This window comes from Tunturibacter psychrotolerans (assembly GCF_040359615.1).
Classification (GTDB): Bacteria; Acidobacteriota; Terriglobia; order Terriglobales; family Acidobacteriaceae; genus Edaphobacter; species Edaphobacter psychrotolerans.
This window is the reverse complement of sequence record NZ_CP132942.1, coordinates 1,729,033-1,786,703: the sequence shown is the minus strand read 5'-3', so window position 1 is coordinate 1,786,703 and position 57,671 is coordinate 1,729,033. Positions and strand designations below refer to the sequence as shown.

The window sequence follows — 57,671 nt, the reverse complement described above, 5'->3', positions numbered from 1 at the left end:
GCGCGAGGAATGCGCTCCCGCGACCTGCTGCATCCTGCCAGCCCTTGCCCTGTTCGAAGCCAAGAGCAGAAAACAGGCTGGCGACACGGTCAAACTCAGCCCCCGAGGCGATCGCGCTCACGTGCGTAATTCCCTTAATCATAGATTCGATTGTATCGTCTGGAGTGCGGTGCCAGCTTGCCCGAGGAGAGGTCTGTGAACTACGAAACACTGTTGTGCGAGGTAAAGGATCAGATAGCGCGGGTTACTCTGAACCGCCCCAAGGTGCTCCACGCCCTCAACGCCCAGGTCTTCAACGAACTCGAAGCGGCTTTCACCGCGCTCGCGACCGACCCAGTCGTGCGGGTCATCCTCCTCACCGGTTCCGGGGAAAAAGCTTTTGCCGCAGGGGCGGACATCAACGAACTCGCCGGCACTGACCCCGTGGCAGGCGAAGCCAAAGCCCGCCGCGGCCAGGCTGTCTTTCGCCTCATCGAGACCTGCGGAAAGCCCGTCATCGCCTGCATCAACGGCTTCGCCCTCGGCGGCGGCTGCGAACTCGCCATGGCCTGCACCATGCGCCTCGCCAGCGAAACCGCACGCCTCGGCCAGCCCGAGGTAAAGCTCGGCCTCATCCCCGGCTACGGCGGAACCCAACGCCTCCCCCGCCTCGTCGGCCAGCCAGCAGCGCTCAAACTCCTTCTCACCGGTGACATGATCAACGCCGCCGAGGCCCTGCGAATCGGCCTCGTCGACGAAGTCCTCCCCGCCGACAAGCTCATGGAACGAGCCGAAGTCTTGGCCAAAACCATCGTCAGCATGGCACCACTCGCCGTTTCTGCCTGCCTCGAAGCGGTACGCGACGGAAGCGAAATCAGCCTCGAAGAGGCCATCGGCATGGAAGCAAGGATCTTCGGCCGCCTCTACGCCACCGCCGACAAGCTGGAGGGCACCAAAGCCTTTCTGGAAAAACGCACTCCCGTTTGGACAGGACGATAAATCAACGGTCTTTGCGAGGAATTACAGGCAATTTTGGCCTTTTGATCGATGCGATCGCTTGGTATGCTGGTGATCGTGCCCAGACATTTTTCATCAAGCCACTCCCGACCTTCGTTCCTCAGCCATTCGCTGCTTCGCTGTTCCCTGCCTCTATCTGCTCTCGCACTCTCGCTCGCCCTCGCTGGCTGTTCTCGCCCCTCCATCCCCTCAATCCCCAACGTTGCTGAAGCCAACGCGCTCGCCGCCGAGCACCAACAGGAGACAGCCCTCGCCCGCCAGCAGATGGAGCTCATCCCCCCTCCCTCGAAGACCCGCTACATGGCCGTAAAGAGCCTCACTCTCTGGGAGAACCCATACATCACCGTGCAAGGCGGAATGGCGACCCTGCACGTCGTTGTCGCTGACGCTAACACCAGCAACCTCGGTGTCGGTGGAATGCTGCGGCCCATCGGCGCACGCCGTCGCGATCTGAACGTCCGCGTCTCCGACCTTCCCACCGCGCTCAATGCAATCCCCGAGAACTCCTGGCCCTATGGCCGCGTCGTTGCCGTCGAAGAAGCACACGAAGTTCCCGTAAGCGCACGCCCAGAAGTTCGTCGCAACGTAGAGAGCGTCATCAAAACCCTCAGCGACCTCGGCGTAGTCGTCTACGAGTGGAGCGACAACGGACGCAGCTGATCCCGCAAACTCATATCCGCAGTCACCTCTGAACTTCCATCCACGGTTGCGCTAAGATGCTCCTACCTTTGAGTGCGGAAAATCTTTAGAGCTGGGTGAACGATTGCAACTGCATACGACGGCACTGGTAGTCTTCTGTTTTTTCTTTTTGTTCGTAACGCTCGCCGGATTCTGGGCCGCGCGATGGCGAAGACCGAAGACAGGCATGGGCTCACTCGAAGAGTGGGGCTTAGCAGGCCGCAGCTTCGGTACCTGGATCACGTGGTTTCTCATCGGCGGCGACCTCTACACCGCCTATACCGTCATCGCAGTACCCGCAGCGCTCTACGGCGCCGGTGCGATGGGTTTCTTCGCCGTGCCCTACGCGGTCATCGCGTACCCCTACATGATGCTCGTCCTGCCGCGCCTCTGGACCGTATGCCACCGCCACGGTTACATAACCTTCGCGGACTTCGTCGCCGGCCGCTACGGCAACCGCTGGCTCACCATCGCTATCGCACTCACAGGCGTGCTCGCCCTGATGCCCTACATCGCGCTCCAGCTCGTCGGCATCCGCGTCGTCATCGGAGCCATGGGCATTCACGGCGAGTGGCCTCTCGCAGCCGCGTTCGTCATCCTTGCCGCCTACACTTACTCAAGCGGCCTGCGCGCCCCGGCTGTCATCGCCATCGTCAAGGACGTAATGCTCTACGTCATGGTGCTCGTCGCACTCATCTACATCCCATATAAACTCGGCGGCTACGCGCACGTCTTCGAAACCGCCAATCAACTACTGGCCCACCACACCCCAACCGCCACGATTCATCTGAAAGAGGGACAGTTCCTCGGCTACTCCACCCTCGCCATCGGTTCTGCCATAGCGCTCATGCTCTATCCGCACACAGCAACAGCGGTTCTCAGCGCGCAGAGTGCCAACGTAGTTCGTCGCAACGCCGCCATGCTGCCTGCCTACAGCTTTCTCCTCGGACTCATCGCCCTGCTCGGCTATCTCGCACTCGCTGCAGGAGTCGTCACCAAGGACACAAACATGGCCGTCCCGCTGCTCTTCCTCAAAATGTTTCCGGAGTGGTTCGCCGGCTTCTGCCTCGCCGCAGTCGCCATCGGCGCGCTCGTACCTGCAGCCATCATGTCCATTGCCGCCTCAAACCTCTTCACCCGCAACCTTTACGGAGCGCTGATAAATCGCAAAATGCTCCCCGAAGAAGAGTCCCGCATGGCCAAGGTCGTCTCTCTCGTAGTCAAATTCGGCGCCCTACTTTTTGTCCTCAAACTCCCCGCGCCCTACGCCATCGAGATGCAACTGCTCGGAGGAATCTGGATGGGTCAACTCTTCCCCTCGGTTGTAGTTGGCGTCTTCACCCGATGGTTCAACCCGTGGGCGCTTCTGATCGGCTGGGCCGCAGGCATGTCCAGCGGCACCGCAATGGCCGTCGCGCTCGGCCTCAAAAGCTCGGTCTATCCCTTGCACCTCTTTGGAAGCACGTATCCCATGTACGCCGCCGTTCCCGCGCTGCTCTTGAATCTGGCCGTCTCCACTGTGCTGACGCTTCTATTCCGCGCAATGAAGATCAACTCCGGCGCCGACACCACCGACGCCGCAGCCTACGTAGGCTAGCAAGGTATACAAGTCACGAAGTGACCGCACTCCGCGCAGGAGGCCGTCCGGCAGGACACCTCTACTCCCACTCAATGGTCCCCGGCGGCTTCGAAGTAATGTCATACACCACTCGGTTGATCCCCCGCACCTCGCTCACAATTCTGCTCGAGATCGTGCGCAGCACCTCATACGGCAGCGGAGCCCAATCCGCCGTCATCCCATCCTCACTCTCCACCGCCCGCACAGCACAGGTATTCGCATACGTCCGCTGATCGCCCATCACCCCGACGCTCTTCACCGGCAGCAACACCGCAAAGCTCTGCCAAACCTTCCGATAAAGTCCAGCCTTCTTGATCTCATCCACCACGATCTGATCGGCCTCCTGCAGAATCGCAACACGCTCCGCCGTCACTTCACCCAGAATCCTCACCGCAAGTCCCGGCCCGGGAAACGGCTGCCGCTCAATAATGTCGTCCGGCATCCCAAGATCCCGTCCAATCCGCCGCACCTCATCTTTGAACAGATCCCGCAACGGCTCAATCAATTTCAGCTTCATATTCGCTGGCAGCCCGCCCACGTTGTGATGGCTCTTGATCGTATGGCTAGGTCCATGCACACTCGACGACTCGATCACATCCGGATAAAGCGTCCCCTGCACCAACCAGGCAATCTCTTCGGCAGCACTCGGCTGGCTATCTTTCTGGGCCTCGAAGATCTTCTTCGCCTCATCATCGAACACAGCAATAAACTCGTTCCCAATCACCTTCCGCTTCTGCTCCGGATCAGTCACACCAGCCAATTTCTCGAGAAACCGCTGCGAAGAATCCACAGCCACTACATTCAGCCCAAGCTGCTCCCGCATCGTCGTCTGGACCTTCTGAAACTCATCCTTCCGCAGCACGCCGTTGTCCACAAAGATGCAAGTCAGTCGATCTCCAATCGCCCGCGCAACCAACACCGCAGCCACGCTCGAATCCACACCGCCGCTTAAACCGCAGATGGCATGTCCAGTCCCAACCTGCTCGCGCACTCGCTCCACCGTCGATTGAATAAAGTGCTCCGGCGTCCAATCCTGCTTCGCCCCGCAGATATCCAGACAGAAGTTCTTCAGCAGCTCCATTCCCTGCCGCGTATGCGCGACCTCAGGGTGAAACTGCACCGCCCAGATCCCTCTCTCCTCATCCGCAATTCCCGCTACGGCATTCGAAGTCTTCGCCGTTAGATGAAATCCCACGGGCAGCTCTTCCGCCTCGTCCCCATGCGACATCCAGACATCGAGCGATCCCGGTAATCCACGAAACAGCGGCGTCTCCGCCACTACCGTCACCTCTGCATGCCCGTACTCGCGCGCCGCCGCCCCCACCACTTTTCCACCCAGATGGTGCACGATGAACTGCAGCCCATAGCAGATTCCCAGCACCGGCACGCCCATCGCCAACAAACCCACATCCGCATCCGGAGCGTCGGCGTCATAGACAGAGCACGGCCCGCCCGAAAGAATCACACCCTTCGGGTTCAGCTTTTTCACCTGCTCTATGGGAACCGTGCAAGGCAGCACAACCGAAAAAACATTGAACTCACGAATACGCCGCGCAATCAGCTGCGTATACTGCGACCCAAAATCCAGAATGACAATCGTTGAGGTATCCACCTACCTAGTGTAAATGCGCCAACAAAAGTCCTTCCGACTACAGATCTAGAACAAATTCTGCCTGCGTCGATACTGGGAGTTCCTCTGCCGTGCGCTCTCCATCCCACTCACCACGGCAATCCCCAACATGATCATGGCGATTGCAATAATGTAGGCCTCAGGAATATGACTCAGATATGCGAGGTAGGAGACACCAGCGATCAGCAATAGATATGCGACGGCATACAAGGCAGAGGACATGATCTCTCTCCAGAAAGGAATCAGGGGCCCGTGCAAGATTAGGATGCCGTATTTCCTGTTTACAGCGGAAAAACTTTAGTACTCAAAACCTTAAGCCTCAGTTGCTCCTAATAGGAAAGTCGAATGTTATAAGCGCTTTCGGTCTCTTCTACTACTCATGAACAAATCGCCTCAGTGAGGTTTGGAACCAGATATATCCTCGGAGGTCACCTTCGGGTTCTTGGACACCCTTCCAACCATCTTGGTTTTCGCGCCCGAAGGAGATGGGGGCGACTCCAAGACAGCAGGGAGCAGAAGTGAAATCGTCTCAGTGATTTGATCTGATTCTGGGGATTTGAGCAGCAATTGAAGACGATCGTACGCGTCTTTGAACGAAGGCCTCAGGTGTAGTGCAAATTTGTACTCATCGATCGCCTCGGCCGGCACTGCCTGTCCGCGCGTGATGGCCAGCTTGACCAATTCGTTTCCGAGACTTCGATGAACGCCAGGATTACTCGGATCTATCTCTATCGCGTCCAGCAGGAGTTGAATGCATTCATCTCTCCTTCGCGACACCGTCTGTAATTCGTCCGGAGTCAAGACCTTGCCGGACGTGGAAGTTTCAATATTATCGGCGATCTTGGAACTTGCGACTGCACTATTGATGATGTACTTCGTATCCATCGGATACTTTGGTCTGAGGCGATCCAACTGGCTTTTGATTGCGATCAGTTCGTTGGTCGAAGTGTTCTCGACGACCTTCGCCGCAGCCTCAACCGATTGCAGATTGTCTTCCATCGAACTTGCTGGCCCTGGAGACCTCCTGGCTTCTTTCGTTAGCGGCGTCCCTCGCCAGATCTTCTGTTCTTCCTCCTTTACTCTCTTGGAAACCGCATCCCCTTCTTGAACCCACCCGAATACCTCGGATGCCTGACTAGGTTTGTTCTCGTAGATGAACGTCGTCATTAGATAAAAGTAGGGAGCCATGTCCTGCGGCCGCGAGTTGAGCCACTCTTTAAATGCTTCTTCCGCAGCCGCGTCGGAAGCTTTCGAATCAATACTGCCCGCCATCTGTTCCTGAATCTCCTGCAGCAACGCCCTGCCGGCCAACTCCGGATCGGCAGAAGTGATCAGCTTGAACGTGGCCACTTGTATCGTTTCCGAAAGAGATTTCCCTTTAGGTACCGGAATATTCCATCCACTGCTACTCGTAGCGGTGGTCAACCGGACGCGCACGTCGCATACGTCGTTTTCACCCAGAACATCGCCAGTAATAATCCACTGCTCATAGCGAACGCGGTCATACAGCTTTAAAACATCATCAACCGAGATCCCATGCACAGTGATCCCATATGCAGTCTCCACCGGAATTCTGGGCCGCTGCGCCAATAGACCAAGAGCATTCTGATTGGTATTCACATTGCCATGAAAGTGCGCAGCCGCCGTTACAAGATCGTTGAGTTGATCGACAAAGATATCCTCGGCGTTCTTTCCGGTCATCCCGCATTTCTTCGCGATGTCAGACGCCTCTTCGAATGGCTGCACCACAATCATCGGCCTGGGATCTCGCTGCTTCTCCCAATACGCCACTCCCCACAGGACTATTGCCCCAACCGCAACAACAACAGCAGACAAAGCCGCGGCGTTCTTGATGAACGAGAACAAATGGGCGAGGAAGCCTTTAGGCGCTACATCTTCTTCCGTCTGCTTGGCAGTACTGGAATCTGAAGCCACCTTGATACCTCTTGCTCAGGCCTTGGAGGACAGTAGAATATCCGCAAGAGTAACTTTTCAACCACGGACAAGCAAGCTGTTTACGCTACTACGTTGAAGTTTCGTACGCTCGCCAAAACTGCAGATAGGCCACCTGCCGCGCCACATGGAAAAAGTCAGATCCAAGAAAATAAAGGATCGTCACCCCCACCCACCACCAGAACAGGAACTCCGGCGTCGTCACACTCTCAAACGGCAGCGGGGTCGCGGAAAACACCATCGCCAGTACAATCAACGCGATCTTTACGATCCCCATCACCAGGTTGATCTCCACCAGCTTCGACTTCAGCGGCCCCAGCCGAAATGCAGCTGCCAGACTCCCCCGCACACCCGACCCCTTCAACATCGCCATCAACGGCGCCACCGACAACGCCCAGCTCGCCACCGCCCACAGCGTAAACAGCCCCAGCGTCGCCACAATCACCAGCGAAAAATATCCCACGAGATTCGGCTCGCCACCCGCCGCAATCGGTCCAGTCACGGTCCACTCGGCCACCCGCTCCATACACCAGAACCAAACCGCAAAGCTCCCCAGCAACGCCACCACACGCACTGCCTGCAACACAATCAGCGTCCCAACACGCGAATGTAGCCGTTCATCGGCCCGCCTCAACACCACCGTCCGACCCACCGCCGACACCACCACCCAAGCCACGACCAGCAGCGGCGCCAACCACAACGCCACACCCAGCACCTGCGGCACCAGCAGCGCCAGCGCCTTCGCCAACGTCTGTGCAGACCCCAGTGGATCCACCACCGTCATACCCTTCAACGCCGCATAGTCCAACGGCGTAGCCTGCAAAATCTTCAGCCCTTCATACCGCAGCAACAACAGCGCAGGCACCCCATAAGCCCACCGCCAAAGCACCTCCAGCGCAGTCAGCGAAGGCCGCCGCCAGCACTCCGACAGCGTATGCACAAACGACTGCGTCCCCCGCACAGTCCCAGCTGCAACCACAATCCCATCCTGCGGCAACTCATTCACTACTTCACCACAAGATTCACAAGCTTACCCGGCACCACAATCACCTTCACCACAGTCTTCCCTTCAATCCGAGCCTTCACCTTCTCATCGGCAAGAGCCGCAGCCTTCACCGCGGCTTCGTCGCTGCCCGCAGGAACCTTCACCACAGTCACCAGCTTTCCATTCACCTGCACCGGAATCTCATCCTCCTCTTCCCGCGCAAGCTCCTCATTCACCGCCGGCCACTGCGTTCGAAACACCACTCCCTCGCCGCCAAGCTCCTCCCACATCTCCGCAGCAAAGAACGGCGCAAACGGAGCCAGCAACAAAATCAAACTGCGAAACACCTCGGCTACGGCATCAGGAGAGATCTCTCCCGCATCCATCGCCGCTTCGTTCGCAGTAATCTCGTTGACCAGAATCATGATCGAAGAGATCGAGGTATTAAAGTGCCAGCGCCCATCGAAGTCATGCGTAACCTTCGCAATCGTCTGATGCAACCGCCGCAGCAACGCCTGATCTTTCGGCCCGGTCGCGGTTCCCTTCGCACGAGCAACACCTGAGAACTTCGTCGTCAGCCGGTACACCTTCCCCAAAAACCGAGAGATTCCCGCGACGCCTTCTTCCTGCCACTCCAGATCACGATCCGGCGGAGCCGCAAACAGCGCGTACATCCTCGTCGCATCTGCTCCATACCGCGAAATCATGTCATCAGGCGAAACCACATTGCCCTTCGACTTCGACATCTTCGCGCCGTCTTTGATCACCATCCCCTGCGTAAACAGACGAGCGGCAGGCTCATCGTTCTTCACCAAACCAAGATCCCGCATCACCTTCGTCCAGAACCGCGAGTAGATCAGATGCAGAATCGCATGTTCCACTCCGCCGATGTACTGATCGATCGGAAACCAGTAGTTCGCTTTGTCCGAATCAAATGGCGCATCCGAATTCTTCGCATCCGCATAGCGGTAGAAATACCAACTCGAATCAACGAACGTGTCCATCGTGTCCGTCTCCCTGCGCGCCACGCCACCGCACTTCGGGCACTTCGCATTCACGAACTCCGGAATCCGCCCCAGCGGCGACCCGTTCGTCTGCGTAATATCCACTTGCTCCGGCAGTAAAATCGGCAACTCGCTCTCAGCCACCGGCAACGGCTCCTCCGGCGAGCACTTGTCGCAGTACACCATCGGAATCGGCGTTCCCCAGTACCTCTGCCGACTCACTCCCCAATCCTTGAGCCGATACGTAACCGTAGGAGTACCAAATCCCTTTGCCTTCGCGAACGCAGCCATCTTCTCCTGCGCCTCAAGACAGTTCTCCCCGGTCCACTCGCCGGAGTCGATCAGCACAGCCTCATCCTCGCCGGTGTAAGGCAACGCCAGATCATTTGTATCGACATTAGGAGCAATCACCGGTCGCAATGGCAGCCCATACTTCTGCGCAAACTCAAAATCCCGCTCATCATGCGCCGGCACGCTCATAATCGCGCCTGTCCCATAGTCCGCCAGAATGTAGTTCGCCACCCAGATCGGCACCCGCTCGCCATTGAACGGATTCACCGCGAACCTGCCCGTGAACACGCCATGCTTCTCAATCGCACCCAGTGCGTCTGACTCGCGAGCCACCTTCTGCTGCTCCAGCAACTCCTCAATCTGCACCCGCAGCGCGTCATCCTCCAGCGCAAACGCCTTCGATACCGCATGCTCTGGCGCAAGCTGCACTGAGGTCGCGCCAAAGATCGTATCCACCCGCGTAGTAAACACCGTGATCTTCGCATCACCATCCGCCACCGCGAAATCTACATGCGCACCCTCGCTCCGCCCGATCCAGTTCCGCTGCATCGTTCGTACCTTCTCCGGCCAACCCTCCAGTTTGTCGAGCCCGTCCAGAAGCTCATCCGCATACTTCGTAATCCGCAAAAACCACTGCGTCAGATCGCGCAACTCAACAACCGTATCCTCATGCCGCCAGCAGCGCCCGCCAATCACCTGCTCATTCGCCAGCACCGTGCAACACTCCGGACACCAGTTCACCTTGCTCTTCTTCCGGTACGCGAGGCCCTTCTCGAACATCTTCAAAAAGAACCATTGGTTCCACTTGTAGTAGTCCGGCAGACAAGTAGTGACCTCGGCGCCCCAGTCGTAGCCGTACCCCAACCGCTGCATCTGCTTCCGCATCGCCGCAATGTTCGAAAGCGTCCACTCCCGCGGCGGAACCCCGTTCTTCAACGCCGCATTCTCCGCCGGCAACCCAAACGCATCCCACCCCATCGGGTGCAGCACGTTGTACCCGCGCATCCACATATGCCGCGCCAGCGCATCGCCAATCGCATAGTTCCGCACGTGCCCGATGTGCAGCGCGCCGCTCGGATACGGCAACATCTCCAGGCAGTAGTACTTCGGCTTACCCGAATCGTGGCCCTCCGCCGCATACAGCGACGGATCCGCATCCCACCTCGCCTGCCACTTCGGCTCGATCTCAGCCGGGCTGTAACGCTGCGGCTGGTTTGGTTCCGCAGCAGTAGAACTCTCAATAATGTTCGCGGTTTTGCCGCTTATTTCGCTCGTTCGTGTCTCAGGCATACTTGTTTGATTGTACCCGTCCGGCAAACCTAAATCCTGCCTTCGGACGCCACTGCGCCAGTAACCTGTTCCACCATCACGGGAATCCTCTCCGGGAGGACGCTTGAATTCAGGGATCGGCTACTCAGCCGGGGCTCTTAGTGAGCCACAGCATGATTACACACCCACACGTCGTAGATCCCATCATTTCTATCGACGCGATAATTTTGAATGAAGGTTCTACGAAGGACATCGGGGAATACCCAGAGATCAAACGGCTTTTGAGAGAGTGGCACTAACCAGACATCATCTTTGCAATGTTTCATTTGGTTGAGGACGTTGATTGGAAACGGTAAATGCACGGTCTCAAAGCGCCCGGTATTGCCTTCAAGAGTATATGGCTGCCCTTTATAGACGAGCACGTAGCGGGGACTTGTCCTGTAATCGCCGTCAACGGAGCCGTAGCCCATTTGAATCGACGAACGTTCGCGGTAGAAAGCGAGATACCGGTCGATTGACTGCCGTGCGAGAGCTACGTCGTGAGTCATAAGAGATATCTTTACGTTTTGACAGGCGCGCGGAATGTCCACACAAGCAAACAGGGTGCATGCGACTGCGATGTAATAGATGGGAATCAACAGGTCGTTGGCGGAAACCTCCGACATGTCTCTCGACACGAGAGCCAGATAGACAACGATGGATGGAACAACATGCCAGAAATACCATGGACCAGAGCCATATTTCGACGTTAGCACTGCCAAAACAAGGCAAAGCACAATAAGAAGAAACTCGGGGAGCCTTCGTCTGAACGACATTCCGAAACGGCGCACGAACAGCTCCATCAGCACGCAGGGACTAATCAGGAATAGCGCGAATGGAATATTTCTCCGTAACTCCGCAGGAGAGAGGCCCTCGGAACGAGTAAATAACACCCATGAAACATAGTTATGTAATGAGATATTCGTAAGCGCGAAAGGCGCCAAAGCGGTTGCTATCGTTACGAGTGAAGTCGTGATGATTGCACGAAACCCGAATCTTCGATAAAGCAAAAGAAGCGGAAATAAGATAGCGGGTCCGGCGCTGATTTTAAGACCGATCATTACGCCGCCCATAATTCCTGTAAGAATTACCGCTGGAAGTTCTGCTGCAAGAGAGCTGCAGAGTATGGCAAGCGTCGCGAAGAGAACGATCCATATATCCGCACGGACGCCCAAAGAATTCTGAGGGAATTGCAAGAGTACGCTAAGCGGAAATACGAGCAACGCGATTGCCGTGAAAGCGGGAACAAACCTGCGGAGAAGAACATAAAATGCCGCACACAAGCCGAAATTCGCGATTACGACTGCGCCTCGAACTATCCAAAAGTGATCTACACCACCCGCGATCAGGACAACAGAATATATAAGGAACGTCACCGGACCATACATCAATGAGTAACTTGAATCAGGCGAGGCGGGCGGATTGTAAACGGGTAATCCACGAAGGCCCGCCGCAGAGATACTAAGAATATTGGATTCGTCTTGCTGGATCGTAAAGCAGCCCAACGAAGAGAGAACAATCGCCAGATATGCGAACAGGATAAGTAAACTTGCAGCAAATGCAAAGCGACGCAACACAGCAGAGCCATACCGTGGGGAAGTAGCCGAGCTCAGAAAAATGCCAAGCCTGGCTATGAGACAACCTGCAAAGAACCAAGCCAGTGGAATCTCTCTTATGTAGTGCGCGAGAAACAGCACTCGATTGTTTGAAGTGGGGGGAAGCAACATATGATTAAACCCTAAGCCATGAACCTGAATTGAGCGCAGAAAGGCGCGAGGAAGATATGCCGTCAGGAGACCTTGCGTGCCTTGAAACTGTTCTGGCTAGGCAAGTCTGAGACAACCCCACTCTCCTGGCTCTCATCGCCAGCATAACTTGACTCAATGCCCCTCAGCCCAGAAGAGTCAGAAATATCGATACCCACTTTGATTCATGCTCTGAATCAGAACGCCATCGAACCTCTTGCATCAACGCTGACTGATAGTCTCACCTGTAACTAAGCCAGACTTCCAAAGATTCGAGTGTGCGACATGAATAAGCGACAGTTCCTCAAAGGCTCCGGCTCCATCCTTACCGCCGCCATGCTCTCCCGCTTCGTCTCAGCCTCCGAGCAAGACACCGCCCACCAGACTGCGCCACGAACCAACTGGGCCGGCAATCTCACCTTCCACACCGACACTCTTTACCAGCCAAAAACTACCGAAGAGGTCCAGCACATCGTCAAAAGCTGCGACAAGCTTCGCGCCCTCGGCCGCGGTCACTCCTTCAACACCATCGCCGACAGCACCCACGCCCAAATATCCCTCAAGCAGCTCGACTCCATCGACATCGACGCCAAAGCCCGCACCGCTACCGTGGGCGCCGGTGTCACCTACGGCAAGCTAGCCCCCATCATCGACGCCCAGGGCTTCGCCGTTCCCAACCTCGCATCACTCCCACACGTCTCCGTCATCGGAGCCTGCGCCACCGCCACCCACGGCTCCGGCAGCAACAACGGCAATCTCGCCACCATCGTCTCCGGCCTCGAGCTCGTCACTGCCGACGGCACCCTCCACACTTTCTCCCCCGCCAAAGACGACGACAAGTTCCTCGGCCAGGTCGTCAACCTCGGCGGCCTCGGTGTCGTCACCAAAACCACCCTCGATCTCCAACCCACCTTCCAGGTCGCGCAGGTCGTCTACGAAAACCTCTCCTTCTCGCAACTCGAAAAGCATCTCGACGAGATCTTTCTCAGCGGCTACAGCGTCAGCCTCTTCACCGACTGGCAAAATCACCAAGCCACCCAAGTCTGGGTCAAACGCCGCCTCGAACCCGGAGCCACTTCCGTACAATTCGCCCCCGAGTTCTTCGGAGCAAAACGAGCCACGCAAAAACTCCACCCCGTCGCGGGCCACGCCGCCGAACCCTGCACCGAGCAACTCGGCGTCCCCGGGCCCTGGTACGAGCGCCTTCCCCACTTCAAGCTCAACTTCACTCCCAGCAGCGGCGCCGAAATCCAAACCGAATATTTCGTCCCACGCGAGCACGCTTACGAGGCCATCCTCGCCGTCGAACAACTCCGCGACCGCATCACCCCACACCTCTTCATCACCGAGCTCCGCACCATCGCCGCCGACAATCTCTGGCTCAGCATGGCCTACCAGCGCCCCTCCCTCGCCATCCACTTCACCTGGAAGCCCGAGTGGGACGCCGTCCAGGCCATCCTGCCCCTCATCGAAGAAAAACTCGCGCCTTTCAACCCCCGCCCCCACTGGGCCAAAGTCTTCACCCTCCCACCCGCAAAGATCCAGCACCAGTACCCCAAAATGCGCAACTACCAAGCCCTCCTCAAGCATTACGACCCACAAGGAAAGTTCCGCAACCAGTTCCTGGACACCAATATATTCAGCAGCTGAAATAGCAACGCGACTGTCCTAACACAGGCATCGTGTTACACATCATCCGGCTTCTCACCGAACTACTGTGCGACCACCGTTTCCTCTTGATGTTGTTCCACTACCTTGTAGCCTGCAGGAGCCGCAAAGACTGCAGGATCGGGCTCACCGAGACTCAAGTCTTCGAATTCGACCGTAGTTCGTCCACGCCTCGGATCGTCGTCGACGAGAATCACAGTCAGACCCAGTTCCTTCGAGGTCCATTGCTCATTGATCACTTCCAGCGGCAGGTCATTTCCTTCTTCCCCCGCAGGAATCGTCCGAACCGTCCTCATCCCTTCAGCCAAAACTCCAGCAACTGTTTTGCTCCCCAGATTCTCAACCCGAACCTCGTCGTGTCTTTGCGTTTTCGCCGCTATCTGCGATCGCTTCGTCTGCTCCGCCGCCTCTTCCGCGGTCGGCTGCTTATGATTTGGTATCGACATGCGATGGACGTGAGCAATCTTCGGCATGAAATCGCCTACCTGCCAATACATTATGGTGCTCGTCGTTGGATCGGCGACAGTGACCGACAGCGCTTGTTTTGGCTGGCCGTCCTCCCCGCGCGCGCATCCCATAGCCATCTCATTCATGGTTCTCCCTTTGGAGTCCCGCGCCTGATGAACCTTGTGGAATCCATGAACGGCGTTGCCGTCTGGGAGTTTTTGTTCGAAGCTTGTCTTCAAGGTGCCGCTATATGGAACGTCATTCTTGCTTTGCGTGCCTAAGCCCACGAAATTCATGACCCCGAACGTACATGGAACCGAACTCTGTGCACTGGCTATTGTCCCTGAGACTAGTAACGCTGAAATCGCAGCGATCGTCACACGCCAAGCGTTCACTCGCATCGTATCCCTCGATCGAATTCCAGGATGCTGAAGCGCATCTAGCCTAGCAAGCTCCCCCCGGGGAGGCAACTAGATTCCCAAACAAAATAAACCTCATCCCGCAGCCAGCGTCCGCAACACCCCCACATTCCGCGCCTCATCCCCCGGAGCATCCACCGGCGTCTCCGCAATAAACACCGCATGCCCAAACCGCTCATCATGCAGTAGCCGCCGAAACACCTCCGCCCCAATCGTCCCCTCACCAATGTGCTCATGCCGGTCCAGCTTCGATCCCATCGCCGCCTTCGCATCATTGCAGTGCCACACCTTCACATCGTCGAACCCAACCGTATCGCGCACCAGCAACATCGTCTCGGTATAACCATCCGGCGACACAATGTCATACCCCGACACATGCACGTGGCACGTGTCCAGACAAACCCCCACCGGCGCACAAGCCTTCAGCCGCTCCACCAACTCCGCCACCTGCTCCAGCTTCGCCCCCAGCGAAAACTCCGCCCCCGCCGTGTTCTCAATCAAAATCTTAAAATCCTTCCCCTGCCAGGCCACGCCATCAATCGCTTTCTCAATCGACTCCGCCGCCAGCCGCAAGCCTTCCTCCCGCGTCAGTCCCTTCCAGCTCCCAGGGTGCAGCACCAGATATTCCGCCCCCAGCGCCAGCGCCCGCTCCACCTCCCCACGAAACGCAGCCACGCCATTCACGCGCACGCTCTCCGTCTGGCTGCAAAGATTAATCAGATAACTAGCATGAATCGCCACCGGGCCCACATCATGTTTCGCCCTCAGCTCCCGCATCTTCTTCGCATCCTCCGGCTTCACCGCAGCCGCTCGCCACTGTCGCGGACTCGAAGAGAAAATCTGAAACGTATTCGCTCCCGCCGCCACCGCCCGCTCCACCGCGGTCCACGTTCCCCCCGCCGTCCCCACATGCACGCCAATCCGCTTTTTCGCTGAAATCTTCATCCCTCAAGGCTACCCCACCCGCAGCCCGAAGCGCGCCTGCATCACGCCCAAATGCTATGCTGACCCCGGCCATTATTCTGTGCAAAGAGGACGCCCCAATGCCAGCACCGCAAAATTTTACAAACCACACGCGCTACCATCCGCCCTTTCACTTCGTCATCATTCCCCTGCTCATCCTCAATCTCATCTTTGCCATCTACATCACCGTCCACAACTGGCCTGGCTACCAGCACACTCATCTCTGGAACATCGTCATGGCTATCGTCTTTCTCCTGATGGCCGGCAACGCCCGCGAGTCAGCTATGAAAGCCCAGGACCGCGTCATCCGCCTCGAAGAGCGCCTCCGCCTTCACGCGTTGCTCCCCGAAGCCGACCGCGCCCACATCGACGAGCTCACCACCCGACAGCTCATCGCCCTCCGCTTCGCCTCCGACGACGAACTCCCCGAACTCGCCCACCGGGCCCTCACCAAAAACATGGAGCCCAAGGCCATCAAGCAGGCCATCGTCAACTGGCGCGGCGACCACCACCGCATCTAGTCCCCGCCCCAAAGAAAAGAGGCGGCCAATAATCTGGCCGCCTCTCACAATCACCTATCTTCGAAGATCAGTATCCAACAGAAAACGAAGCCCGTTCATGCGCCGGCTTCTCAATCTCGTCTACTAGTGCAATCGCATAGTCCGCGAAAGAGATTTTGCTCTCCCCCTTTGCATCTGAGATCAGCTCCTTCGTCCCCAGCCGAAACTTACCCGTCCGATCTCCCGGCACGAAATACGCTGCTGGGCTCAGATACGTCCAGTTGATGTCAGATTTCCGCAGCACCTCCAGCGCCTTCTCATGCGAAGTTGCGATCGGCAAATACTCCGCCGGAAGGTGTCCCGACTTGATCAGCGTCACTCCGGGCGCAACCTCCAACAATCCCGCGCCGCCAACCACCAGCAGCCGTTTTGCGCCGGCCTTCTTCACCGCGGCAATCTCTCGCTCCGTCACACCAACAATCGCATCCGTATCGTTCGCAGGGGGAGCATACGCGCTCACCACAGCATCAGCGCCCGTAACAATCGCAGCGATCGCATCCACTTTCGAGAGGTCATCCGCCTTGGCAGTCACTCCCTGCTCTGCCTTGATCGAATCCACCTTACGCGCCACCGCAGTCACTTTATGTCCGCGCCGAAGCAGCTCCTTCACAATCTCCTTGCCCGAGTTTCCTGTCGCTCCATACACCACAACGTTCATCGCAACCTCCTGTGACGCCTAAATCGAACCTACTCCAAACGTCAGATGCGGCCCGACACCCAGTCGAGCCGCATACATTCCGAAATTCTTAAGCCGCTGCAAACTGTGAACGAATCGCCTCGAAGTGCGGCTGCAGGAAAGTCGCACGATCCGTCTGGCCCTGCATCAGTGCAGCTGCTCCACCAGCCGACAGGAAGGTCGTATCCGTCACGCCCAGGAAGCCAAACACGTCACGCAGATAAGGCTCGACGTGATTGAACGAGGCCATCTGCGTCCCCGCATCATACGCGCCACCTGTCGCAACCAGGAACGTAGCTCTCTTCCCGATCAGCAAGCCCTTCGGCGCTCCGCTTGCATAAGAAAAGGTCTCGCCGACCCGCGCAATCTGGTCGATCCAGAGCTTGAGCACCGCAGGCACTCCGAAGTTGTGCATCGGCACGCCAAGAACATACTCATCGGCAGCCCTTAGCTCGGCAAGCAGAGTGGCAGAGAGCACAAGCGCCTCGGTCTGCTCCGCACTACGCGCATCCTTCGGTGTATACGCCGCGCCAACCCACGCAGCATCGATCGTCTTCAAATTGCTGGCGGCAAGGTCACGGATAATCACCTTCCCGGTTGGGTTCGCCTTCTTCCAGTTCTCAACAAATTCACTGGTCAAACCGCGAGAGACGGACGTTTCAGAAAATGGGCTCGAATTCACAACAAGTAATGTGGGCATGGCGAAATCTCCTATACAACATCTGACGTTTAAACAACTGGTGTCGATTCATAAAAACACGACATATGTCGTTTAAGCAACCAAGTGTCGTCAAATTCTTGTAAACTGTTACTACTCCAATGTCCGCGTCCACCGCAAAACCCGCTCAAGGGATTACCGATCAGGACATCGCAGAAGCCGCGACCAGGGCGAACCATCTGGCCTCCGCATCCGCAACCCTTGCCGAAATCCCCGAACTGATGCCCGAGAAATCGGTGGATCCACGCATCCTGCGAACCCGCAAGCTGCTCCAGCAGGCTCTCGTCAAGCTGATGGAAAAGAAGGAGTTCGACGCCATCTCCGTTCAGGACATAGCCGAGGAAGCGACCATCAACCGCGCCACCTTCTACGACCACTACACCGACAAGTTCGCGCTGCTAGAGTGCACCGTCGGCTCCCGGTTCATGGAGTTGTTGGCCGAACGCGGCGTCACCTTCAACAACTCCTGCACAGAAGCCCTTAAAGCCTTCATCATCGGCGTCTGCGACTTCATCGCCTCCTCTCAACTCCCCTGTTGCGACCGGCCAGGACAGTTGGAACCCCACATGGAGTCGGCCATCATCGCCGTAGTCCGCCGTATGCTCCTCGAAGGCCTCGAAAAGCACCCCACCAACGAGCCCATCTCCCCCCAGATGATCGCGACCACTGCAAGCTGGGCCATCTACGGCGCCGCCAGGGAGTGGGCACAAACCCCCAATCGCCCGCTTTCCACAGACATCGTCGACACCATCGTCACCCTTGTCTCCCCGGTCCTCGCCCTCGCCGAAACCACGCCGCACGCCCCATCGCAGCCTGGCCCATCTGGCCGTTAGGGGCGGAGGCACCGGAATAGCCGCCAGAAACTGTGCCCTGTTCAATTAGTAACAAAAACAGTTACCAATACAGATTGGCACATTCCCGTACGAATACCGCGGCCAGTAGGCTCTTACTTGTGGCCGCTGCTCCCCGAACTCCCCGAAGACCCGCCGCTCGCCGACGAAGCGCCCAGGCTATGAGAGGCCCCCGATGACACCGAAGATCCCCCAGACGATCCCGATCGAAATGCCGGAGCATTCGATGTACTCTCACTCTGAATCGGCGCTCCCGCCCGCAAGGTAACCGGCCCGCCGTTCCCACTGCGACTCGACGTCATGAACCCCGCGGAAGGCGGGGCGGCATAGACCTGCATGTTTGCCGATCCGTGCTGCTCCACATGGGTCGAAATCTTGTTCAAGCTTCCCAGCGATCCCCTCGGCACGCCCAACCCCGCCGAGTTCTTCTGGAACACAAAATTCCCCGGCTTCTCTTCCTTGGAGAAGACCATTGGCATATTGTTCGCAAGCACCAGCGAACCCGCGCCCACGGTCGGCGCCTGCGGCGAAGCAGCACGCACAGGCGAGTGCACCCCGGTTCCAACCAGCCCACTTGCTACACCACCACCGCTCGCAACATTGTTCAATCCATTAAACGCGCCACCCGGCTGCCATCCCCACCCATATCCAGGAAAGAACGACCACGTGCCCGTGTGATACGGCAGCCATCCCCACGGATACGGCGACACCCACGAGTAGCCCACGCCCGGATATTGCGCCCACACGCCATTGCAGTACGGATTCCATCCTGCGCCCACCAGATACGGCTGCCAGAACGATCCAAACGCTCCGCCATTGATAAAGTTCCCGTAGTAGTTCAGGTCGCTCAAGCCATAGGTAGCGCCCCCGGCCACCATCGCGTTCGCCTGCGAGTAGCGCGCATGATAGTCGTTCGCCTCCTTATCCCACGCGTCGTACCCCTCTTCCTCGATCTTCTTCGCAATAGCCACCTGCTCTCCACGCAGCGTCAGCGACTCCTTCTTCGTCAACAGCGTCGTCTCCGAGCCGTGCTTCACCTCCACGCTTCCGTTGAAGACCGAGACCACCGTCTTCCCGTCTTCCACCGTCATTCGCATATGCGTCGACGGCGAAACCGTCATCGTCTCGTCTCCCGCCCGCACCACAAACTCATTCCCCTTCGTGCCCTCGAGGTTCACATACACCATCCCCCGCACTACCTGTATCGTCGAGGCCTTCGCTCCCGAGCTGCGCAGCGCCAGCAGCGGAAACTCCACCAGCGAGTTCGGCGTCACGCGCAGCGTGCTGTTGTCCTCAAACTCCACCTCAGCATATCCATCGGCGGTCCGAAGTCTCTGGCCTTGAACAATCGGCATATTCGGCATCGTCTGTTCAAAGCCATTGCCTGTCTTACGATCGAGCGAAAGCGTTCCCTTCACATCACTCAGCCGCACAATCCTCACGTGCGAATCGCCCGGCCGCGCTCCATTATCTACGGGCACGCTGGCCGCTGGTACACCAGCCGTCGGTGTAACAGCTGCCGGAACCTGAGCCGCCGGCACATCAGCCGTCGCCACCTGCGCAGTCGATGCAGAATCCCGATCTAAAGGGTTACTTTGCTCCCCGGCCGCTCCACTCTGTGCTCCCGCGGCCACAACTCCCGCAGAAAACGTCATCGCCAGAAACACTCCGTATCCGAACCCGATCCTCATCACAGGCCTCCCAATAACCAGAGCAGTTGCAACTTCAAGTGCCGGAAGTATACGTCCGCGACTATTGCGATGGCTTCACCAAAACCCAAATAGCGTAGCCTTTTTTCGTCTCGATCCTTGAAAGCAAATCGCCACGGCAATACGCTTCCACGCCTCGACAAACCCGCCGCCTGGCTAAATCATCGAAGAAATGGAGTTGCGACCGAATCTGGGCTGAAGCCGAAAGTTGTCCTAACGGACAGTGACCGTGGTCGCTACGTCCACGTTTCCCCGAATCGCATTGGAATAAGGGCAAACCTGATGCGCGCGGTGTACGAATCCCTCTCCCGTCGCCTGATCAACCCCGACCAGGGTCACAGAGAGAGCCGCCGACAGGACAAAGTTCCCCGCTTCATTGCGGCTGATGCCAATCTCTGCTACGACCTCGACCTGGTCGTCGGTGAAATGATGTCTGGCCTCTCGACTCACCCGCAACAAAGCGTTCTCAAAGCAAGCTGCGTATCCTGCCGCAAACAACTGTTCAGGATTCGTTGCACCTCCGCTCCCACCCAGAGCCTTTGGCAACGCCAGGCTGAGGTCCAGGAGCCCATCGTCACTCCGGATCGATCCATGACGGCCTCCCTTTGCCGTGACTTTCGTGGAATACAGTGGCGCCATACGTTTTGTCTCCTTGGAATATTCGTGCCATACCAGCGTACTTCCCATACGCCGACATAGCAGGATTAATCCGACAAAGAGGCTGTCAAGTTTACGAGAACCCCGTTTGCGTCCAGGTGGGCTGGACTTGTAAACACTGGCCGACTTTTCGGCCGTGTGGCAAGAGGCGCGTTTCTCACTGCTAATCGATTCGAAGGCAGTCAATAAGCGCGGCAAGCGCGGCAGGCTGATGCCGACGACTGGGATAGTAGAGGAAATAGCCCGGGAATGACGGGCACCATTCTTTCAAGACTTGAACCAGGCGCCCTTCTGCAATCAGGCTCTCAAGACTATCTTCCATCGCTGTCCCAATTCCTACTCCATCTAATACTGCCTGGATGACGAGGTCTGGATCATCAAACGATGCTGGCCCCTGGGGGTTGACCGTCAGCGACTTGCGACCCTTTTCAAACTCCCATCGGTAAAGGCCTTTGCTGAAGCGAAATCCGATGCACGAATGCTCCTTAAGGTCCTGCGGATGTTTCGGGATGCTGTTCTGCTGGAAGTACTCAGGAGATCCCACTACTGCGAGACGCAGCTCCTTGGTCACCCGGACGGCAATCATATCCCTCTGAATGAATTCGCCAAGCTGCACACCTGCGTCGTATTCTCCCGCAACAAGATCAACAGGGTCATTGGAGGACGTGACCTCCAACACGATCGCGGGATAGCTACGAGCAAACTGAGACAGCTTCGGCAAAATCACCGCCTTAGTCGCTGTCCGCGGGATGATAAGCCTTATCCGGCCCGACGGAGTTTCCCTCTGCTTCCGGGAATCCGCAAGGGCTCGCTCAATCCGTTCTAATGCGGGCGTCAGTTCCCGGAGAAGCGTCGTTCCCGCCGCAGTCGGAGAGACGCTTCGCGTTGTTCGCGCAAGCAATTGAAGTCCCAACCTTTTTTCAAGGCCGCGAATGGAATGGCTGAGCGCAGATTGAGAAATGCCCAGGCGCGCGGCGGCGCGCGTGAAGCTACGTTCTTCCGCCACCGTTGCAAACGCTGAAAGCTCTCCCAGGTCGTTCTTCATGATTCATGCATTCTACTCATAACTCTTTGAACCAGAGGCCATCTAGTCTCATAGAAGATGACTCCTTAGACTTATAGAAGTTGGAACAGTGCAAGGCTGAATCAGGAGAGATGATGCAAAAGCGCACACTAGGAAAGAGCGGCCTCGAAGTCTCAGCACTCGGCCTCGGCTGTATGGGTTTGACCTTCGGTCTCGGCCCCGCCACGGAAAAGTCCGAAGCCATCAAGCTCATCCGCGCCGCTGTCGAGCGCGGCGTGACTTTCTTCGACACCGCCGAAGTCTATGGCCCGTACGTCAACGAAGAAGTCGTCGGCGAAGCCCTTGCTCCCTTCCGCAAAGACGTCGTCATTGCCACCAAGTTCGGCTTCGAGCCCGATCCAAAGAATGATGGCAAATGGACCGCCACGAACAGCCGCCCCGACCATATCAAGAAGGTCGTCGAAGCCTCGCTCAAACGCCTGCAGACCGACACCATCGACCTTTTCTACCAGCATCGCGTCGACCCCAACACTGCCATCGAAGACACCGCCGGCGCCGTCAAAGAACTCATACAGGCAGGCAAGGTCAAACACTTCGGCCTCTCCGAAGCAGGTGCAAAGACCATCCGCCGCGCCCATGCCGTGCAGCCCGTCACCGCGTTGCAAAGCGAGTACTCACTCTTCTGGCGCGAGCCCGAACAATCCGTCATGCCCACACTTGAAGAGCTCGGCATCGGCTTCGTTCCCTTCAGCCCCCTCGGCAAAGGTTTCCTTACCGGCAAGATCGACGCATCCACCAAGTTCGACAGCTCCGATTTCCGTGCCATCGTCCCGCGCTTCAGCGAGGAAAACCGCAAGGCGAACCATGCACTCGTAGACGTAGTCACCAGGTTCGCGGAGCAGAAGAAAGCCACACCGGCACAAATCGCCCTCGCTTGGCTCCTCGCAAAGAAGCCGTGGATAGCCCCAATTCCCGGCACCACCAAGCTCTCGCGCCTCGAAGAAAATCTCGGCGGTGCCTCCATCGAACTCACTACGGAAGAGGTACACACTCTCGAAGCAGCCTCCTCGGCAATCAAGGTCGAAGGCGAACGCTACCCCGCAACCCACGCAAAGCTGATCGATCGATAACGCAAACTACGCTCAATCAAAACATGGAGAAACGAATCAACTCTACGTTTGAAAGCAAGTTCGCCCTGGTTACGGGAGCTGCGCCGAGGCTCGGCCTTGCAACGGCGAAAGCCTTCGCCGAAGCGAGCGCTTCCGTAGTGCAGGCCGACTGAGATGAAAAGGAAGTTCAGACCGCAGCGAAAGATCTCGCTAGCAAGTGCCGTAACGGTGCGAAGCAATCAGGAAAAGGGGACCTTATGTTTGAGCACAACGATCAAAAGTCTCGTCAAGGACTCACCCGGCGTGAGGTGATCCGGCTCGGGGCGGTTGCCGCTGCCATGCCGATGCTCGGGGATATCGCTGCGCTCTGCCAGGTACCCGCCGCTGCCCGCGCATCGGGGGAGTGGCGACAATATGCTGGCGATAAGGCCAGCACAAAATATTCCTCGTTGAATCAGATCACAGCAGACAACTTCAGCAATCTCAAAGTCGCCTGGACGTGGCGGTCCGTGGAAGAGGATCTCACCCAAGCTCACAATTTGAAGACGTGGGCTTGGGAAGCAACCCCGCTGATGATCGATGGGGTTCTCTACCTCACGACATCGCTCTCGCAGGCGGTAGCGCTCGATGCCGCGACGGGCAAGCTGCTCTGGGTCTATGACCCGGAGACCTGGAAGAACGGCGTGCCTTCCAACAATGGCTTCGTTCATCGCGGAGTCTCGTACTGGGCCGACGGTGACGACACACGCATCGTGTACGGTACGGGCGATGGCTACCTGATCTGCATCCATGCGAAAACAGGTAAACCTGTCGAGACTTTCGGTGATAAGGGCCGCATCGATCTGACACAGGGACTTGGTCGGCCCGTCGAGCGCAAGCTCTACGGTGTCTCCTCTCCGCCGGTCATCTGTCGCGATGTGATCGTCATGGGATCAAAGGTGAACGACGTTCCTCTCGCCGGACGCATGCCTCCGGGCGATGTGCGCGGATTTGATGTCAGGACCGGCAAACTAGTCTGGACATTCCACACCATTCCCCATACAGGGGAGTACGGCTACGGCACCTGGATTAACGGCTCTGCAGAGACGACCGGCTCCGCAAATCTCTGGTCGATGTTGAGCGCCGATGACGAACTCGGTTATGTCTATCTTCCGCTCACGTCTCCGTCTGACGATCACTACGGGGTAAACAGGCCTGGGAGTGGACTCTTCGGAGAGTGCCTGGTTTGCGTAGAAGCCACGACAGGCAAGCGTGTCTGGCATTTCCAGATGGCTCACCACGGGTTGTGGGATTACGATCTTCCGGCAGCGCCCAACCTGATCGACATCCACATCAACGGACGGCGTGTGAAGGCTGTGGCTCAGACCAGTAAAGAAGGCTTCCTGTACGTCTTCGATCGTGGGACCGGCAAGCCGATCTGGCCCATCACGGAACAGCCGGTTCCGCAATCGACGATCCCCGGGGAGCAAACCTCCCCGACACAACCCTTTCCGACCAAACCAGCCGCCTTCGACCGCCAGGGTGTGACCGAAGCTGACCTCACTGACTTCACACCGGAACTGCACGCGAAAGCTTTGGCGGAGTTGCAGAAGTATAACTACGGCCCATTATTCACGCCCGAGTCCCTTCAGAAGCCAACGATTGAGCTGCCCGGCATCGCGGGTGGCGCGAGCTGGTCCGGCGCCGCGTGCGACCCGGAGACGGGTATGTGCTATGTGTCTTCTGTGACGTTCCCGTATACAGCGGAACTGGTTCCATCATCCGTGCCGCACACGGGCTACATCGGCAAGATGAAACCTGTTCCCGATATCGATGGCGTGCCACTCTGGAAGCCTCCGTATGGACGTGTCACAGCCATTGATCTGAACACCGGAGACCACAGCTGGATGACTCCCGTGGGGGATCTCGCTGACGAAGTACCTGCCTTGAAGCAGCTCGGGCTGAAGAATCTCGGCCGCCCGGCTCGTGGACATCTGCTGCTCACGAAGACTGTTCTGATCATCGGCCAGGAAGGGACAACACAACGCGAAGGCGGCAGCCCTTCGGATGTGCCAAAGTTCAAAGTCGTGACACCGAACCTTGTCGCTTTTGACAAAGCCCTGGGGAAGCGCGGCGGCGAGGTGGCGTTGCCGCACAACGCAACTGCCGCGCCCATGACCTACATGCTTAGCGGCAAGCAATTCATCGTGGTCGCTACAGGTGGCGCGAACCTTCCGGCAGAACTAATAGCATTCACCTTATGATCCTGTCGTCGGCAAGTGGACGATAAAAAACCAGCTATCCCGAAAGGTTGAAACCGTATTGCCGACCATCCGGGAATTTATGGGGAGCAGAGTCCCTCAGGGTGATGCATGATGAGCTTGGCGCTTTTGTCCTTAGGCTCTTCACAAACTACGACCGTCTCCCCCACAAAAAGCGCGTAGACTCTCTCCACAAGCGATTTCGCAATCGCAAGTGCTGAAACGCGGTGGAAGTATGCGATTCCCGCTCTTGGTTCTGCACATCCTCGGTGGCACAATTGGTCTGCTAGGGGGCACCTTCGCCATTGCGGTTCGCAAAGGCGGCCGCCTGCATCGCGCTTCGGGAAACGTCTTCACGATTGCGATGCTGACGCTAGCCTCCAGCGGTCTGTGTCTCGCGATCCTCAAGTCTCAGCACGGAAACATCATCGGCAGCATCGTCACCTTTTACATGATCACGACTGCGTGGCTCGCGGGCCGACGAAGGAAGCTAGACCGGTATGATTGGGCGGCGCTACTCGTGGGCCTCGGTGGAGCAGCCGCCGTGATCACCCTTGGTGTCCAGACGCTCCACCATCCTGACAAAAACGCGCCTGCTGGCATGTGCTTCTTCTTCGGCGTAGTCCTCCTGCTTGCCGCCTCGGGAGACATCCGTATGCTCACTCGAGGCGGAATCGCCGGCCGACAGCGCATCACGCGTCACCTCTGGCGCATGTGCTTTGGACTCTTTATCGCCACGGGCTCTTTCTTCCTCGGCCAGCAACAGGTCTTTCCCGCTTTCCTACGCGGCTCTATCTTCCTGACCGTCCTCGCTGTCCTGCCCTTCCCCTTGATGATCTATTGGCTCTTCCGCGTTCGCTTCAGCAAGGCTTACAAAGTGCAACCCCCACCCACGCCAATACCTGCGACTCCTTGAAGCTTCCGACGCCTTAGGCATTCGCTGGGGCCTTCATCATTTCAAGTCGAACTTCGCTCCGGGGATCCCGTGGTGCCCGCAAAGTCACGTTCGCGGCAAGTTCAAGATCGAAGTTCTCATAACCACGTTTTTCGGGAAATAGCTCTGAGACAATAAGGCTTTCCGTACTGACAAACTAGAGGTAGACTCGCCGAGGCACAAAATTGCTCGGTTTATCCCCTGGGGAGTTCTTTGTACGATGCGCTTTTCTGCTTTGCTTTGTTTTCCCGCTTTGGCCATATCTTTCTTCCTTATTTCTCTTTGCACCATCGCTGCCGCCCAGAGCCCCGTCACCATCTCGCTCGCGCTCAGCTCTCCCACCCAGCCCGCTGCCACCCCCACCACTGCCACGGTCACTGCCGCTGACTCAGCCGGTCCCATTCGCTTCGGCATGGTCGATATTCTTGACGGCACCCAGAAAGTTCAGACCCTCCAACTCGTTAGCACCTCCAGGTCCGGCTTCACGCCGGGGACAGCCATCCTGCGTCACATCTTTGCGCCAGGAAGCCACCAACTCACCGCTGCCTTTCACGCCACCACCGCGGACGCCGCCGCCAACAGTTCTCCCGTCACGCTCACCGTCACCCCCGGCACCTACACCTCCACCAGTGCCCTTCGCTACGCCCAGACGATCGACTTCTCCGTCAACGACAGCTACAACGTGCTCACGGACGTCGTAGTTGCCGACTTCAACAACGACGGCATCCCCGACATCGCCACCGTGCAAGGCTACCCCAATGCCTTGGCCGTCTCGCTCGCCGACAAACCCGGCCATTTCCTTCCCCCCACTAACTTGCCGATTGCTTCCAACAACGACAACAGCTTCATCCACGTGTTCGCCGCCGATCTCGACGCCGACGGTCTTGTCGATCTCATCGTTACGGGCGGAGCCGACGACTATACCGTCTTCTTCCGTAACAATCCCGCGGCACCCGGCACCTTTCTTGCGCCAACCGAGCTCATCCCGGGCAAAGGAACTCCCATCGTCATCGCAGACTTCAATCACGACGGCCTGCCCGACATAGCCTACATCCAGGGAAATGCACTCTCCACGAACCCCAACAACATCACCGTTGCGCTCAACCAGCAGACCGCACCCGGCACCTTCCCCTCAAGCGTCACCAGTTCATCGTTTTCCGGCTACGACGTCGTTGGTCTCAATGCCGCGGACATGAACGGCGACGGCTTCCCGGACCTTGTCGTGCGTTGCGCGCCGTCGTATAACGGCAACCTGCCGGCAAGCGCCGACACGTGGGAGTTTATTGTCTTCCTGGCCGACCCAGCCCATCCCGGGCAGTTTCTCGCTCCCGCCTTTAGTAGCCCGCCCGCAGCCATAAACAGCATCGCGCTGCAGGATCTCAACCACGACGGCCTCCCGGACGTAGTGGTCTCAGGTACGGGTAGCTTCTTCTCCGTATACCTTGGAGATCCCGCCCATCCCGGCCAATTACTCGCGCCCCAGAACACCACAGCGCCCGGGAATCTGGCCTACCTCTACACCATCGCCGTTGGAGACATCGACGGCGACGGGACTCCCGATGTTATCGCCACGGATGGGGAAAACACGTTCCTCATCTTTCCCGGCAAAGGCGACGGTACTTTCCTCGCGCCCACTTCGCTGCTCGAAGGACTAACGGCACCCGCCTGGGACAACTCCGCAACCGTCCTCGCCGACCTCGATGGCGACGGTCTCAATGACCTCATTACCACCGAGTACGCCCAGAACACCGCCCAGATTTTCCTGCACAACACTCAGGCTATCGCTCCGACGCTGCAGACAGCCACTGACCTCCCGGTCTCCCCGTCATACGTTAACATCGCGTCGGGTACTCCGATCACATTCACCGTTACGGAGACAGCCTCCAGCGGTCAGCCCACCGGCTCCGTCGATCTCATCGACTTTGTCGGCTTTCCACCCTACACGGTCATCGCTACACTGCCACTCGTGGGCAATACCGCCACCTTCACCACGAGCTCCCTCACTGCCGGCGTTCACGGACCCGTCGCCGTCTTCCACGGTAACTCTCTCTATGCTCCCAGCCAGTCCGCAGGTCCGGTTCTGAATATTCTCCCGAGCCAATCGACAACTATCCAGTTGACAGCCACCCCCAACCCCGCCACATTCGGCCAGGCAGTCACGCTGCGCGCGACCCTGACTGGAAGCTATGGAACGCCGGTCGGCTCCGTCACGTTTATCGATTCGGGCCAGAACCTAGCCGGCGTGACACTGGTCAACGGTGTCGCCTCGTTCACTACTTCCATTCTTGCAGTGGGGTCTCACACCATCCAGGTCGGCTACCCCGGCAACTACGAAGGGCAATCGGAGACGTCCGCCCCAATCACGGTCACCATCACCGGCGCCCCCGACTTTTCCCTGTCGCTATCCTCCACCACTGCTACTATCACTCACGGCTCCGCCGCCACCACAACCATCTCCCTTACCCCTCTCAATAGCTTCTCGGCCGCGACCTCCCTCACCTGCACGGGTGCACCCGCCAACTCCACCTGCTCGATTTCTTCCCCCAGCGTCACACCTGCCGGTGCCGCCGCCACGGCCACCCTCACCCTACAGACCAGCGTCCAGTCCGCATCTCTGACACCCGGTCTGTCTCCCTTGAATCCAGGCGCGTCCACCCCAATCGTCGCTGGAACCCTGCCCCTCGGTCTACTTGCTCTCTTCTCCGCATGCCGCCGCAGAGTTCGGAGCGCCACCGCAAGACCGCGCCACCTCATTTGCGGGGGCTCGCTCTTTCTCGCCGTCAGCCTCCTTGCCAGCCTGGCCTCCGTCGTCGCCTGCGGAGGTTCCAGCGGCGGTGGCGGGTCCGCCGGTCCCCAAACCCTCTACCCCACCGCCGGAACCTACCCCCTCACCGTCACCGCTACTAGCGGCGCGACCATCCACACCACTACATTCACCGTTACCATCCAATAGATTCCTGATTCCAAGGCCTGAAAGTCGGGTTTCGGAAACTTGCTTGCATAGGTCCCGATAAATGCGCTTCTCTTCATTTGGACGATAAGTCGGCAAATCGGAGAAATACTTCCGGCTCTCAAACGCGCAATATCAGGCGATAAGCCTGTTGATGGCCACGACCGCATGAGGTCCTTACACAAGTGCCCGATTCGGAGACTCCATGTTTCACCACAGACCGTGACGAAAAACCCCTGTCAAGCCCCAAACCAGCAAATCCCCGCGCCGGACAAGCGGATTCGCATGGCGCATTAGCCCCACCTAATCCGATATACTTAGAACAGCAAGAAAACTGCAAAGGGGAAAAGCCTCCTTGCAGTTTTTTATTTAAACCCCAGTGGCAGAGGAGGAGCACAAAAACAAAAATAACTCATTTGTTTCCAATATTTTGCAAGCAACTCATTTGTAATGAATATTTTACAGACACACCCCACCCGCAAACCAATCAAAATAAAGGACATCGCTGCAAGATACCCCCTAAGAGGGAGGGGGGGAGGGGGCAGAATGTGAAACGCAACGGTCATCGCGAAAACAAAGAACGACAACGCACCACAAAAGAGCCACAAGCCACCACAGAAACGCCACAAGATGCACCCGCAGCAGCGCATGGTTCACCACGCAATTCGCCCAAACGCCCCTGCATTTCCGGCCAATGCGTTTTACCATAGAGGCATGACCGAAGTGGCAGATCAAGAACAGCAATCGACCGGACACACGTCCAAATACACCCGCAATAACCCCTTCCTCTCCACCGTGACCTACAACCGCCTCCTCACCGGCGAAGGCTCGGAGAAGGAGACCCGCCACGTAGAGCTTTCCATCGAAGAGGGCATGACCTACACCCCCGGCGACGCCGTCGGGATCGTCCCCGAGAACCGCGCCATCGCCGTAGCCCAGGTCCTCGAAGCCCTGCACTACACCGGCCGCGAGCGCGTCCTCGACCACTACAAGGTCGAAATCAGCCTTGAAGAGGCCCTGCGCACCCGCCTCGGCATCGGTAAGCTCGCCCGCGGCTCCGTGGGCCAGTACGCCAAGTTAGCTCCTAACATCGAAGGCCTCAAATGCCTCGTCGGCCCTGAAAACAAAGCCCGCGCCGAGGAGTACTGCTGGGGACGCGAGTTCGTGGACCTCGCCACCGACTTCCCCAAGGTAGTCACCGACCCCCAACAGCTCTTCAACATCCTCCAGCGCCTCACCCCCCGCATGTATTCCATCGCCTCCAGTCAGGCCATGCACAAGGACAGCGTCCAAACCACGGTCCGCGTCATCCGCTACGAGTCCCATGGCCGCGACCGGCAGGGGGTAGCCAGTGGCCACCTCGGCGACCGCGCCGGCGAAGGCACCACGATGCCCATCTTCCTCCACTCCAACAACAGCTTCCGCCTCCCCGAAGACACCTCCATGCCGGTGATTATGATCGGCCCCGGCACCGGCATCGCCCCCTTCCGCGCCTTCCTCGAAGAGCGCCAGGCCACCGGCCAGAAAGGCGACAACTGGCTCTTCTTCGGCGAACAACGCGAAGCCATGGACTTCCTTTACAAAGATCAATTCCAAGCCATGCACAAGGATGGCGTTCTCACCCGCCTCGACACCGCCTTCTCCCGCGACCAGTCCCGCAAAGTCTATGTTCAGGACCGCATGCAGGAGTGCAGTAAAGAGCTCTACGAGTGGCTCGAACGGGGAGCCTATTTCTACGTCTGCGGAGACGCCACCCGCATGGCCAAGGACGTAGAGACCGCCCTCCTCGACGTCATCGCCCGCGGCTCCAACGGCACCCTCGACCATGCAGCCGAGTACCTGGCAGCCATGAAAAAACAAAAGCGTTACCAGCGCGACGTCTACTAAAGTCCCCAGGCGGCGCCGCGCGCTTGCATCTGGACGCGAGCGCCGCCTGGGATTGAGTTTTTACTCATCGAATGAGGGCACCTTTGGGCCCGCCCCACATACCTCAAGAGTTCCTCTCAGCAACTATGGAAACATCGGTGACATTCATGGCCGCTCACCCGTCGCCGCCGAGAAATTTCAAACCCTCGGATTCGAGACGTTCTGGAGAGCCCTCTCAAAGAAATAAGCGCTTTCGTAAGCTATCGACTGGCACCGTTTTTGAGAAGAATGGCAAAGTCATATCCCGCCTCAAGCTCCGTCAGGCTAATGCACTCCGCTCGCATTGCGTCGGCAAGTTCCCTCGCTTTACCGAATGCATTCTCGTTCGACTCAGTGTCAACGACGAGAGCGGGACACTGAATCTTGATCGCCGCCTGCAACGCATCGAGCCAGGCATCCTTTCCGCCATAGGGGACATTCGCACGACCATCGGTGATCAACACTAAGAGCGTCTCAGGAGTTACGAATTGGCTTGCCAGTTCAAGAGCATGCGCCAGCGGAGTACGCCCCCCCGTCGGCAGATACTCCAAAGCAGCAGTCACAGCCGCCACATCGTTCGTAGACTCAATCAGAAGCTCTGCAGATTCGCCGCGAAATACAATCATGGCAATCTCGTCGCGACGCCGTAGAGACCGCTCAATAAGACCAGCCACCGCTCCCTTAACCGCTCTCATCCGTTCCCGCGCGGCATGCGATCCACTTGAATCGACAACGAATAAAAATCGCGATCCAACTAGTGGCTCCCGCACCTTTTCGTATAGATCTTGAAGACGAGGCGTCACCTGCCCCGTACGAACAACGGTTTCCAACACGGAGCGACGCGAATCAAGCTCCGCGGGCTGTTCGCTTCTCCTGCTTCTAACAACGGGCCCCGGTGCCTTTCCTCTGCGCGCCTCTGTAGCTCCGCTTTTGCCATCATCCGCAGTCCAACGCAACTCGGGTGTGCTGATTGGCAGGGGAGTAAATCGTTGTTCAGTCATTTGATCGGTCTTTTCACTCTCCCCAATCGGCAATGGCGTTTGGGGCAATGGCGAAGGAGGAGTCTTCGGAAGAGGTGGCCTCTGAGACGACCGCGCTAGTCGGTGCGCGAGTGCGAGCGGCAAGACGGTATCAATATGTTCTTCTGTAATCTCTTCATCTCCTAGCAGAGCGGCCTGTGCACAGCTGGCACGCGCAATGGCGAGATCTGCACGAAGAGATATAACTCCGTGCTTGCAAACGATCGCACTGATGTGGTCCAACATATTGCTAGAACATCCCACGGCTTGGAGCGCCGCTCTCGCAGCCACTATCCGCTGCTGAAGGTTTATCTGCTGTTCCATCCACCAACCCGCGAAAAGTGGGGGATCGGCGTCATAAACCATTCGCCGTTCAACGATCTCTCGTCTTTCGGCCGCGAGTCCAGCGACAGCAATATCGGCGACAAGAGCAAATCGGTCGAGCAACTGTGGCCGCAGCGATCCTTCTTCTGGATTCATACTTCCCATCAAAACGAACCGTGCTTCCTGGACCGCGCTGAAACCTTCTCGTTCGACCGTGCTGATGCCCGTAGCGGCTACATCCAACAGTGCATCGGCAAGATGGTCGGGTAAAAGATTCACCTCGTCGATGTAAAGAACGCCACCATTCGCTTCTGCTACCAGGCCCGGTCGAAGTACTGGCTCACCTTTCAACGTACTAGCCAAATCCAATCCGCCCAAAAGACGATCCTCTGTAATGCCTATTGGAAGATTAACGAAGCGGCCAGGCTTCGGGAGCAACTCGGCGAGCCCTCGCGCGGCCGTGGTCTTTCCTGCGCCTTTGTCTCCACGCAACAATACACCGAGTCGCCAATCCACAGCAGCGAGCAGCAACGCCATTTTCATCTGTTCCTGGCCGACGATCGCCGTGAAGGGATAAGCCGGTCGAATCATACCGCGCTCCTTCTCGTCTCACCACGTAGTTCCAGCAGGGTTTCGCTATCGAACAGAACTTCACGTAACGCTTCAAGTGTCTGCGGCTTGGGGTCTTCCCACAGCCCACGCTCATTTGCTTCGAGCAGACGTTCGGCAATCGCATTCAACGCCCAAGGATTTGATTGTTTCAGGAAGTCCTGGGTATTCACTTCGAGGGCATACACTTGGGCGAGCCCTTCATAGATAAAATCTGGAGCTACATGTGCAGTCGCGTCAAAGCCGAAGATGTAATCGACTGTCGCTGTTAGCTCCAGTCCACCCTTGTAGCCGTGGCGCTTTATACTCTCGATCCATTTAGGGTTGACCACTCGTGAGCGATAGACACGCAATGCCTCTTCACGCAGGTCCCGCACGCGCACAGCATCCGGCCGGGAGTTATCGCCAAAGTAAGCCTTCGGTTGTACCCCAGTAAGCGCTCGGATGGTCGCCACCATACCACCGTGGAACTGAAAATAATCATCAGAATCAAAGATGTCGTGTTCCCGGTTGTCCTGATTATGCAGCGCGACCTGTACGCTCTTCAATCGTTCCGCAAAGACATGCCGCGCATCAACACCGTTCGCCGCGTTGCCATATGCATAGCCGCCCCATTCGAGAAACACCTGAGCGATATCTTCGTCACTCTTCCAGTGCCGTGTCTCCAGCAGCGCCTGGATACCCGCGCCGTACGTACCGGGTTTCGCCCCAAAAACTCTGTACCGCGCGGATGCCTCAGCTTCTTCAACTCCCTGAGCCCTATTTTTTTCAAGGTCCCATAAATAGTGTTTTTTTGGGAAATTCATCTCCAAAGGCTCGTCCTGCTGAATGACGAGCGAGACCGCGTCGTCGATCATGTCAATCAGATGAGGAAACGCATCTCGAAAAAAGCCGCTGATGCGAAGAGTGACATCAATGCGCGGCCTCCCGAGCTTTTCTAGTGAAATCAAAGTCATTCCCTCAGGACGCCTCGACTGTTTATTCCAGATCGGCTGCACACCAAGTAGCGCCAGAACCTCGCTCACGTCGTCACCATGCGTTCGCATCTGCGAGGTGCCCCACGCGCTGAGCCCAACTGTCTCAGGGTATTGATTTTCCTCAACACGATATCGTTCTATCGCCTCGCGAGCAAGCTGCTGGCCTACGCGCCACGAAGCTTCAGAAGGAAGCGCCCGAGGATCAACCGCGTAGAAGTTTCTGCCTGTGGGAAGGATGTGCGCCATCCCACGCGTCGGCGCACCCGCCGGACCTGCCGGAACATAGCGGCCTTCCAGAGCGTCGAGAACGTGCTCAACCTCTTCATTAACGCGTTCCAGATTCGGAACTATCTGTTGACAGGCGAATGTAAGAGCCGCCGTAACCTCTTTCGACGCAGCCCCCACTATCTCACGTTGAAACTCCTCGGACACATCGATGCGAAAACCGGTTTCTTCGAGTCTTGTATAAAGATTCAACGCCATTCGATCCAGCATCTCGAGTACATCGGCATGCGTATAACAAACAGTCCCAGAGAGAGTGACTGCAACATCAAGCCTTTTCCCTGGCGCGTCGAGAAGTTCCTGATAACCAAACTGGAGATTACGGGCGAGCGCATCCAAAAGGCTGGGCGAGCCCACGTTCGCCAACCGAGTCATCGAGCGAAGCATCTCGGGAAGCGGAGGCATATTACCGAGTATGTGCAGACCATCACGAATTTGCGCCATGCCAAGCTCGCACAGATACCCATCAATATCTTCGATCAGATGCGCGACCTCACTTCCGCTCATCTCTGCAAGAGTGACGGGGACCCCCTCTGGCGTGAGTTCGTCCTCCCAATCGTGTTTATGATCCCCATGGTCGCGCGACAACATGTTTTTCAGATCGAGATCAGTTTTTAGATTTGCATCCTGAATCAGCTCCCAAATCTGTTGTTGAATGAAAGGGAGCTTTGATGGGTCCAGCTTCTCCACCGCGTAGTACTCGTTCACCAATTGGTTCAATGCTGCGAGCGGCCCGTAGGTTTCTGCACTAGTCATTGGCGGGGTTAAATGATCCACAATCACCGCATGACCTCTGCGCTTCGACTGACTACCTTCTCCTGGATCGTTAATAATGAACGGATAGATAAGCGGCATGTCTTCGATCAGCAAATCCGGGAAACAGTCTCCCGACAAGCCGACAGATTTTCCCGGCAACCATTCGAGCGTTCCGTGCTTTCCGACGTGCACGATGGCATTAGCGCCCCATCCACCTTCTTCTACTGAAGTCGAGAGCCACTGATAGAACGCAGTGTAGTGGTGCGTCGGTGGAAGATCAGGAGTGTGATAAATGGCGTCAGGGTTAAGCCCGTAGCCACGCGGCGGTTGAATTGCTATCAGCGCATTCCCCAGATGCATTGCCGCAAACAGGTAGTCGTCGGTATCACTCCATGGTTCAAAGTCCATCGCAGCAATCTTCATCGCAACATCGCTCATCAGCTTCTTATCGATCTTCGGCGAAGACGATCGCAGTGTGTATCCGCGATCAGCAGGCTGCCCCCACAAATCGATCATCCGTTTCTTTGGGACATCAGGATAACGTTCGAAGCGTTGCCGATAGACTACGCGCGAATATCGATGAGCGCTTCCCTCATTGAGGGGATGTGCGTCGTCATATGTCCCGCGCGAAAGAAGATCGTGAATAAGATAATCGGCAGACTTTGGCAGGTCTCCGATCCTGTAGCGGCGTCCTTTCATTGCTTGCAGCAGGTTCAGCAGGCTCGCCGGCGAATCTAGTCCGACAGCATTTCCTACCTGGGCAGCCTTGGTCGATGAATTTGTAAGAACAAACGCAACACGCTTATATGGATTGGCCAGGGTCTGGAGTTTCGCAAGCCGAGCGGCAATTCCAGCAACGCGGTCTACGCGCCCAGGGTGAGGGACATATAGATCCCCGGATTGAGCATTGCCCCGCTCTTTAAACGAGATCGGAACCGAGATGATGCGGCCATCAAACTCCGGAAGCGCTACGTTGATCGCGGTGTCCAGCGCATTTAAACCACGCCGAGACACTTCCCAGTTTCCCCTTGTCATCCCGCTCGGGATTGCCTGGATCACCGGAATTCCCATTCTCTCTAGGATTGAAATGTTCTCACCGGCAAGTGTCACATCGCCGGCGTTGATCTCTCCCATTGCAAATGACAACGTGGTGACGATGACATTAGCGCGTCCTTCAACCAGTCGGAGCGCGGCCGGAAAATCGTTATCCAGAGCCTTCATGCTAGATGTAAATATGCAGAGCGCGTTTAAGCCGTGCGACTCCACTGCCTCAGCCAGAGCATCAACGAAGGCAGTATTCCCGCTGAGAAGATGAGCGCGATAGAAGAGAATGGCTGCGGTCGGCTTCGTACGATCTGCACGCTGCAGCCAGTCCTCGTATCCCGCGTGCTCTAAATCCTGCATGTAGATGCCGTGCTCGGCGGGAGTTGTAGGTTTCTCGTAACCATGCCCAGTGAGCAGCAGACGGTCGGACAAGTATTTTAAGCATTCCCTAAGATTAGATGTTCCACCACGCTCCAGATAAGTCGTCACGGACGCGACGACATCGGGATCGACAGTACTGGCACGAAGAAATTCGGGATTCATCTCGCCGACACCGCTCACCACGACGAGGAATCGATTCTGCGTAGCGCACATGGCGCTAAGAAGCTGGAATCCAGCAACCGAACTCAATGGCCCGTGCAAACGCAACACGATAATGCGAGCCCGCGCCAGAGCTCCCGCTAACAGCGCAACCATCTGTTCCTCACTACGCAGACTATTCAAGGAATAAGGAAAAACATTGATGTCTCCTGGAAGTCCAGGGCGCGCGTTTTGAAGCGTCACCAAGTCTGTGTCCGCATGCGTAAAAAGGGCAATGCCCTGTACTTCTTCCTGTACCGCATTCTCAGAGGCAATCGAGACCGAAGCCGGAGGCCGAGCGTCCCAGTCGTAAAAGTTAAAGACATATTCAAGCAATTCTTCTGGCGGCTGCAAAAAGCGATCCGCTTCTAACATCGCATCAATGTATTCAAATATCTGTTTCACTTGCCAGGGTGTGTTGACAGAATGAAACCACACTGCCCTTCCATCAAAGACTAAGCTCGCCACATTTGATAAAACACAGGGTCCGAGACATCCCGCCTTCGTAAGATGGACCGCATTTCGCATCTTCCGGCGAGTCCACTCTTCCTTGTATGTTTCGGCGGGCACCTGTGCATAGCCGCGCTCAATCCTCCCGCAACAGCAGCCGGAAAAACAATAGGAGAGATGCGCACGCCGCTGCACAATGTTCACGGGGCGACCGTCTGCCCGTACTACACGTTGACGATGCATCTCACTCAAAGCTCACACCTCTTCCCGACGCTAAGGCAACAGGTTCGATGGAAAGAGCTCCAGATGAGAAAACCGTATAAGAATAGCGATCATGCATCTTCTTGTTCTCCGCAGAAGTCTGCCGGTTACTCTCGGGTAGGTCTCCTGGCTTGGAGGTGGCAGGTGACCTGCACGCCGCTTTACCTTCCCTAGCCATTGGCCAAGTGGTACTTCAAAGCAGCTATCCTCACTTACAGTGGCGGAACCGCGCCGGCTCTTCACCGGACTTCCCTGTTATGCCCTGATGGGCACCCGAGACAGATTTCGTTATACCACAACGAAATCGTTGCGATGTCACACTCACGTCGACTCGAAAATCGGCCGGCAAGCAAATCGCCCACTACCCTGATGCGTTGACGGTCATCAGACGCAGATCTGGCGAAACAAGTAGTCTCGCCTCGGTCCGGGATTGCACCTCAGCGGCGTCCATCCCATCGGCTACCTCAGTCAACACCAGCCCTTCGGGGCTTACGCGAATCCAACAAAGTTCCGTCACGATGTCATGGACCACACGCTGTCCGGTCAGCGGCAATGTGCATTCTTTCAAAATCCTCGAAGCTCCATCTTTGGTCTGATGTTCCATAGCAACGATCACGCGACGTGCCCCCGCCACCAAGTCCATTGCGCCTCCCATGCCCTTCACCATCTTTCCCGGAATCGTCCAGTTTGCGAGATTGCCATGCTCGTCGACTTGCATCGCTCCGAGGATGCTCATATCCATGTGTCCGCCCCGAATCATCGCGAACGACTCCTCGCTCGCGAAAAACGAGCATCCCGGCAGTTCCGTCACCGGCTGCTTCCCTGCGTTGATGAGGTCGGGGTCAGCGCAGTCATCGGTCGGAGGCCCGCCGACACCGAGCATTCCATTCTCCGACTGGAACATAACGTCGATCCCCGCAGGTACGTATTCAGCAATCATGGTCGGCAGCCCGATACCAAGATTCACATAAAAACCGTCTCGAAACTCTCGCGCAATCCGCCGCGCAATCCGCTCTTTGCCTGTCACGCGGCACCTCCAGACTTGATGAACTTCGACTCAATCGGCTTACGATAAGCTGCGCCGACCACAACCCGGTTCACATAGATCCCCGGGGTAACGACGTGGTCCGGATTCAGCTCTCCCGGCTCAACCAGTTCCTCGATTTCGGCAATTGTTAATTTCGCGGCAGTCGCCATCGCCGGATTAAAGTTTCTCGCCGTCTTCCGATACACCAGATTCCCTAGTCGGTCGCCCTTCCACGCTTTGATTAACGCGACGTCGGCATTCAGTGAAGGTTCTAGGACGTAAGTCCGATCTCCGATTTTGCGCGTTTCTTTCCCTTCGGCCACCACAGTTCCCAATCCGGTCGGCACATAAAACGCTGGGATGCCGGCACCACCCGCACGAATTCGTTCAGCCAGCGTTCCCTGCGGAATCAGCGTAAGATCGAGCTCTTTCTTCAATACCAGAGCCTCCAGCCGTCGGTTTTCGCCCACATAGCTTCCGACGTGTGAAGCAATCATCCCAGCTTCAAGCATCAGTCCCATACCGAAGCCGTCGACGCCCATATTGTTGCTGATCGTGTGTAGCCCGGTTACGCGGCGCTCCACTAGCGCGGCAATCAGATTCTCCGGAATCCCGCAAAGCCCGAAACCTCCAAGCATCACCGTCGAACCGGAAACGATATCCGCGACTGCTTCGTATGCAGTTTGGACAACTTTATTCATCGAAAGGATTCCCTAGGCGGCTGAGTAAAGAAGCCGCGTCGTTTATGACCGCCTACTTCGCGTGAGTCGAGAAGGTAAAGGTAGTGGTGCTGTGCCGCACTTCGCCCGGCTTCAACTCGGTCGATGGAAAAGCAGGATGATTCGGTGAATCTGGAAAATACTGAGTCTCCAGACATAGCCCGGTGTTTTTCGCATGGCTTTCCTGCGAACTCCCATAAGGAGTTCCATCAAGGGAATTGCCCGTATAAAACTGCACCCCCGGCTCCGTCGTCGTCACAGTCAAAACGCGCCCGCTCACGGGATCGTAAACCCGACCTGCGGTCTTTACCTCTCCGTTCTTGCCGCGGAGAACCCAGTTGTGGTCGTATCCGCCGCCGATCTTTAACTGTTCATTGTCATCGTGAATCCTGGCGCCAATCACAGTCGCTTTCCGAAAATCAAACGGCGTATCCTCTACTGAAGCCAACGTTCCCGTGGGAATCTGCCCTGAATCTACCGGCGTGTACTGATCAGCTGGAATCATCATTTCTTCATCAATAATTGTGCTCTTCGCATCACCCGACAAGTTGAAGTAAGAGTGATTGGTCAGATTGATGACCGTATCTTTGTCTGAAGAGGAACTGTAGTCGAGGCGTAGTGCACCGTGGTGAACCGTGTATCGGACATGCACGGTGAGCGTCCCTGGGTAGCCCTGGTCGCCGTCCTTACTTACCAATGTCATCTCGACTCCGTCTGCGATGGCCCTGGCCTGCCAAACCATGCGGTCGAAGCCCACCGTGCCGCCATGCAGCGAGTTGGCGCCATTGTTCGTTGGAATCTGATATTGATGACCATCAAGAGAAAATTTTCCGAACGCAATGCGGTTCCCATACCGTCCGACGATCGCGCCAAAGTACGTGGACTTATCCGCAACGTAGCCATCCAAAGCGCTATATCCCAACACTACATTGGCAATCTTTCCGTCGCGGTCCGGAGTCTTGATCGAAACTACGCGTGCCCCGAAGGTCGTAATGCTCGCCTCAATTCCTTCGCTCTTTAACGTATAAAGTTCGACTGCCGTACCGTCCGGTGCGGTCCCGAACGAAGCCTTAGTTACCGAGCCATGTGCCGCCATCGCAGTTGTCATGCTAAGCAGCATAATCCTCAGCCATCTCATCGTCATTCTCCCCGTACACTTTTCCGCCTGCGGGCGGTATTCGGTCTGTTCTGAAGCAAAATTTTCTTCGCTTCGGCAGCCCTCGCCACTATACGTGAACCACCGTTCGTACGAAACAGCGATAACACCTGAGCGTCAAGAGTAATCGTAAGACGGATGGCCATGACCACGCAAAATCGGCGGTTTGATTCAACTCGCGCTTCACGCACAGAGTAAAGTCTCAAGATTCGCCAGGCGCAAATCTCACATCAAGATGAGATCACAAAAATGTGTGCGCTGCTCTGGCCAGAGACGTCCATCGAAGAACATCGTGAGGAAATAGGTCGCGTGCTCACCTCCGGCATGTACGGCACTCTGCCGGCAATGATTCTGATTTCCTATTGGGAGGAACGAACACTCAACGGCCTTCTTCAGGTAGGACTGCGTTCACACGCCGACGTCTGCGACCCGGCCCAACCCGTTGCCTTCGTTGAAGGTTGGTTTGTTTACGAGCAATTCAGAGGTCAGGGTATCGGCAAGGCCTTGATGCGTGCGGCTGAGAGTTGGGCACGTAATCATGGGTGCGAAGAAATGGCATCCGATACGTGGATCGACCATGAAAGCTCAAAGAACGCCCATGAAGCTTTCGGGTTCGAAATAGTTGATCGATGCATCAATTTCCGCAAAGAGCTCTGAGCGCTCCTTAATCGATTGCCGAACTATGTACCAGAGTGTTCCTCCCGCTCCCACGGTTGTAATATCTTCACCGAAGCCATCCCGGCCGCCGTCGCTGCCTGAATCCCCATCTCCGTGTCTTCAAAAACCAGGCAGTCCTCTGGACTCACTCCGAGCCGCTTAGCTGCAATCAAAAAGGGCTCTGGATCGGGTTTGCTCCGTTCGTAATCTCCCGCACATACCAACGTTTCGAATTTGTCCAGAAGACCCAGCACCTCCAGCGAAGAAGTTACAGAATCCCTTGTACTGCCTGATACCACTGCAAATGGGATTTGCCCATGGCTAAATTCGATATGTTCGAGCACTTCCGGCACCGCTTTCAACTCAGGAAGAATTTCGAAGTACAGTGCCTCCTTCCGCTTTGCCACTTCTTCCCCGGGCATCGCCAATCCGTCTCGCACATTCAGCGCGGAGATAATCTCGGATACCGGCATTCCACCCCACGCATAGAACGTCTGTTCTCCAAACTCACAGTTCCATTCCGCTAGAACCGTCTTCCACGCGATGTAATGCAGTGGCATCGAGTCAACAATCGTTCCATCGCAATCGAACAGATAGGCCTTGAAAGACCCCTTCGGTAACTTCAACTTCGAAGGTGCAGCTAACATCAAATTTCTCCTTGCTTCTCGTCGGTGCCAAGAGCCAGACGCTCTCGCTTCCGACAAAATTCAAGGCGGATAGCCGACCAAAACTCCGATCGCACTACCGCCGCTGAACTTCATCTATCAATCGAGTTATTTCAGTTCGTAACCGGCAAAGAAGTACCCAATCTCAAATGCAGCCGTATCCTCGGCGTCTGAACCATGGATAGCGTTCTCTCCAATCGACGATGCGAACTTCTTGCGAATCGTCCCCTCATCCGCCTGGGCCGGATTGGTCGCGCCCATCAACTTCCGCAGATCGGCAATCGCGTTATCCTTCTCGAGCACCATCGGAAAAATGGGGCCGCTCGACATGAACTCGGTCAGTTCGCCGAAGAACGGACGCGACGCGTGAACGTAATAGAACCCTTCAGCCTGCGCCTTCGAAATGGAAAGCCGTTTGATCGAAACAATCTTAAACCCTGCCTTTTCAATCTCGGCCAGGATAGCTGCGGAGTAGCCCTTACGAACGGCGTCCGGCTTGATGATGCTGAATGTGCGTTGTGACAACGTATTTCTCCTAGGTGAGTCTCTATTACTTAGTGTAGAACAAGGCCAGCGAACCGCGCATGTTCAAGCTTGGCTGAAACTTCTCACTGGAGCATGGATGAATGCGGATGTTCCGAAAGACAGCGTGGATATGGTTTCTGGGCTTCGCCGCGTGGCTTGCGGATGGCCTCCTCAGCTTGCGTTTGCATAACATCCTCCATGCCCGCCTCTCCCTCATGGTCGCCATTGTCTTCTTCACGGCAGGCCTCTTCTATCGCCGTCAAACCTAGTCGGTCCGCCATGCAATCATCTTTCTCGTGGATCAAAACCATTGCCAAACCTTGTCGTCCCGAAATCTGATTGCCATCATATTCGACGACGCAAAGCCAATTGCTCGGCGATAGAATTGTCGAGCGATCTCAGTTGCTCCCCACGATAATGCCGATGCGAATCCTTCTAACGTTGTTGATACTTCTTTCAATATCATCGCGCGCGCAAACACTTCGCGCGGGTGAGGCGATTAGCCTCATCCAGCACAGTTACGCCGCAATGCCCCCGCCCAACACAGTGGATACCATTAAGGCGGGCGATCCTAATACACTCGTCACCGGCATCGCCACAACCTTCCTCGACACGATGGAGGTTTTACAGGAGGCGGTCCGCCGTGGGGATAATTTGATCATCACGCATGAGCCCACCTTCTATAACCACATCGATGACACGAAGTTCTTTACCAATGATCCTGTATACAAAGAGAAGCTGGCGTTCATTGAACAACACCATCTGGTGGTGTTTCGGCTCCATGATGAGATTCATGCTGATACAACCGACCACATCTTAAGGGGAATGTACGAGGAGCTTGGCTGGGATAAGTATCCGCATCCGCCTGGGCCTCGCGGGCAATATTTTGTAACGATTCCTCAGGTGACACTGGCGGAGTTGTCCAGATCGCTGCAGTCTAAACTTCACATTCAAACACTACGAGTCGAAGGGGATCCTAATCTTTCTATATCCCATGTGGCATTCCTTCCGGGATCCTCCGGATTAGAGAAGCAGGTTTTCGCTCTGCGTCAGCCCGCGGTCGAAGTGTTGATCGCCGGTGAGGCAAGCGAATGGGAGACGGTCGAGTACGTTCGGGATGCAGTAGCGCAGAGTAGGCCTAAGGCGCTGATTCTGCTGGGGCACGAAGTGTCAGAGGAGCCTGGAATGGAGCGCTGCGCCAAAGATTTGCGGGAGTTGTTTCCTGGGATACGCGTCGACCATATTGTGGCAGGACAGCCGCTATGGAATCCAGAGCATGGCCCCGTCTCGAATTCTCCGCAATGATCATGGCTGGGCCGGTACTCGTCCAGCTAACGTGAAGGGGAGATGAGATAGACCTGACGGCGAATTGGCTAGGCCGTCGCTGGAAAGGCCGTCGATTTCCCGATCGCGCTTCTCTGCGTGCACTTTGCCGTTGCAATAGAGAAGCTGTCTGCCCGGAACAGCGGGGACACGATCGCCTGGCACGACGATACCGACTAGGTTCATAGGGTCGGCCGCGGCAACGGCAATAATTGCGCTGCATTCGCGCGTGCGTGCAGCGCGGAGGGATTCGACGGCCTCGGAAAGGGCATATTGCTCGCCGCCGAAGCCAGAGACGAATCGACCGCCTCTGACCTCGCCACGGGCCTCGAGGCGTCGGAGCATATTGAGCAGATCGCGCCACTTGGGAGCGTTGGATTCAGCGAGAAGAAGGTCGCGGAAAAGAACGCCATAACGGTTGAGCAGTTGGCGGGCGAAGGACTCAAGCGCGGTTTCGGTATGGCGGGCCATCTCGATTGCCGTCTGGGCGGTCTGGATTCCCTCGCGAAGCAATGACCATCTACCAACCGAGCTGCGTGCGGTACGTTTGCCGGGGGCTTCAGTTGTAATGGATTTGCGGCGGGGATCAATGCAGGCCCGAAGTTGGTCGAAGCCGTCAGCGGCTACGATGCCTGCCGTGGCGAGCTCCCATAAAGCTTGCTGAGTTTGTTGCCGAGTGAGGTTGGCAATGCGCTGAATGTCGTTGGCAAAGCAGGCACCGCGTTGCTGGAGGAGTGTTCGGAGTTGTAGAGCTGCAGGACTAAGCGCAACGGCTAGCTTGTCTTCTTCAACACCCTGATGAGCTAGAGCGTAAGGGAGCCAGTCGGCAGTCTCGCGGATGTAGAACGTGATGGGCGCAGCACTGGTAGGTATAACTCGTCGCGGAGAGGCGCCGTCACCTATAGACCAAGCTGGATGAGGCGAAATCCGGCCCCAGCCCACGGCTCCCGAAAGACACAGCGAGTCTAGCCAGCGGGGGTCGTAATTGGCTACGCGGGAGGGAAGAAGGGTACGCTCCCACTCGATAGCAGGAGCTTCAAATCCCTCAAGTTGCCGGAGAGCTTCGAAGACACCCTCTTCGCCGGTGAGTTGAGTTTGAGGGGCTAGATGTTGCCAAGTGAGGAGCCAGCGCATATAGACTGCCGGAGTGACTGGCTCGATCTGCTTGCGGAGAGCGGCAACGGTTCGTCGGTGAATGCGTTGGAGAACGCGGCGTTCGCACCACTCAATATCGTGGTCTGCAACTCCTGCCGTCGACTCCGCCAAGGCGGAATACTCAAACGTTCCGCGTATGAGAAGACCTTGCGTCTCCATCGTGAGGAAGGCTTGGAAGATACCGGCAGGTTCGAGGTTTATAGTGCGGGCAAGAGAGTTAGAGGTCGTGGGTCCCGTAATCTGCAACCATCCCTGTACTACCTTTAGCAAGGATTCTTCTTTTGTAACTGATTTTGGCCCATCATCGACTACTGTTCGCCACAACGCGGCTGCCCAGGGGAGTCGCTCGGTAGCGACCCAGACTTGACTTCCGGCGCAGTCGATCATCTGCGCGCGACCTGTCCGAGCAAGGCGATCGTAGAAGAGCTGCCAGTGGGGGACTTCGGTCGATTCGTATACGTGCAACGGGAGGATTATCAGAGAGTGCAGAAGGTCATGGAGCTCATGTTCGTCGCGGAGATCGGGCCATATCTCTTTGCGGATGGCGGCAATAGCGACAGTATCTACTTTGCCGGGTTGGTCCGGGTGGTTTCGGCCAAGTGAGGTGGCCCGAGCTCGACGTTCTTCGAGACCGGCTTCGTCTAGGTAAGCATAGGGATTCGCGTTGAGAAGTTCATGGGCAAACGGTGAGGGAGTTGGGGTATCAACCGCCAGGCAACGGATGGAGCCTTCTTTTATCCCGCGAAGAAGATCAATGAGCCCTTCAAGATCCATCGCCTCCTGAAGGACGTCCTGCATGACCTCGTTGACCAGTGGGTGATTCGGAATTTGGATGTCGCCGACAATCGTCTCGAAGCAGGCAGCAGCCTGAGGGAAGACAGAGGCCATGAGATCTTCAGAGCGGGTGCGCTGAATCTGTGGGGCTATTCGTTTGCCTTTTGAAAAGCGGAGGAGTTGCAGACTACGACCCGCAGCCCAACGCCAACGGTTTTTGAAGATCGGTGAGGCTATGGACGCTTGTTCCAACAGCTCTTTTGCGGTGTGTTCGGTAAGGAACTGGAAGACGTCGGCAAGGGGGAAGCTGTGCTGCTCGGCGAGGGAGATGTTGATTCCGTTGTCGGTGGCAGCGGCCTGCAGCTCAAAGTTGAAGCCGCGGCAGAAGCGTTTGCGTAATGCGAGACCCCAGGCTTTATTGATACGACCGCCAAAAGGAGCATGAAGAATGAGCTGCATGCCCCCACCATCATCGAAGAAGCGCTCGGCGATGATGGTGGTTTTGGAGGGTACGGCACCAAGAGCAGCACGACCGGTGACGATGTACGCGATGAGCTGTTGGGCTCCGCTGGCGCAGACGCCGCACTCCTGCATGAGCCACGCAGTGGCAGCGGCGACTTCGGGTTGTGTGGGAGAGATATAACCGGGGATGACGTTGGGAGTGAGCGCGGAAATCTGTTCGCGGAGCTCACCGACGCCGTCAGAGAGGATAGGAGTGCGCTGGGGGGCTTCGCCTTCCCAGAAGGGCAAGCTAGGAGGGGCGCCATGGGCGTCTTCCACGAGGACGCGGCCGGTGGCTTCGACGCGCTGAATCCGCCAGCTGGAAGTGCCGAGGAGGATGACGTCGCCTGGACTGGAGTCGACGGCGAAGTGTTCGTCGAGAGTCGCGATCTGTACGCCTTCGGGCTGGAGAATGACGCTATAGAGAGCGGTGTCGGGAATTGCGCCACCGTTAGAGATTGCGATCATACGGGCGCCACGGCGGGGATGGAGATGGTGCTGGACTCCATCACGAAGGAGATACGCCCCGTAGCGGCCGCGACTTGATTCGATGCCTTCGGCAAGAAGGGTAAGGAGATCATCGAAGGCTTCGCGGGTGAGATTCCGGTAGGAATAGGCGCGGCGGAAGATGTTGTAGAGTGCGTCCTCTTCCCAGGACTCGGCGCCACAGGCTGCTACTATCTGCTGCATGAGAACGTCGGCTGGCTGAGTAGGAATTTGTAACTTATCGAGTTCTCCGGCGCGCATCTTTCTGACGAGGGCGGCTTGTTCGAGTAGATCATCGCGGGTGGTGGCGAAGAAGCGGCCCTTCGGGATAGCTCCGCGCCAATGACCGGCACGGCCGACTCGCTGCATGGCCACGGCTACCGCCCGTGTGGTGCTGATCTGGCAGACAAGGTCGATGTCACCGATGTCGATGCCGAGTTCGAGGGATGCAGTGGCGATGAGAATTTGAATCTCGCCATTCTTGAGGCGCTGCTCGGCATCGAGGCGTAGGGTGCGCGAGAGCGAGCCGTGATGTGCGGCTACGTGCTCGGGACCAAGGCGCGCGGCGAGTTCGAAGGCGATCTTTTCGACGAGGCGGCGAGTGTTGACGAAGACCAGGGTTGAGCGGTGATTCTGAGCGTGAGCGGCAAGCTTATCGAAGATCTCGGCCCACATATTGCTGCTGGTGACCGAGTTGAGCTCGTCGCTTGGGACTTCGATGGCAATGTCGAACTCGCGACGCTGGCCGACTTGGACGATAGTCGCAGGCTTACGGTCTTCGTGGATGCCAGTGAGGAAGTTGGCAACGAGTTCAATGGGATTTTGCGTGGCGGAGAGACCGATTCTTTGCGGCGGAGTAACAACACCGGTAAGGAAGTGACCTGGGCTGAAGCGGTTTTCGCCCGTCACGAGGGCGTCTAGGCGCTCGAGGGTGAGAGCGAGGTGCGCACCGCGTTTATCGTCTGCTACAGCGTGGATCTCGTCGACAATGACAGTGCGGACACGGCGTAGATTTTCCCTGCTCTTGCCAGCCGTGAGAAGGATATACAGGGACTCGGGAGTAGTGACGAGGATGTGAGGTGGGTTGCGGAGCATGGCGGCACGCTCTTTCGGGAGGGTGTCACCCGTGCGGACTCCTGTGCGAATCTGAGGGCAGAGATAGCCACGCTCGATTGCAAGTTGTTGGATCTCGGCTAGTGGTGCATCGAGATTTTTCTGAATGTCGTTGGAAAGGGCTTTGAGGGGGCTAACGTAGACAACTTGAGTGCAGGGCACGAGTTGACCTGAGAGAGATTGTCGCAGGAGGTGGTCGATGCAGACCAAAAACGCTGCCAGGGTTTTTCCTGAGCCAGTAGGTGCTGAGATAAGAGTTGCCTGGCCCGCGAGGATACTCGGCCAGCCGTAGGTCTGGGGTTCGGTGGAACTGCCAAATTTGGAGAGAAACCACTCTGCAGTGATGGGATGCGCCCAAGCGAGTGATTGAGGGACTTCCCATGACATTTGCTGATTGTATCTCGGTTTTGTTCGTTCTTTCTTCGCCGCATTGTTATCTACATGTTGCCTGTGCCAACATCAGAGGCGGCCGCAGTAGCGTTTGATTCGTCGAGGTATTGCTCAATTACTTTTTCGAGCGTTCCCTGGGCGGAGAGGATGAAGTCGATGGCGTCGCGGGCGCCCCCAAATCCGCCGGGGTTCGGCGTGACGAAATGGGCGACGGATTTGACCTGGTGCCGGGCATTGGCTGTGGCGATGGCCAGCCCGCATTGGCGTAGGACTGGAAGGTCAATGATGTCGTCGCCGACATAGGCTAGTTGGTCAAGGGTGTAGCCGGTCTTCTCGAGGATCTCTCTAACGGCGATCATCTTGTGAGATTGGCCCTGGTAGATGAACTCCAGCTTAAGATCATTGGCGCGAATGGCGACGGTTTGGGATTGGCGTTTTGTGATGATGCCGATGCGAAGGCCGCCGAGACGCCCCAGGGAGATACCGAGTCCGTCGTGTGCAGAGAAACCTTTTGCTTCGATCCCTTGACCTTGAGAGTTTGGAATGACAAAGATTTGACCGTCGGTAAGGACTCCATCTACGTCGAAGATGAGAACCTTTATATTTTTTGCGCGGGCTTCAGCAGTCATGGGACGATGATAGCCCGACGGCTCGCCCGACGACCACTACCAAGAGCCACATGACCCGGGGGATGACATTCCATGAGACCCAAAGAGGGGCGCTCGGGTTATGACTATCTCATGCTGTAAGGAAACTCGAATACTAGACCGGCGATAGGCAGCACGATATTTACAAGTCTCGCGTGCTTGTCGCTCTCAAAGTAAACGCGACCGCGGGTTACCTCGTTGGGGGGTAGGGAGGTTGCTTGAAGAGGATGATCGCTTGCGGCCTTGTCCGCAGCTTGCTGTAAGGCCATCTTCTTTGCGTCTGAGTCGGCATCTGCAACTTGGGGAGTCTGCGCTGGATCAGAGGTGGAGGATATGGAAGATTGTTGGGAGAGGAACGAGGACGCGATCGGGGGAGTGGGGGAGGTCTGAGGTTGCGGGGCCGGGATTGGCGTCGCGGGAAGATCCTTCAGGTCGCTTGGAAGGATGTAGAGGAGAACCTTTGGCTTGGGAGTAAGGACCTCTATGCGGAAGTCTTCGGGGGTGAGGCTTTGGGGCAGGACGGTGTTGTTGGCGATGCTGACGTCGGCGCGGGTGTAGACGCCTTCGCGAGATATGGCGACCATGACGGTGAAACGGGGAGTGTTGATGACTCTGTAGTTTCGGCCGTAGAGGTTCTTGCCGAAGCAGTTGGCGTTCGGTTGGCAGGTGATTATGTTGTCGGGGAGGATGGTTTTTGGAACGCTTGCGGCAAAGGTGAGAGTTGGGACCAGGACGAATAGGAGGGAGGCTTGCTTGAGGGGAGTCATGAGTAACCTCCTGCTGGATCGCAGTGGAGGTAACTTAGCAGTTACCAAGTAGGTACTGAATCACTCGATAGTTGTATAGCGGCGCGTTGACGCGAGACGGGTGTGGTACTCAAAGTGCGAAGGGTCACAAGTCGGCGCCGAGGCGTCTACTTGTAACCCTTCTGCATGTTTTGTTGGCGCGAGGCTGCGCTATCCGGGGATGCAGCTTATCGCGGGAGATGTGTCGGATTAGGCGGGCTGGATGTTCGCAGCCTGCTTGCCCTTGGGGCCAGTAGTGATGTCAAACGTTACGCGTTGACCTTCCTGGAGAGACTTGAAGCCACTGGAGTTGATTGCAGAGTAATGCGCGAAGAGATCCTCTCCACCGTCTTCCGGGGTGATGAAGCCAAAACCTTTTGCGTCGTTGAACCACTTAACTGTTCCGTTTGCCATGATGCGTCCTACTTTCATAAGGCGATATTTCGCCATTACTTATAAGGGTAGCAGGATGTGAGCGAATTTCAATCAATATCGTTATATGTTTTCATCGAAAAGCGGCTTCATTTCAACCTGAATGGCCGGGAGCGGCAATTTTTTGGACCGTCATGTACGCCGCGAACCACTCCCCCTCCCCCTTCAGGAGTATTTTGTAAGCAAGTCCAATGAATAGAACGGCTTGACGGGCCATAGTGTCGGTAGAATATTGCATCTAAATAACTTACGCACAAAATACTTGTTTTGTTTAGGTTACGGTCGCCGTAGGCTTCAAGCTGTGTCACGGGTGGGAGGCTTCGTCCCTCCCGTCGAAGATTTTAGGCCGAAAATGGCGCGTGTATGGATGTGTGGTTGCTTGTGGTCCTTTCGTGGTGCGTTTGTGGTCCGTTGTGGACAGGTTAAAGACGAAGGGCTGCTGCAGCTCTCGCCGCGGCAGCCCTGGGTTTTGATCTCTACTTAAATTGTAGCGAACTGGATATAACTCATACGCCAAATTTGGTGAAGATTTTTCGATTATTTTTCGGCGATGAAAGTTTGGGGCTGTTGGTCTTAGCCGTTTTTGGGTTTCAGAGGCTAGGATAGGCATTGCCCTATGACGACCACAAAATCGAGTTCCGTTCTTCTTTTGGCCAAGAGCGCTGTGACTGGTGCGCTCGGCGGCTTGTTGTTTGGCTTCGACACGGCTGTGATCGCGGGAATTACCCATGCTTTGACGGACAAGTACCAACTGTCGCCTGCAAACCTTGGGTTTACGGTTTCGATTGCGCTTTGGGGGACGGTGATCGGGGCGATGGGCAGCGGTGCGCTGGGCCAGAAGATTGGCAGCCGAAAAGCGCTGCGATGGATGGCGGTGTTGTATGTGATCTCGGCACTGGGTTGCGCTTTGGCAGGAAGCTGGACTTCTTTTCTGTTCTTCCGGTTTCTGGGTGGTCTGGGGATTGGTGGATCGTCAGTGTTGGGGCCGGTTTATATTGCGGAGCTTTCGCCTGCGAAGTGGCGCGGGCGGATGGTGGGTCTGTTTCAGATCAACGTGGTTGTGGGAATTTTGCTTGCGTATATGTCGAATGCGATTGTCGCGCATTTTGTGCAGGGTGCGATTCAGTGGAGGGTGCAGATTGGAGTCGCGTTTGTTCCGGCGCTGCTGTTTTTGATCATGTTGCTGAGCGTGCCGCAGAGTTCAAGGTGGCTGATTACGCAGAATCGGATTGCAGAGGCTACGTTGACGCTGCAGCGAATGGGGTCGCCCGACTCTGAGGCGGAGGTGCAGGAGATTATCGAGTCGATTCGGCAGGAGAGGCTGGAGTCGGCTACGAAGTTATTTTCTGCGCAGAATCGGTTGCCGATCTTTCTGGCGATCTCGATTGGGATGTTCAATCAACTGACGGGGATCAATGCGATTCTTTACTACCTGAATGATATCTTTGCGAGCGCCGGGTTCAACCAGGTGTCGAGTGATCTGCAGGCGGTGGCGATTGGGGCGATGAACCTCGTGGCGACGCTGGCGGGTGTTTCGCTGATCGATAAGGTTGGGCGCAAGAAGCTGCTGCTGGTGGGAGCGGTGGGTTGCGGGATATGTCTTCTGGCGGCGGCGATGATCTTCCAGACTGCGTCTCATCAGCAGTACCTGTTGGTGGTGCTGATTGCTTATATTGTTTTCTTCGCGTTCTCGCAGGGCGCGGTGATCTGGGTTTATATCAGTGAGGTGTTTCCGACGAGCGTTCGCTCGAAGGGACAGAGCCTTGGCTCGTCGGCGCATTGGATTACGAATGCTTTGATTGCGAGTATCTTTCCGGTGCTAGCTCGTTACTCGAAGTCGATTCCGTTTTTCTTCTTTGCGGTGATGATGGTGGTGCAGTTTTTTGTGGTGCTGTTTGTGTATCCCGAGACGAAGGGATTTACGCTGGAGTCGATGCAGAAGCATCTGCATGAGAAGGTGAAGCCTGCGGTTTGATTTTTTTGGATTTTGAAATTTAAAAAGCAAAAGCAGATCCCCTGCGGGGATGACAACCAGAAGTGCAACGGCAACAACAATGGCAAAATACGGGGGTCTCTCCACTACGTCGCGCGATGAGACTGCGCGACTTCGGTCGAGATGACGTTTTGTCGGGTTCCGGGAAACGTTTGTGATCTTTTGGGTCAAGGAGAGTTAGCGATGCGGTTAGGGTTGTTTACGCCGATATTTAATGGATTGCCGCTGGATGCGCTGCTGGTGGAGTTGAAGAAGTATCCGCAGATCGAGGCGCTGGAGATTGGGACTGGCGGATGGCCGGGGAACAGTCATCTCGATCTGGATGGTTTGCTGGCGAGTAAAGAGGCAGCGCGGGCGTATCGGACCAAGTTGGAGGATGCGGGGCTTACGATCAGCGCGCTGTCGTGCCATGGGAACCCGGTGCATCCGAAGAAAGAGATTGCCGGGCGTGATGATGAGGTGCTGCGGAAGACAGTGAGGCTGGCAGAGCAGATTCATGTGCCTGTGGTGGTTACATTTTCTGGATGCCCGGGTGGGTCGGCCCAGGATGTGACGCCGAACTGGATTACGGCGGCTTGGCCTCCGGAGTTTTCGGATGCGCTAGCCTGGCAGTGGGAGGAGAGGCTGATTCCCTACTGGAAGGGTGCGGCTCAGTTTGCCAAGGACGCTGGAGTGAAGATTGCGCTTGAGGCTCATCCGGGATTTTGCGTGTATAACCCGGAGACTGTGCTGCGTTTGCGTGCGGCTGTAGGTGATTCGGTTGGAATTAATTTAGACCCTAGTCATCTGTGGTGGCAGGGGATCGATATTCCTGCGGCGATTGCTGCGCTGGGTGAAGCCATCTTTCACTTTCATGCGAAGGATGTGGCGATCCACGGGGCGATGCGGGATGTTAATGGCGTGCTGGATACGAAGAGCTATCGTGAGATGGCGAAGCGGTCTTGGCTGTTTCGATCGGTGGGGTGGGGACATAGCGAGTTGGAGTGGAAGCGGATTGCTTCTGCGCTGCGGCTGGCTGGGTATGACTATGTGATGAGTATTGAGCATGAGGATGCTCTGGCTTCTACGCATGAAGGGCTTTCATCGGCTATCTCGATGCTTTCGCGTGTGTTGCTGAAGGAGCCTCCGGTGGAGGCTTGGTGGGCTTAGAAGATTGTGTCCTGCCGGACGGGCCCACTTCGCGTGGGGCGGTCACTTCGTGACTTGTGATCGCTTCGCGTGATGCTCCCGTTGGTCGCTTCGATTTATAGCGGTGATTCGATCGGGATGGCTCCGGCGCTTTCGATTGCGGTGACTTGTGATCTTTCTTTGTCGGTGAAGGTGATTAGGAAGAGAACCAGGACTGCCGCTGAGGCGGATGCGGCTACTATCCAGATGGATTGCCACGAGTGGATGGGTGCTCCGGTTGCCGACGTCGTCGTGTAGCGCTCTACTACTGCTCCCGAGAGCCAGGAACCTACGAACATACCTGCTCCATAAGTGATGAAGGTGATGAGGCCCTGTGCGGCTGCACGTAAGGCTGCGGAGGCTTTTCGGTCGATGTAGATCTGGCCGGTGACAAAGAAGAAGTCGTAACAGATGCCGTGGAGAAGGATGCCGAGCCAGAACATCCAGACTTTGCTGTCGGCGTTACCGAAGGCGAAGAGGAGATATCGCAGGACCCATGCCGACATTCCTGCGACGAGCATGTATTTGACGCCGAGGCGACGGAAGAACCATGGGATGAGAAGCATGCAGAAGAGCTCGGACATCTGACCGCCGGTCATCTTGCCTGCGGCGTTGTGGACGCCTGATTCGTTGAGAAAGAGGTTGGTGAAGGCGTAGTAGAACTGCAGTGGAATGCAGATGAGGAAGGACGCGATGGCGAAGACGGCCATGGAACGCTCGCGGAGGAGAGCGATGGCTTCGCGGGGAAAGATGCTGGAGAGGGAGAAGCGACCTTCGCGGGCGAGAGGTGGGGTGTCGGGGAGAGTGAGGCAGTAGATCGCCATCAAGATGGAGAGAGCGGCGGCTAGTTGCAGGGGGCGTGCGGTGGCTTCGAGGCGGAGAGTGCCGACGAGGAGGCCGGCGGCGATCCAGCCGGCAGTGCCGAGGACGCGGATGGGGCCGAACTCGAGCTTGGGGTCGGACATTTGGCGGAATGCGAGGGAGTTGGTGAGGGCGAGGGTGGGCATGAAGCAGAGGCAGTAGATGAGGAGGAGTGGGTAGATTTTGTTGAAGGTGATTTGTTGCGAGGCGAGGAAGAGGAGGATGGCGCCGAGGAGATGGAGTGCGGCGAGGACGCGCTGGGTAGCGAAGAGCTTGTCGGCGATGAGGCCGACGAAGAAGGGAGCGATCATTGCGCCTACGGCGGTGGTGCCGGCGGCGAGGCCAATCTGCTGGCCGTTGAAGTGAAGGGATGAGGCGAGCCAGGTGCCGACGGTGACGTACCAGGCTCCCCAGATGAAGTACTCGAGGAACATCATTGCGCCGAGGCGGGTCCTGATCTGCATGTTCACGTTGGTGTGGTTCCCTTCTTTGCTGGCTGTTCCACTGCTTGGATTAGGGTAACGCGAAGGCTACGTAGGCTGCGCCTTGAGGGCCTTTGGGGTTACGGGCGTTGCTCGTGGCGATGACGACGTACTGGCGGCCATCGATCATGTAGGTGGCGGGGGTAGCGTTGCCGGCGTAGGGGAGGTCTCCTTGCCAGAGGAGGGTGCCGGTGCGGCTGTCGAAGGCGCGGATGGTGTGGTCGAAGTTGGTGGCGGCGATGAAGACGATGCCGCCGGCGGTGACGATGGGGCCGCCGTAGTTTTCGGAGCCGGTGTTCGCGAGGCCTTTGGCGGCTAGCTCGGGATAGTTGCCGAGGGGGATCTTCCAGAGATATTTGCCGGTGTTGAGGTCGATGGCGTTGAGGGTGCCCCAGGGAGGTTGGACGGCGGGGTAGCCGTCGGGGTCGAGGAATTTGCGGTAGCCGGTGAAGCGGTACTTGGCGAGTCCGCCGGGTGGGGTGAGGGCGGACTCGACTTCTTTCTTGGAGGAGTTGTTGGAGGTGACGGCGGATTCGACCATGGGGGAGGCACTGTCGCCCAGGAAATGGAGGAGGGAGGCGGTGTCGGCGTCGGTGAGTTTTTGGAAGGACGGCATGCGGCCTTTGCCGTTGTGGATGTTGGCGAGGATCTGCTGGTCTGTGAGGCGGAGACGGACGCCGAGGAGGCCGGGGTAGTTGGAGGGTGCGCCGAGGAGGTCGTCGCCGTGGCAGATGGCGCAGTTTTTGTCGTAGATCTTTGCGCCGGCGATCTCGTTGCGGTTGACGGATTTGGGGGTGGGGGTTGCTGATCCGGCGATGTCGCCGGTTTTGAGGTATTCGAGGACGGCGGTTAGGCGGGCGGCTTCGACGTTGGGGAAGGAAGGCATGCGGCCCTTGCCGTTGTGGATGATCTCGGTGATCTGGGCATCGGAGAGACGCTTTTGCTCGTCGATGAGCGAGGGGAAGGCGGGGGGATTTCCTTTGCGGTCGCCTCCGTGGCAGATGGAGCATTGGCTTTGGTAGACGTTGGCGCCGAGGCTGCCGCCGGGTTTGTTTTCGGTGAGGCCGCCGGTCCAGACGATGTCGTTGGCGTTGATGTAGATGACGCCGGTTTTGATGTCGACTGCTGATCCGCCCCACTCGGCGCCGCCGTCGAAGCCGGGAAAGACTACGGTTTGCTTGTCGACGCTGAAGGGGACGAAGATGCCGTTGCTGATGAAGGTTTTGAACTGCTCGGCTGCCCATGCGTGAGCTTCGGGGGTGCGGGTGGTGAGCACGTCGGCGGTCAGGAGTTGGCGGGCGTAGGGGGCGGGGATGGATGGGACTGGCTGAGTGGGAGAGGCCTTTTCGCCGGGGGCGGTGGATGCGGGGAACGGCTTTTCTTCGATGGGGAAGAGCGGCTTGCCGGTGGTGCGGTCGAAGAGGAAGAGGTAGCCCTGTTTTGTGGTTTGGGCTATGGCGTCGACTTGTTTGCCGTGTGAGCGGACGGTGACGAGAGATGGAGGCGATGGGAAATCGCGGTCCCAGATGTCGTGATGGACGCCCTGGAAGTGCCAGAGGCGTTGGCCGGTGTTGGCGTCGAGTGCGAGAAGCGTGTTGGCGTAGAGGTCGTCGCCGATACGGTCGAAGCCGTAGAAGTCGTTGACGGCGGAGCCGGTGGGAACGTAGACGATGCCGCGCTTTTCGTCGAGGGCCATGCCTGCCCAGTTGTTGGCGGAGCCGGTCACCTTCCATGCGTCTTTGGGCCAGGTCTCGTAGCCGGGCTCGCCGGGGAGTGGAATAGTGTGGAAGATCCAGCGAAGCTTACCGGTGTGGACGTCGTAGGCGCGGATGTCACCGTGCAGCGCAGGCTCAGTCTCGGGCGCGCGGAAGCCGACGATGATCATGTCCTTGTAGATGAGGCCGGGAGTGGTGAGGGCGGCGAAGGATTGAGTGACGTCTTTTTCGTTGAGATCTTTGCGGAGATCGATCTTGCCGCCGTCGCCGAAGGAGGAGATGAGTTTTCCGGTTGCGGGGTTGATCGCGTAGAGATTGCTAAGGAGGCCGGCGAAGAGAATGCTCTGCGTTCCGTCGGTCCTGTAGCTGAGGCCGCGTGTGGGTTGGAGTCCCGGGGTGCCGGTGCTGAAGGTCCAGAGATTTTTTCCGGTAGCTGCGTCGAGTGCGATGACTTTTTGTGTGGGGGTGAAGCCGAAGAGGACTCGACCGACGATGAGCGGGTTGGTCTGAAGGCCGCCGGGCTCTTTGGTATCGAAGGTCCACGCAACTTTGAGTTTGTGGACGTTGGTGCGATCGATTTGATGAAGAGCGGAGTAACGATCGTCTGCGCTTTGACCGCCGTAGACTGGCCAGTCGGTCTGGATCGCAGTGTGTCTCGCCTGTGCGCTTGCTGCGGGGAGAATGTGTCCCGGGTTCACGAGGCTCAAGGCCAGGAAGCCTGCAATAAAAGCAGAGGCGAGCCTGTCTGTAACTACACCGCGCGTTTGTCTCTTCGTACTTTTCGCCAGGGCCATGAGCTAGTCCGCGTACTTGATGATTTGCATGAAGCCGTAGTCCATGTGGAGTTGCTGATGGCAGTGGATAAGTGAGTCGCCTGGGTTGTCTGCAATGAAGTCTACGGCAACGGTTTGGAGCGGCATCACATTAACGGTGTCTTTGATGAGACCGCTGAGGTGTTGATCTTCGATGCGTGTGACCTCGAAGCTGTGGCGATGCAAATGTATTGGGTGCTGGTCGCCGCTGGCGTTGCGGAAGACCATGCGATAGCGCTTGCCATGTTTGACCTTGAGGGGTTTTACGTTCGGCCATGCATCGCCGTTGATGGTCCAGGTGTCGAATTGAGAGCCGTTGAGTGCGCCCGCATCGCGGAAGGTGAGAGTGAAGGTTTCTTCTGGGTCAGGGACCGGATTGTTGGCGGCGAAGCGGGTGTAATCCCACTCTGTGGGCTGCGGGTCGCGCCATACCGGGTCGCCTGACTTGCCCGCGTACTCGATGACGACACCTAAGCCGATGTCGCGGCTTTCTTTCAACGTCGAACCCAAGACCCAGACGCCGGGCGAGTTCATCTCGACAAGCGCATCTACACGCTCGGCGACGGCAAGAGACAGAACCTCGACGGAGGTGGGGTTCGGGACGGGGTTGCCATCCATTGCGATGACCCTGAAAGTGTGGCCGGGAAGAGCGAGAACCACATTTTCGGTTGCGCTGGCGTTGAGGAGACGGAAGAGGACGCTCTCTCCTTGTTTGACGCGGATGGGTTCGCCTGCGCCGAGCATGTGCGCGTTGATGGTGGCGTGGGTGTAGCCGACGTCGGAGCCGGAGGTCTGCGGCATGTTCTGCGATTGTGTGCGCATGGTCTCGACCATGGGGACGAAGTGGGGTCCCCAGTGATGAATGGCGAGATTTATTTCCTTGTCGTGACGCCCGGGGTCGGGCTCACCGTCGATGAGGAGAAAACCGAACTGGCCGGTGTAGGCGG

45 protein-coding genes and 1 riboswitch (2 of these 46 only partly in view) are annotated in these 57,671 nt (G+C 57.0%); of the genes, 17 read left to right on the top strand and 28 right to left on the bottom strand.

The features are described 5' to 3' along the window. Positions 1 to 142, bottom strand: the 5' portion of a protein-coding gene (ribH, locus tag RBB77_RS07255; RefSeq protein ID WP_353066009.1) for a 6,7-dimethyl-8-ribityllumazine synthase. Its footprint begins 740 nt before the window's first position; the window shows 142 of its 882 coding nt (coding positions 1-142); the start codon lies at positions 140 to 142; its stop codon lies beyond the left edge, outside the window. Positions 143 to 195: 53 nt separating this feature from the next. On the opposite strand from ribH, the gene RBB77_RS07250 reads away from it, so the two are divergent. The 3 genes from RBB77_RS07250 (at position 196) to mctP (ending at position 3,271) form a co-directional block, all read left to right on the top strand. Continuing rightward, complete coding sequence (locus tag RBB77_RS07250) at positions 196 to 978, top strand: enoyl-CoA hydratase/isomerase family protein (RefSeq protein ID WP_353066007.1); 783 nt, start codon at positions 196 to 198, stop codon at positions 976 to 978. Positions 979 to 1,053: 75 nt separating this feature from the next. Then, positions 1,054 to 1,656: a hypothetical protein gene (locus tag RBB77_RS07245; protein WP_353066005.1), complete on the top strand. Its 603-nt coding sequence runs from the start codon at positions 1,054 to 1,056 to the stop codon at positions 1,654 to 1,656. Positions 1,657 to 1,759: 103 nt separating this feature from the next. Then, entirely contained in the window at positions 1,760 to 3,271 is a 1,512-nt protein-coding gene (mctP, locus tag RBB77_RS07240) for a monocarboxylate uptake permease MctP (protein ID WP_434557106.1), read from the top strand. Between the two features lie 61 nt (positions 3,272 to 3,332). Here the strand turns inward: mctP and guaA are convergent, their stop codons facing one another. The 6 genes from guaA to RBB77_RS07210 form a co-directional block, all read right to left on the bottom strand. After that, complete coding sequence (guaA, locus tag RBB77_RS07235) at positions 3,333 to 4,904, bottom strand: glutamine-hydrolyzing GMP synthase (RefSeq protein ID WP_353066001.1); 1,572 nt, start codon at positions 4,902 to 4,904, stop codon at positions 3,333 to 3,335. A gap of 45 nt (positions 4,905 to 4,949) precedes the next feature. Beyond that, complete coding sequence (locus RBB77_RS07230) at positions 4,950 to 5,144, bottom strand: hypothetical protein (RefSeq protein ID WP_353065999.1); 195 nt, start codon at positions 5,142 to 5,144, stop codon at positions 4,950 to 4,952. Between the two features lie 171 nt (positions 5,145 to 5,315). Then, positions 5,316 to 6,857 (bottom strand): hypothetical protein, encoded by a 1,542-nt coding sequence (locus RBB77_RS07225; protein ID WP_353065997.1) that lies wholly within the window; start codon positions 6,855 to 6,857, stop codon positions 5,316 to 5,318. Positions 6,858 to 6,945: 88 nt separating this feature from the next. Further along, positions 6,946 to 7,881, bottom strand: a complete 936-nt coding sequence (locus RBB77_RS07220) for a hypothetical protein (RefSeq protein ID WP_353065995.1) — start codon at positions 7,879 to 7,881, stop codon at positions 6,946 to 6,948. Next, positions 7,881 to 10,445 carry a leucine--tRNA ligase gene (leuS, locus tag RBB77_RS07215; RefSeq protein WP_353065993.1) on the bottom strand — a complete coding sequence of 855 codons (2,565 nt, stop codon included), beginning with the start codon at positions 10,443 to 10,445 and terminating at the stop codon, positions 7,881 to 7,883. The genes RBB77_RS07220 and leuS overlap by 1 nt, the downstream gene beginning before the upstream one ends. A gap of 137 nt (positions 10,446 to 10,582) precedes the next feature. Continuing rightward, a complete protein-coding gene (locus RBB77_RS07210) occupies positions 10,583 to 12,190 on the bottom strand; it encodes a hypothetical protein (protein ID WP_353065991.1) in 1,608 nt (535 codons plus the stop codon). 303 nt (positions 12,191 to 12,493) lie between these two features. On the opposite strand from RBB77_RS07210, the gene RBB77_RS07205 reads away from it, so the two are divergent. Continuing rightward, positions 12,494 to 13,858, top strand: a complete 1,365-nt coding sequence (locus RBB77_RS07205; RefSeq protein WP_353065989.1) for an FAD-binding protein — start codon at positions 12,494 to 12,496, stop codon at positions 13,856 to 13,858. Positions 13,859 to 13,920: 62 nt separating this feature from the next. Here the strand turns inward: RBB77_RS07205 and RBB77_RS07200 are convergent, their stop codons facing one another. Together RBB77_RS07200 and RBB77_RS07195 are read right to left on the bottom strand one after the other, a co-directional pair. Then, positions 13,921 to 14,469: a hypothetical protein gene (locus tag RBB77_RS07200; RefSeq protein WP_353065987.1), complete on the bottom strand. Its 549-nt coding sequence runs from the start codon at positions 14,467 to 14,469 to the stop codon at positions 13,921 to 13,923. Positions 14,470 to 14,817: 348 nt separating this feature from the next. Next, complete coding sequence (locus tag RBB77_RS07195; RefSeq protein WP_353065985.1) at positions 14,818 to 15,687, bottom strand: deoxyribonuclease IV; 870 nt, start codon at positions 15,685 to 15,687, stop codon at positions 14,818 to 14,820. Positions 15,688 to 15,785: 98 nt separating this feature from the next. On the opposite strand from RBB77_RS07195, the gene RBB77_RS07190 reads away from it, so the two are divergent. Continuing rightward, entirely contained in the window at positions 15,786 to 16,226 is a 441-nt protein-coding gene (locus RBB77_RS07190; RefSeq protein WP_353065983.1) for a DUF6526 family protein, read from the top strand. A 67-nt stretch (positions 16,227 to 16,293) separates the two neighbouring features. Here RBB77_RS07190 and RBB77_RS07185 read toward each other — a convergent pair whose 3' ends face one another. Beyond that, positions 16,294 to 16,923 (bottom strand): NAD(P)-dependent oxidoreductase, encoded by a 630-nt coding sequence (locus RBB77_RS07185; protein ID WP_353065982.1) that lies wholly within the window; start codon positions 16,921 to 16,923, stop codon positions 16,294 to 16,296. Between the two features lie 88 nt (positions 16,924 to 17,011). Next, complete coding sequence (locus RBB77_RS07180) at positions 17,012 to 17,641, bottom strand: FMN-dependent NADH-azoreductase (protein WP_353065980.1); 630 nt, start codon at positions 17,639 to 17,641, stop codon at positions 17,012 to 17,014. A gap of 119 nt (positions 17,642 to 17,760) precedes the next feature. Here RBB77_RS07180 and RBB77_RS07175 point away from each other — a divergent pair, with 119 nt between their 5' ends. Further along, positions 17,761 to 18,492 (top strand): TetR/AcrR family transcriptional regulator, encoded by a 732-nt coding sequence (locus RBB77_RS07175; protein ID WP_353065978.1) that lies wholly within the window; start codon positions 17,761 to 17,763, stop codon positions 18,490 to 18,492. A 113-nt stretch (positions 18,493 to 18,605) separates the two neighbouring features. On the opposite strand, the gene RBB77_RS07170 is transcribed toward RBB77_RS07175, so the two are convergent. The 3 genes from RBB77_RS07170 to RBB77_RS07160 form a co-directional block, all read right to left on the bottom strand. Next, positions 18,606 to 20,201, bottom strand: coding sequence for a FecR family protein (locus RBB77_RS07170; RefSeq protein ID WP_353065976.1), 1,596 nt, complete (start codon positions 20,199 to 20,201; stop codon positions 18,606 to 18,608). A gap of 231 nt (positions 20,202 to 20,432) precedes the next feature. After that, positions 20,433 to 20,858, bottom strand: a complete 426-nt coding sequence (locus tag RBB77_RS07165) for an organic hydroperoxide resistance protein (protein WP_353065974.1) — start codon at positions 20,856 to 20,858, stop codon at positions 20,433 to 20,435. Between the two features lie 181 nt (positions 20,859 to 21,039). Beyond that, complete coding sequence (locus RBB77_RS07160) at positions 21,040 to 21,921, bottom strand: LysR family transcriptional regulator (RefSeq protein ID WP_353065972.1); 882 nt, start codon at positions 21,919 to 21,921, stop codon at positions 21,040 to 21,042. Positions 21,922 to 22,034: 113 nt separating this feature from the next. On the opposite strand from RBB77_RS07160, the gene RBB77_RS07155 reads away from it, so the two are divergent. From RBB77_RS07155 to RBB77_RS07130, 6 genes are all read left to right on the top strand, one after another. Beyond that, complete coding sequence (locus RBB77_RS07155) at positions 22,035 to 23,030, top strand: aldo/keto reductase (protein ID WP_353067590.1); 996 nt, start codon at positions 22,035 to 22,037, stop codon at positions 23,028 to 23,030. 23 nt (positions 23,031 to 23,053) lie between these two features. Then, complete coding sequence (locus tag RBB77_RS07150; RefSeq protein WP_353065970.1) at positions 23,054 to 23,182, top strand: hypothetical protein; 129 nt, start codon at positions 23,054 to 23,056, stop codon at positions 23,180 to 23,182. 84 nt (positions 23,183 to 23,266) lie between these two features. Further along, positions 23,267 to 25,252: a pyrroloquinoline quinone-dependent dehydrogenase gene (locus RBB77_RS07145; protein ID WP_353065968.1), complete on the top strand. Its 1,986-nt coding sequence runs from the start codon at positions 23,267 to 23,269 to the stop codon at positions 25,250 to 25,252. Between the two features lie 232 nt (positions 25,253 to 25,484). Beyond that, positions 25,485 to 26,165 carry a hypothetical protein gene (locus RBB77_RS07140; protein WP_353065966.1) on the top strand — a complete coding sequence of 227 codons (681 nt, stop codon included), beginning with the start codon at positions 25,485 to 25,487 and terminating at the stop codon, positions 26,163 to 26,165. A gap of 238 nt (positions 26,166 to 26,403) precedes the next feature. Further along, the gene (locus RBB77_RS07135; protein WP_353065964.1) at positions 26,404 to 29,136 is read left to right on the top strand and encodes an FG-GAP-like repeat-containing protein; all 2,733 of its coding nucleotides are present in this window, start codon (positions 26,404 to 26,406) and stop codon (positions 29,134 to 29,136) included. 711 nt (positions 29,137 to 29,847) lie between these two features. Continuing rightward, positions 29,848 to 31,020 carry a diflavin oxidoreductase gene (locus RBB77_RS07130; protein WP_353065962.1) on the top strand — a complete coding sequence of 391 codons (1,173 nt, stop codon included), beginning with the start codon at positions 29,848 to 29,850 and terminating at the stop codon, positions 31,018 to 31,020. Between the two features lie 239 nt (positions 31,021 to 31,259). On the opposite strand, the gene RBB77_RS07125 is transcribed toward RBB77_RS07130, so the two are convergent. From RBB77_RS07125 to RBB77_RS07105, 5 genes are all read right to left on the bottom strand, one after another. Then, positions 31,260 to 32,972 carry an AAA family ATPase gene (locus RBB77_RS07125; protein ID WP_353065960.1) on the bottom strand — a complete coding sequence of 571 codons (1,713 nt, stop codon included), beginning with the start codon at positions 32,970 to 32,972 and terminating at the stop codon, positions 31,260 to 31,262. Beyond that, positions 32,969 to 37,282 carry a cobaltochelatase subunit CobN gene (locus RBB77_RS07120; protein WP_353065958.1) on the bottom strand — a complete coding sequence of 1,438 codons (4,314 nt, stop codon included), beginning with the start codon at positions 37,280 to 37,282 and terminating at the stop codon, positions 32,969 to 32,971. Before RBB77_RS07120 ends, RBB77_RS07125 begins: the two co-directional genes overlap by 4 nt. 156 nt (positions 37,283 to 37,438) lie before the next feature. Beyond that, positions 37,439 to 37,631, bottom strand: a riboswitch (cobalamin riboswitch). Between the two features lie 69 nt (positions 37,632 to 37,700). Then, the gene (locus RBB77_RS07115; protein WP_353065956.1) at positions 37,701 to 38,366 is read right to left on the bottom strand and encodes a 3-oxoacid CoA-transferase subunit B; all 666 of its coding nucleotides are present in this window, start codon (positions 38,364 to 38,366) and stop codon (positions 37,701 to 37,703) included. Beyond that, positions 38,363 to 39,067, bottom strand: a complete 705-nt coding sequence (locus RBB77_RS07110; RefSeq protein ID WP_353065954.1) for a CoA transferase subunit A — start codon at positions 39,065 to 39,067, stop codon at positions 38,363 to 38,365. The genes RBB77_RS07115 and RBB77_RS07110 overlap by 4 nt, the downstream gene beginning before the upstream one ends. A gap of 52 nt (positions 39,068 to 39,119) precedes the next feature. After that, entirely contained in the window at positions 39,120 to 40,193 is a 1,074-nt protein-coding gene (locus RBB77_RS07105; protein ID WP_353065952.1) for an aldose epimerase family protein, read from the bottom strand. 297 nt (positions 40,194 to 40,490) lie between these two features. Between RBB77_RS07105 and RBB77_RS07100 the strand changes: the two genes are divergently transcribed. After that, entirely contained in the window at positions 40,491 to 40,898 is a 408-nt protein-coding gene (locus RBB77_RS07100) for a GNAT family N-acetyltransferase (protein WP_353065950.1), read from the top strand. A 23-nt stretch (positions 40,899 to 40,921) separates the two neighbouring features. Here RBB77_RS07100 and RBB77_RS07095 read toward each other — a convergent pair whose 3' ends face one another. Both RBB77_RS07095 and ndk read right to left on the bottom strand, forming a co-directional pair. Beyond that, positions 40,922 to 41,545: an HAD family hydrolase gene (locus RBB77_RS07095; protein ID WP_353065948.1), complete on the bottom strand. Its 624-nt coding sequence runs from the start codon at positions 41,543 to 41,545 to the stop codon at positions 40,922 to 40,924. A gap of 126 nt (positions 41,546 to 41,671) precedes the next feature. Then, a complete protein-coding gene (gene ndk / locus RBB77_RS07090) occupies positions 41,672 to 42,088 on the bottom strand; it encodes a nucleoside-diphosphate kinase (RefSeq protein ID WP_353065946.1) in 417 nt (138 codons plus the stop codon). Between the two features lie 107 nt (positions 42,089 to 42,195). Here ndk and RBB77_RS07085 point away from each other — a divergent pair, with 107 nt between their 5' ends. Both RBB77_RS07085 and RBB77_RS07080 read left to right on the top strand, forming a co-directional pair. After that, positions 42,196 to 42,357, top strand: a complete 162-nt coding sequence (locus tag RBB77_RS07085) for a hypothetical protein (protein ID WP_353065944.1) — start codon at positions 42,196 to 42,198, stop codon at positions 42,355 to 42,357. Positions 42,358 to 42,511: 154 nt separating this feature from the next. After that, a complete protein-coding gene (locus RBB77_RS07080) occupies positions 42,512 to 43,393 on the top strand; it encodes a Nif3-like dinuclear metal center hexameric protein (RefSeq protein ID WP_353065942.1) in 882 nt (293 codons plus the stop codon). On the opposite strand, the gene RBB77_RS07075 is transcribed toward RBB77_RS07080, so the two are convergent. From RBB77_RS07075 to RBB77_RS07060, 4 genes are all read right to left on the bottom strand, one after another. Then, a complete protein-coding gene (locus RBB77_RS07075) occupies positions 43,394 to 47,827 on the bottom strand; it encodes a DEAD/DEAH box helicase (RefSeq protein WP_353065940.1) in 4,434 nt (1,477 codons plus the stop codon). It abuts the gene before it with no gap. A 50-nt stretch (positions 47,828 to 47,877) separates the two neighbouring features. Then, positions 47,878 to 48,459, bottom strand: coding sequence for a KdsC family phosphatase (locus RBB77_RS07070; protein ID WP_353065938.1), 582 nt, complete (start codon positions 48,457 to 48,459; stop codon positions 47,878 to 47,880). Positions 48,460 to 48,563: 104 nt separating this feature from the next. Further along, positions 48,564 to 49,244 (bottom strand): hypothetical protein, encoded by a 681-nt coding sequence (locus RBB77_RS07065; protein WP_353065936.1) that lies wholly within the window; start codon positions 49,242 to 49,244, stop codon positions 48,564 to 48,566. 228 nt (positions 49,245 to 49,472) lie between these two features. Then, positions 49,473 to 49,676, bottom strand: a complete 204-nt coding sequence (locus RBB77_RS07060; RefSeq protein ID WP_020712649.1) for a cold-shock protein — start codon at positions 49,674 to 49,676, stop codon at positions 49,473 to 49,475. A gap of 634 nt (positions 49,677 to 50,310) precedes the next feature. Here RBB77_RS07060 and RBB77_RS07055 point away from each other — a divergent pair. Next, complete coding sequence (locus tag RBB77_RS07055) at positions 50,311 to 51,669, top strand: sugar porter family MFS transporter (RefSeq protein ID WP_353065934.1); 1,359 nt, start codon at positions 50,311 to 50,313, stop codon at positions 51,667 to 51,669. 201 nt (positions 51,670 to 51,870) lie between these two features. Next, entirely contained in the window at positions 51,871 to 52,836 is a 966-nt protein-coding gene (locus RBB77_RS07050) for a sugar phosphate isomerase/epimerase family protein (RefSeq protein ID WP_353065932.1), read from the top strand. A 95-nt stretch (positions 52,837 to 52,931) separates the two neighbouring features. Here the strand turns inward: RBB77_RS07050 and RBB77_RS07045 are convergent, their stop codons facing one another. The 3 genes in view from RBB77_RS07045 to RBB77_RS07035 are tightly spaced (at most 49 nt apart) and all read right to left on the bottom strand, a layout consistent with a single transcriptional unit that may run on beyond the window. Further along, the gene (locus RBB77_RS07045; protein ID WP_353067589.1) at positions 52,932 to 54,179 is read right to left on the bottom strand and encodes a nucleoside permease; all 1,248 of its coding nucleotides are present in this window, start codon (positions 54,177 to 54,179) and stop codon (positions 52,932 to 52,934) included. Positions 54,180 to 54,228: 49 nt separating this feature from the next. After that, on the bottom strand, positions 54,229 to 56,706 hold the full coding sequence (locus RBB77_RS07040) for a c-type cytochrome (RefSeq protein WP_353065930.1): 2,478 nt from the start codon (positions 56,704 to 56,706) through the stop codon (positions 54,229 to 54,231). A 3-nt stretch (positions 56,707 to 56,709) separates the two neighbouring features. Then, positions 56,710 to 57,671: the 3' portion of a multicopper oxidase family protein gene (locus RBB77_RS07035; protein WP_353065928.1), read on the bottom strand. The gene runs 436 nt beyond the window's last position; only the last 962 of its 1,398 coding nucleotides appear in the window; its start codon lies off the right edge, out of view — the gene reads right to left on this strand; the stop codon is at positions 56,710 to 56,712.

Excerpts from the sequence above, each read along its gene's own strand:
- RBB77_RS07230 (WP_353065999.1), bottom strand. The coding sequence starts at position 5,144 with ATGTCCTCTGCCTTGTATGCCGTCGCATATCTATTGCTGATCGCTGGT.
- RBB77_RS07195 (WP_353065985.1), bottom strand. The coding sequence starts at position 15,687 with ATGAAGATTTCAGCGAAAAAGCGGATTGGCGTGCATGTGGGGACGGCG.
- RBB77_RS07205 (WP_353065989.1), top strand. The coding sequence starts at position 12,494 with ATGAATAAGCGACAGTTCCTCAAAGGCTCCGGCTCCATCCTTACCGCC.
- RBB77_RS07175 (WP_353065978.1), top strand. The coding sequence starts at position 17,761 with ATGTCCGCGTCCACCGCAAAACCCGCTCAAGGGATTACCGATCAGGAC.
- RBB77_RS07130 (WP_353065962.1), top strand. The coding sequence starts at position 29,848 with ATGACCGAAGTGGCAGATCAAGAACAGCAATCGACCGGACACACGTCC.
- RBB77_RS07155 (WP_353067590.1), top strand. The coding sequence starts at position 22,035 with ATGCAAAAGCGCACACTAGGAAAGAGCGGCCTCGAAGTCTCAGCACTC.
- RBB77_RS07105 (WP_353065952.1), bottom strand. The coding sequence starts at position 40,193 with ATGACAACTGCGATGGCGGCACATGGCTCGGTAACTAAGGCTTCGTTC.
- RBB77_RS07185 (WP_353065982.1), bottom strand. The coding sequence starts at position 16,923 with ATGAACGTTGTGGTGTATGGAGCGACAGGAAACTCGGGCAAGGAGATT.
- RBB77_RS07110 (WP_353065954.1), bottom strand. The coding sequence starts at position 39,067 with ATGAATAAAGTTGTCCAAACTGCATACGAAGCAGTCGCGGATATCGTT.
- RBB77_RS07160 (WP_353065972.1), bottom strand. The coding sequence starts at position 21,921 with ATGAAGAACGACCTGGGAGAGCTTTCAGCGTTTGCAACGGTGGCGGAA.
- RBB77_RS07150 (WP_353065970.1), top strand. The coding sequence starts at position 23,054 with ATGGAGAAACGAATCAACTCTACGTTTGAAAGCAAGTTCGCCCTGGTT.
- RBB77_RS07170 (WP_353065976.1), bottom strand. The coding sequence starts at position 20,201 with ATGAGGATCGGGTTCGGATACGGAGTGTTTCTGGCGATGACGTTTTCT.
- RBB77_RS07200 (WP_353065987.1), bottom strand. The coding sequence starts at position 14,469 with ATGAATGAGATGGCTATGGGATGCGCGCGCGGGGAGGACGGCCAGCCA.
- RBB77_RS07125 (WP_353065960.1), bottom strand. The coding sequence starts at position 32,972 with ATGATTCGACCGGCTTATCCCTTCACGGCGATCGTCGGCCAGGAACAG.
- RBB77_RS07190 (WP_353065983.1), top strand. The coding sequence starts at position 15,786 with ATGCCAGCACCGCAAAATTTTACAAACCACACGCGCTACCATCCGCCC.
- RBB77_RS07065 (WP_353065936.1), bottom strand. The coding sequence starts at position 49,244 with ATGACTCCCCTCAAGCAAGCCTCCCTCCTATTCGTCCTGGTCCCAACT.
- RBB77_RS07080 (WP_353065942.1), top strand. The coding sequence starts at position 42,512 with ATGCGAATCCTTCTAACGTTGTTGATACTTCTTTCAATATCATCGCGC.
- RBB77_RS07140 (WP_353065966.1), top strand. The coding sequence starts at position 25,485 with ATGCGATTCCCGCTCTTGGTTCTGCACATCCTCGGTGGCACAATTGGT.
- RBB77_RS07100 (WP_353065950.1), top strand. The coding sequence starts at position 40,491 with ATGTGTGCGCTGCTCTGGCCAGAGACGTCCATCGAAGAACATCGTGAG.
- RBB77_RS07095 (WP_353065948.1), bottom strand. The coding sequence starts at position 41,545 with ATGTTAGCTGCACCTTCGAAGTTGAAGTTACCGAAGGGGTCTTTCAAG.
- leuS (WP_353065993.1), bottom strand. The coding sequence starts at position 10,445 with ATGCCTGAGACACGAACGAGCGAAATAAGCGGCAAAACCGCGAACATT.
- RBB77_RS07180 (WP_353065980.1), bottom strand. The coding sequence starts at position 17,641 with ATGCCCACATTACTTGTTGTGAATTCGAGCCCATTTTCTGAAACGTCC.
- RBB77_RS07085 (WP_353065944.1), top strand. The coding sequence starts at position 42,196 with ATGTTCCGAAAGACAGCGTGGATATGGTTTCTGGGCTTCGCCGCGTGG.
- RBB77_RS07045 (WP_353067589.1), bottom strand. The coding sequence starts at position 54,179 with ATGCAGATCAGGACCCGCCTCGGCGCAATGATGTTCCTCGAGTACTTC.
- RBB77_RS07135 (WP_353065964.1), top strand. The coding sequence starts at position 26,404 with ATGCGCTTTTCTGCTTTGCTTTGTTTTCCCGCTTTGGCCATATCTTTC.
- RBB77_RS07050 (WP_353065932.1), top strand. The coding sequence starts at position 51,871 with ATGCGGTTAGGGTTGTTTACGCCGATATTTAATGGATTGCCGCTGGAT.
- RBB77_RS07210 (WP_353065991.1), bottom strand. The coding sequence starts at position 12,190 with ATGTTGCTTCCCCCCACTTCAAACAATCGAGTGCTGTTTCTCGCGCAC.
- RBB77_RS07040 (WP_353065930.1), bottom strand. The coding sequence starts at position 56,706 with ATGGCCCTGGCGAAAAGTACGAAGAGACAAACGCGCGGTGTAGTTACA.
- RBB77_RS07075 (WP_353065940.1), bottom strand. The coding sequence starts at position 47,827 with ATGTCATGGGAAGTCCCTCAATCACTCGCTTGGGCGCATCCCATCACT.
- RBB77_RS07165 (WP_353065974.1), bottom strand. The coding sequence starts at position 20,858 with ATGGCGCCACTGTATTCCACGAAAGTCACGGCAAAGGGAGGCCGTCAT.
- RBB77_RS07145 (WP_353065968.1), top strand. The coding sequence starts at position 23,267 with ATGTTTGAGCACAACGATCAAAAGTCTCGTCAAGGACTCACCCGGCGT.
- RBB77_RS07055 (WP_353065934.1), top strand. The coding sequence starts at position 50,311 with ATGACGACCACAAAATCGAGTTCCGTTCTTCTTTTGGCCAAGAGCGCT.
- RBB77_RS07060 (WP_020712649.1), bottom strand. The coding sequence starts at position 49,676 with ATGGCAAACGGAACAGTTAAGTGGTTCAACGACGCAAAAGGTTTTGGC.
- RBB77_RS07070 (WP_353065938.1), bottom strand. The coding sequence starts at position 48,459 with ATGACTGCTGAAGCCCGCGCAAAAAATATAAAGGTTCTCATCTTCGAC.